The sequence below is a fragment of the Candidatus Hydrogenedentota bacterium genome, from assembly GCA_019637335.1.
In the GTDB taxonomy this organism is placed as follows: Bacteria; Hydrogenedentota; Hydrogenedentia; order Hydrogenedentales; family JAEUWI01; genus JAEUWI01.
Window position 1 is genome coordinate 1 of the sequence record JAHBVV010000040.1, and the last position, 52,425, is coordinate 52,425.

35 protein-coding genes are annotated in these 52,425 nt (G+C 64.6%); 14 read left to right on the forward strand and 21 right to left on the reverse strand.

What is annotated here, in order from left to right; genetic code table 11:
* Window positions 1-898: 898 nt before the first annotated feature.
* Complete coding sequence (locus KF886_25365) at window positions 899-1,105, reverse strand: hypothetical protein (GenBank protein ID MBX3180690.1); 207 nt, start codon at window positions 1,103-1,105, stop codon at window positions 899-901.
* Between the two features lie 410 nt (window positions 1,106-1,515).
* On the opposite strand from KF886_25365, the gene KF886_25370 reads away from it, so the two are divergent.
* Window positions 1,516-1,908: a hypothetical protein gene (locus KF886_25370; protein MBX3180691.1), complete on the forward strand. Its 393-nt coding sequence runs from the start codon at window positions 1,516-1,518 to the stop codon at window positions 1,906-1,908.
* Between the two features lie 537 nt (window positions 1,909-2,445).
* Here KF886_25370 and KF886_25375 read toward each other — a convergent pair.
* Entirely contained in the window at window positions 2,446-3,735 is a 1,290-nt protein-coding gene (locus KF886_25375; protein MBX3180692.1) for a DUF1501 domain-containing protein, read from the reverse strand.
* Between the two features lie 58 nt (window positions 3,736-3,793).
* Window positions 3,794-7,504 (reverse strand): DUF1553 domain-containing protein, encoded by a 3,711-nt coding sequence (locus tag KF886_25380; GenBank protein MBX3180693.1) that lies wholly within the window; start codon window positions 7,502-7,504, stop codon window positions 3,794-3,796.
* Window positions 7,505-8,059: 555 nt separating this feature from the next.
* Here KF886_25380 and KF886_25385 point away from each other — a divergent pair.
* Window positions 8,060-8,851, forward strand: coding sequence for a sulfite exporter TauE/SafE family protein (locus KF886_25385; protein ID MBX3180694.1), 792 nt, complete (start codon window positions 8,060-8,062; stop codon window positions 8,849-8,851).
* A gap of 9 nt (window positions 8,852-8,860) precedes the next feature.
* Here the strand turns inward: KF886_25385 and KF886_25390 are convergent, their stop codons facing one another.
* Window positions 8,861-10,528: an FAD-dependent oxidoreductase gene (locus tag KF886_25390; GenBank protein MBX3180695.1), complete on the reverse strand. Its 1,668-nt coding sequence runs from the start codon at window positions 10,526-10,528 to the stop codon at window positions 8,861-8,863.
* Window positions 10,529-10,632: 104 nt separating this feature from the next.
* Between KF886_25390 and KF886_25395 the strand changes: the two genes are divergently transcribed.
* Both KF886_25395 and KF886_25400 read left to right on the forward strand, forming a co-directional pair.
* Window positions 10,633-11,136, forward strand: coding sequence for a histidine phosphatase family protein (locus KF886_25395; protein ID MBX3180696.1), 504 nt, complete (start codon window positions 10,633-10,635; stop codon window positions 11,134-11,136).
* Complete coding sequence (locus tag KF886_25400; protein ID MBX3180697.1) at window positions 11,133-12,290, forward strand: acyl-CoA dehydrogenase family protein; 1,158 nt, start codon at window positions 11,133-11,135, stop codon at window positions 12,288-12,290. The genes KF886_25395 and KF886_25400 overlap by 4 nt, the downstream gene beginning before the upstream one ends.
* A 104-nt stretch (window positions 12,291-12,394) precedes the next feature.
* On the opposite strand, the gene KF886_25405 is transcribed toward KF886_25400, so the two are convergent.
* Window positions 12,395-12,631 carry a hypothetical protein gene (locus KF886_25405; protein MBX3180698.1) on the reverse strand — a complete coding sequence of 79 codons (237 nt, stop codon included), beginning with the start codon at window positions 12,629-12,631 and terminating at the stop codon, window positions 12,395-12,397.
* Between the two features lie 610 nt (window positions 12,632-13,241).
* Here KF886_25405 and KF886_25410 point away from each other — a divergent pair.
* Entirely contained in the window at window positions 13,242-13,970 is a 729-nt protein-coding gene (locus KF886_25410) for a pentapeptide repeat-containing protein (protein MBX3180699.1), read from the forward strand.
* A gap of 276 nt (window positions 13,971-14,246) precedes the next feature.
* On the opposite strand, the gene KF886_25415 is transcribed toward KF886_25410, so the two are convergent.
* The gene (locus tag KF886_25415) at window positions 14,247-15,662 is read right to left on the reverse strand and encodes an MFS transporter (GenBank protein MBX3180700.1); all 1,416 of its coding nucleotides are present in this window, start codon (window positions 15,660-15,662) and stop codon (window positions 14,247-14,249) included.
* A gap of 847 nt (window positions 15,663-16,509) precedes the next feature.
* Window positions 16,510-17,904 carry a cytochrome P450 gene (locus tag KF886_25420; GenBank protein ID MBX3180701.1) on the reverse strand — a complete coding sequence of 465 codons (1,395 nt, stop codon included), beginning with the start codon at window positions 17,902-17,904 and terminating at the stop codon, window positions 16,510-16,512.
* Window positions 17,905-18,162: 258 nt separating this feature from the next.
* On the opposite strand from KF886_25420, the gene KF886_25425 reads away from it, so the two are divergent.
* Complete coding sequence (locus tag KF886_25425) at window positions 18,163-21,300, forward strand: PAS domain S-box protein (GenBank protein ID MBX3180702.1); 3,138 nt, start codon at window positions 18,163-18,165, stop codon at window positions 21,298-21,300.
* Window positions 21,301-21,526: 226 nt separating this feature from the next.
* Window positions 21,527-22,387, forward strand: a complete 861-nt coding sequence (locus KF886_25430; protein ID MBX3180703.1) for a DUF4405 domain-containing protein — start codon at window positions 21,527-21,529, stop codon at window positions 22,385-22,387.
* A 134-nt stretch (window positions 22,388-22,521) separates the two neighbouring features.
* On the opposite strand, the gene KF886_25435 is transcribed toward KF886_25430, so the two are convergent.
* The 6 genes from KF886_25435 to KF886_25460 form a co-directional block, all read right to left on the reverse strand.
* Entirely contained in the window at window positions 22,522-24,021 is a 1,500-nt protein-coding gene (locus KF886_25435; GenBank protein ID MBX3180704.1) for a sulfatase-like hydrolase/transferase, read from the reverse strand.
* 123 nt (window positions 24,022-24,144) lie between these two features.
* Window positions 24,145-25,212, reverse strand: coding sequence for a cobalamin-independent methionine synthase II family protein (locus KF886_25440; protein ID MBX3180705.1), 1,068 nt, complete (start codon window positions 25,210-25,212; stop codon window positions 24,145-24,147).
* Window positions 25,213-25,215: 3 nt separating this feature from the next.
* Entirely contained in the window at window positions 25,216-25,983 is a 768-nt protein-coding gene (locus KF886_25445; GenBank protein ID MBX3180706.1) for a phosphocholine cytidylyltransferase family protein, read from the reverse strand.
* 263 nt (window positions 25,984-26,246) lie between these two features.
* Window positions 26,247-27,539: an MFS transporter gene (locus tag KF886_25450; GenBank protein MBX3180707.1), complete on the reverse strand. Its 1,293-nt coding sequence runs from the start codon at window positions 27,537-27,539 to the stop codon at window positions 26,247-26,249.
* Between the two features lie 172 nt (window positions 27,540-27,711).
* Complete coding sequence (locus KF886_25455; GenBank protein ID MBX3180708.1) at window positions 27,712-28,128, reverse strand: type II toxin-antitoxin system VapC family toxin; 417 nt, start codon at window positions 28,126-28,128, stop codon at window positions 27,712-27,714.
* Window position 28,129: 1 nt separating this feature from the next.
* Complete coding sequence (locus KF886_25460; GenBank protein ID MBX3180709.1) at window positions 28,130-28,372, reverse strand: type II toxin-antitoxin system prevent-host-death family antitoxin; 243 nt, start codon at window positions 28,370-28,372, stop codon at window positions 28,130-28,132.
* 178 nt (window positions 28,373-28,550) lie between these two features.
* Between KF886_25460 and KF886_25465 the strand changes: the two genes are divergently transcribed.
* The 4 genes from KF886_25465 to KF886_25480 all read left to right on the forward strand — a co-directional run bounded on the left by KF886_25465 (window position 28,551) and on the right by KF886_25480 (window position 34,351).
* The gene (locus tag KF886_25465; protein ID MBX3180710.1) at window positions 28,551-29,834 is read left to right on the forward strand and encodes a Gfo/Idh/MocA family oxidoreductase; all 1,284 of its coding nucleotides are present in this window, start codon (window positions 28,551-28,553) and stop codon (window positions 29,832-29,834) included.
* A 239-nt stretch (window positions 29,835-30,073) separates the two neighbouring features.
* The gene (locus KF886_25470) at window positions 30,074-30,772 is read left to right on the forward strand and encodes a thermonuclease family protein (GenBank protein ID MBX3180711.1); all 699 of its coding nucleotides are present in this window, start codon (window positions 30,074-30,076) and stop codon (window positions 30,770-30,772) included.
* Window positions 30,773-30,810: 38 nt separating this feature from the next.
* Window positions 30,811-32,415 carry a sulfatase-like hydrolase/transferase gene (locus tag KF886_25475; GenBank protein ID MBX3180712.1) on the forward strand — a complete coding sequence of 535 codons (1,605 nt, stop codon included), beginning with the start codon at window positions 30,811-30,813 and terminating at the stop codon, window positions 32,413-32,415.
* Between the two features lie 43 nt (window positions 32,416-32,458).
* The gene (locus tag KF886_25480; GenBank protein ID MBX3180713.1) at window positions 32,459-34,351 is read left to right on the forward strand and encodes a beta galactosidase jelly roll domain-containing protein; all 1,893 of its coding nucleotides are present in this window, start codon (window positions 32,459-32,461) and stop codon (window positions 34,349-34,351) included.
* Window positions 34,352-34,410: 59 nt separating this feature from the next.
* On the opposite strand, the gene KF886_25485 is transcribed toward KF886_25480, so the two are convergent.
* Entirely contained in the window at window positions 34,411-34,962 is a 552-nt protein-coding gene (locus KF886_25485) for a response regulator (GenBank protein ID MBX3180714.1), read from the reverse strand.
* Window positions 34,963-35,386: 424 nt separating this feature from the next.
* Between KF886_25485 and KF886_25490 the strand changes: the two genes are divergently transcribed.
* On the forward strand, window positions 35,387-36,436 hold the full coding sequence (locus tag KF886_25490; protein MBX3180715.1) for an acyl-ACP desaturase: 1,050 nt from the start codon (window positions 35,387-35,389) through the stop codon (window positions 36,434-36,436).
* 122 nt (window positions 36,437-36,558) lie between these two features.
* Here the strand turns inward: KF886_25490 and KF886_25495 are convergent, their stop codons facing one another.
* From KF886_25495 to KF886_25515, 5 genes are all read right to left on the reverse strand, one after another.
* Window positions 36,559-38,637 carry a sodium-translocating pyrophosphatase gene (locus tag KF886_25495; GenBank protein ID MBX3180716.1) on the reverse strand — a complete coding sequence of 693 codons (2,079 nt, stop codon included), beginning with the start codon at window positions 38,635-38,637 and terminating at the stop codon, window positions 36,559-36,561.
* A gap of 121 nt (window positions 38,638-38,758) precedes the next feature.
* On the reverse strand, window positions 38,759-39,484 hold the full coding sequence (gene rnc / locus KF886_25500) for a ribonuclease III (GenBank protein MBX3180717.1): 726 nt from the start codon (window positions 39,482-39,484) through the stop codon (window positions 38,759-38,761).
* A complete protein-coding gene (gene fabF, locus KF886_25505) occupies window positions 39,477-40,706 on the reverse strand; it encodes a beta-ketoacyl-ACP synthase II (protein MBX3180718.1) in 1,230 nt (409 codons plus the stop codon). The genes rnc and fabF overlap by 8 nt, the downstream gene beginning before the upstream one ends.
* Window positions 40,707-40,808: 102 nt before the next feature.
* Entirely contained in the window at window positions 40,809-41,048 is a 240-nt protein-coding gene (acpP, locus tag KF886_25510) for an acyl carrier protein (GenBank protein ID MBX3180719.1), read from the reverse strand.
* 326 nt (window positions 41,049-41,374) lie between these two features.
* Window positions 41,375-42,100, reverse strand: coding sequence for a hypothetical protein (locus tag KF886_25515; GenBank protein ID MBX3180720.1), 726 nt, complete (start codon window positions 42,098-42,100; stop codon window positions 41,375-41,377).
* Between the two features lie 166 nt (window positions 42,101-42,266).
* Here KF886_25515 and KF886_25520 point away from each other — a divergent pair, with 166 nt between their 5' ends.
* A complete protein-coding gene (locus tag KF886_25520) occupies window positions 42,267-43,457 on the forward strand; it encodes a M24 family metallopeptidase (GenBank protein MBX3180721.1) in 1,191 nt (396 codons plus the stop codon).
* 1,008 nt (window positions 43,458-44,465) lie between these two features.
* Window positions 44,466-49,487, forward strand: coding sequence for a hypothetical protein (locus KF886_25525; protein MBX3180722.1), 5,022 nt, complete (start codon window positions 44,466-44,468; stop codon window positions 49,485-49,487).
* Window positions 49,488-49,594: 107 nt separating this feature from the next.
* Here KF886_25525 and KF886_25530 read toward each other — a convergent pair whose 3' ends face one another.
* A complete protein-coding gene (locus tag KF886_25530) occupies window positions 49,595-50,239 on the reverse strand; it encodes a transposase (GenBank protein MBX3180723.1) in 645 nt (214 codons plus the stop codon).
* Between the two features lie 207 nt (window positions 50,240-50,446).
* Complete coding sequence (locus tag KF886_25535; GenBank protein ID MBX3180724.1) at window positions 50,447-51,862, reverse strand: FAD-dependent oxidoreductase; 1,416 nt, start codon at window positions 51,860-51,862, stop codon at window positions 50,447-50,449.
* Window positions 51,863-52,425: the final 563 nt, after the last annotated feature.

Consider the following 52,425-nt stretch of genomic DNA (forward strand, 5'->3'; position numbering starts at 1 on the left):
GCGACCCCGACCGGGACAGGCGCGCGCACCGGCGGTGGTCAGGAAGGGCGGCGGCCTCATGCGCGGGACGCCGGTCTATGTGCGCGGGCTCGAGGTTCCCAGCGCGCACCCGTCCCTTGGCGGCGCCAAGGGACGTACCCGCGCAAAGGAGCCAGACGCTGCAACAAACACCCCCGCGTCCAACGGGTCCCGCAGCGTCAACGCGCCACGCCCCAGCGCGGGGGTATGTCCCGGTCCGGGTCGAGCCGTTGCGCGCGGTATACCATCGGCTTCAAGGGTGGCGAATCTCCTGTCTGCTCCTCGCTTTTTCAACGCATCCCCACCATCCACGTGCCACGCGATTCCGCCCCAGGCGGATTCGTGTGCCTGGAGCAACGCCAACCGACCGCCGCCATAACCACCCCGCACGAGCGGCGCAAAGGAGGCTAAAAGTCCGCCGCAGGCGGATTGGGCATCCTGCCCGACGCAACAATAGCCCCCGACACCACAACACCCCACCCTTCTCCAACCCTCTCAAACCCCCGTGCCTCGCGATTCCGCCCCAAGCGGATTCGTGTGCCTGGAGCAACGCCATCCCAACACCGCCATAACCACCCCGCACGAGCGGCTCAACCCCCAGGCGGCCGGAAAACTTGACTCCCCTCAATCTAATCCAACGCCCCCGCTGTCAACTGTCAACTGTCAACTGTCAACTGTCACCCGTCTTTACCCTCCGCGGACGGCCCACGGGCAGGGCGCGGAGGCGGCGGCCGAGTTGGGCTTCCAACCTGCTCGGGAAGCGGTCCGTGCCCAGGGGGCGGCCGGTATGCGTATTGCGGCGGAAGGTCTCGGCAAAACCGGGGTCGATTCCCTGCTCCAGCACCGCGCGCCAGCGGGCTTCGTCTCCGTGGACCTCGCGTCAACGGTCGAGGTCGAGCAGGCCGTCGTCCTTTCGCCCCCCCACATGCACGGCCGCGCTGGACCACGGATAGCGCCATGGCTTCCGCACCATCTTCGCGCGGACGGGGTTCTGCTCGACATAGTGCATCGCGTTGCCGGACTGCGCCTCGTCGAGCGTGCAAGAGTGGAAGCGCCCCTGCCAGAGATGCCCGCTGCGCTGGTGCAACGGGTTGATTTACCGCCTGTAGCGCTTGTGCCGTCGCCGAAGGTCCGCCGCAGGCGGATTCGTCATCAGGCAGTGGCCGTCGGTGCGGCGCCGGTACCGCCTCTCGGCCGAAGGTCCGCCGAAGGCGGATTACCGCGCTGGGTGATGCGGTGCGGCTGCCCCGACACCACGATGCGTGCGAGTCTTGGCATGGGGAAAGTATAGCGCAGACCCGGGGATTTATCAAGAATAGGTGGCTGTCCCTATTTTACCCGCCATCGTGAATCACCTTCAATTCGCAAGAAAATCATATCGCCATAACTTGCCACTGTCAAGATGAATTTGAAGTATCAACAGAACTATTGACCACGGATACCGCCGCACGTATACTTTGTTCGGTATTTCTACCTTCGGCACTGGGGAGGACAGGTATGGATTGGGGACGCCTTTACGACCGGGAAATCGACCGTTGCAATCGATGTATACCGATCCTGGGCATTGCTTTCTGGGTATATCAGTACCGCAACCGATTGGCGATTCAGATACGCGAGGACGAAGCCTATCGCGAGATAATGGCGACCATGGAAGTCTTCGATCCGAAATTCGCAAACGACAGTAGCGAACGCGAAAAGCGGGTAATGTTGGGGCAGATTCCGGGACAGGTCATCAGTACTTCGCTAACACTGGGCCTATACGCGTCAGGCTACCTTTCGCCACTAACCCTGTTTTCGGCATGGGGACTGGCGCTAGTGGTCGATGGCATAGGCGGAGCGCTCCAGGGGCACCGTCACGATTCCAGGGAAGATTCTGAGGGAGAGGAATAAATACGGCAACCGCGTGCGAGCAGACTTTGAAAAACAGTGAAAACCAGGAGAACTAGGGACAGTCCATCATGGGGCTTCGCCTCACCCATGAACGATGAAATGGGCTAATAGCGCCAACGCCGAACTGCGCATTGCGAGAACACCGCCAAGTCGCTGGAATTCGGTTGGTTGGTGTTCTTATTTCAAGGCAGCCATCTATGTCCTCCTCCCACCATTCGTCTTTGCTCTCCGCGGACGGCCCACGGGCAGGGCGCGGAGGCGGCGGTCGAGTTGCGCTTCCAACCTGCTCGGGAAGCTGTCCGTGCCCAAGGCGTGGCCAGTGCGAATTTTGCCAACAATAGGTGACTATCCCAAGTCTTCCCAATCGTTTCAGGGGCACATGAAACCCGCGCCATCTCCTTTGCGTCTTTGCGCCTTCGCGTGATTACCACGCCTTCGCAGAATACTTCTCTTCGTGTCCTTCGCGCCCTTCGTGGTGTCCCTTCCTCAATGGAGAGCCCACAGCGCCCCGCGTCACGCCCGCAACCGAGAAACAACTCAGGAAAACAGCGCCGCGATCGGCGTCCCACCGTCGGTGATCGGCACGGGGCGGTCCCCATCGTACAGATGCTTCCCGTAATCGACCCCGACGGCTGCAAGCATCGTCGCGAAAAAGTCCGGCACGCTTACCGGGTCCGCCACGATCCTGCGCGATCGCTCGTCCGTCTCGCCCCAGGCGCCGCGGTGCTTCAGGCCCCCGCCCGCGAGCACGCAGGTGAACGCCGTCCCCTGGTGCGCGCGCCCGCCCCGCGCGTCAAAGCTCGAGGGGCGTCCAAACTCCGTCGTAATCGCGATCAGCGTCTTCTCGAGCAGGCCATGCGCTTCCAGGTCCACGATCAGCGCCGCCACCGCCGTGTCCAGCTCCTGAATGAGCTTGTGCTGATCCCGAATGCCCTCAAAGTGCACGTCCCAGCCCGCCCCGTTCAGGATATTCAGGTTGTGCGACACCTCGATGAAACGCACGCCCCGCTGCACGAGCCGCCGGCTCAACAGGCAGCGCTGACCGAACTCGCCGCCATACCGCGCGCGCAGATCGGCGGGCTCCGCCTCCAGTTGGAACGCGCTGTTGAATTCCGGGCCGCTCAGCTTCAGGCTCTGCTCGATGGCGTCGTTGTAATCCAGCACCGCGCGCGCCTCCTCGGGGCTCGCGTCCCGAAGCGTGGATAGCAGCGATTCGCGGCGCTCCTGGCGCTGCTCGCCAATGGACTCCGGGCGCGAAAGCCCCGCCGGCCCCTGGCTCGTGTCCGTGAGGTACAAGTACCCTTGCTTCGCGCCCAGGAATCCCGGACCCCGCGTCACGTTCGGGTAGCCAATCAGCACGTACGGCGGCGCGCCATCGACCGCCGCCCCGCGCTCGTGCGCCACCAGCGACCCGATCGACGGATACGTCACCGTCCCCGTGATCGGGCGGCCCGTGTGCATGCGGTTCGTCGCCGCCGCGTGCTCGTCGATCACCTCGTGATGCACCGTGCGCACCGCCGTCACCCGATCCATCAGCGGCGCAAGATGCTTGAGGTGCTCGCACACCTGCACCCCGGACACCGCCGTATGAATGTTGTTGTACAGCGATCCCGGCGTATTGCTCGCCGGATCGCCCTTCCCCTTCGGATCGAAGGTGTCCACCTGGCCCATGCCGCCGCCCAGCCAGATGGAGATGACGTGTTCGGCCTTCCCCCGAACCAGCGGCGTCTCGCTGGCGCGGACGCCCGGCATCGCCAGGCCCGCCGCAAGCGCGGCCCCCGCCGCCAGGCATTCGCGCCGCGTTATCGTGTGCTTCGATCGTTTCATAATCTCCGGCCTCGTTCCTTCCGGCGTCCAGGCGCCCATCCAGCGCCACGCGCCAACGTCACGGCAACCACACGAACTCGTGGTGGTTGATCAAACTCCAAACCGCGTCCTCGTAGCGCTCGCGCCAGTCCGCGCGAATTCGCGGGTCGGGCGGCGGACCCAATCGGGCGCGCCGCTCCACTTCCAATTGTATCGCGTTGGCGTCATGCTGCAAATGGTTGAACCACGTCACCAGCGGTAGCGGCTCGGGCGGCGCCGGCGGATCGATTTCGTCGGCGGAAACCAGCCGTTCCCCGAAACCCGGACCCACCGCGCCGACAAACGCCGTGAACTCCGCCGCTCCCGGCATGCGGCCGAGCACGCGCTTGAAGAGCGTATTCACCAGCGCCTCGGGGGTGGCCGCCTCCACCGCAAGATCGGCCAGCAGGCTGCCGTCCGATGCCCGCGTTACATTCATCGCGAGCGTTCCGTTCGCCAAGATGCCCGGCTGGATCACGTTCGGCTCCGTCTCCCGCCGCACGATCGGCTTTTGCCGCGATCCCGTCCAACCAAAGGCCTCCAGCACATCGGCGATCACCTGCGCGCGCGGAAGCGTCAGGCTCGGGCGATCCCGCTCGTTCGCCAGGCTCGCAAACATCCAGCCGCGTTCCGGCGTGCCCAGCGTCAGCCGGTTGCTCACCGCGCGCCGGCCGTCGTACACAAAGGTCAGTTCGTCCGAATCCATCGGGGCCCCCGTCACCGCGTGGAGCGCATCCACCACCTGCTCCGCCGTCAACCGGCGTCGGTCCGGCGCCTGAAACAGGCGCGATTCGGGCGGCGCGCTCCGGTTCTCCCCGCCCGCCGCGCGCTGGTACGCCTCCGACGTCAGGATCAGCCGCATCACGTGGCGCATGTCGTAGCCGTTCGCCACCAGCTCGCGCGACAGCCACGCCAGCAGCTCGGGGTGGCTCGGCGGGTGGCCCTCCCAGTCGTGCACCGGCTCCACAATCCCCGCCCCCATCAGCCGCGCCCAGATCCGGTTGACCATCACCTGCGCGAACCGCTCGTTCTCCGGCGCGGTAATCAACGCCGCCAGCCGCGCGCGGGAATCGTCCGCCCCTTCCAGGAGCGCCTCGATCGCCGCACCCTCGCGCACCCCCGTCAGCGCCGCGAAAGGCCATTCCGGCGGGACCGCCTCCCCCGGCTTCAGCGTCACGCGGATCAGCGGCGGACGGTCCAGGTTCGCGAAAAACGTGTCCGGAACGCTGCTCGATTCCGGCGCCGCGGCCGGTTTGCGCTGGAGCATCGCGGCCAGCGCAAACAGATCGCGCTGCGTCGAACGGTGGTACGGCGCGTCGTGGCAGCGTGCGCACTGCATGTCCACCCCGAGAAACGCCGACGCGATGATGTGCCCCTTCTCCGCCCACGGCGCGTCGTTCTCCGCCGCCAGCGCGAATCCCGCGCTCCCGCCCTCGTGCGTCGCGCCGCGCATCATGATGAGCTCCGTCACCAGCCGGTCCAGCGGCTTGTTGTCCCGCAGCGCATCGTACAGGAACCAGCGAAACGGCCCGGTGCTGTTCAGCGACTGATTGATGATCGTCGGATTCTCCGCAAGCAGGTCGAGCCAGTACCCCATCCAGTGATCGGCCACGCGCTCGTCCGCAACCAGCCGCTCGATCCATCGCGCCCGCTTGTCCGGCGCGGAATCGGCCAGAAACGCGTCCACCTCTTCCGGGCCCGGCGGCACGCCGACGGTATCGAAGTACAGGCGGCGCAGGAACGGCAAATCCGCAAGCAGCGGCGCGGGTTCGGCCTCCGCGGCGGCGTCCGGCGATGCCGGCCAGTTCGCGCCACCCGCAATCCATTCCTCCAGCAGCGCGATCTGCGCCTCGGGCAGCGGCGTCCCGGTCGGCGGCATCCGCAAATCCTCGTCGGCGCTGCGGATCCGCCGGATAAGCTCGCTCGCCCCCGGATCCCCCGGGACCACCGCCGGTATTTCGGATTCCCCGGCGCCCCGGATCGCGTCCCCGCTGTTCAGCCGCAATCCGCCCTTCTCCTTGTCGCCGTGGCAGCGGAAACACCCATCGCGCAGCACCGGCAACACCTGATCGTGAAAGTGGCGCGCCGCGTCGCTGTCCGCGCCCGAGGCCGCCGTGCGGACCGCCGCAAGGCGCGCATCCAGAAAGGCGTCAATCGGGTGCGCCGCCTCCGCATCGGGCGCGGGAACCGGGTGGGCCTCGGCCCACGCGCGCGCCGAGGCATGCCGCTCCGCCCAGTACGGATCGCGGCTCGCCGCCGCCGCGCGACGCCGCGTATCGTCCAGGTCAGCCAATCCCGCTTCAAGTTGCGCCAGCACCGGCCCCACCGCCGCATCGGTGAGCGGAAGGGCTTCGCCGCCGGGACGCGGAATCACGAACCCCGCGCCGTCGGAGGTCTCCACGCCCACCAGGGTTTCGCCGGTTTCCGTGCGCAGATTCTTGCCGCCCAGCACCGTCTCCAGCACCACCCGGCACGTAACCAATCCGCCATCCGCTGCGCCAGCCACCGTATACGTCCCCGTCACTTCCTGAATACGGTACCCCGGCAGGCGCGCGCCGGACGCAATCGGATCCGGTATCGGCGTCATCGGCTCTTCGCCGTTCGGCGGCTGCTTGATAAGCGGTTCCGTTCGCGCGACCAGCTCGCCGTTCACCCACAGCCGCCCGATCGCGCGGGCGCGCACGAGAAAGCGATGAACGCCGGGACCCAGCTCCACATCCGCCGCCATGCGCAACAGCACCGGAGCCCGCCAGCTGTCCCGGATTCCCCACGCGTCATGCTGGATCGGAATCCGGGGCAACAAAAACGTGTCCGATGTCCAGCGGGCCGACGCTTCCGGCCAGGTTTCGTCTTCGTTCAGCCAGCGCTCGTGCGTCGGCATCCCTTCGTAAAGCGTATAAACCACCCGGCCCGCCGGAACCTCAAGCGCGGGCATCGCCTCCGGCAGTGGCCCGATCACGCGCGGACCGCCCGTGCGGTTGAAATGCGAGGAAATTGTCTCGTTGTCGAGCAGGACCCGGTGCACCGCAACCGCATCGAGCATCCCGTAAAAGCTGTTCGACGGGCTGCCCCCCTGCGACGATCCAATACAAATCACATCGTCATCCACCACCGGCGGCGTCTCCGTCGGACCGCCCATATCCCACGCGCCGTCCGTCGGAATCCCGTCGATCCAGCCGCGAATCGACTCCGGCTCGCCAAACCGGTACGACACCGCGATGTGATGCCATCCGGTAATCGGGTGAAAGCCCTTCTCGGAGGTCCACCGATGCCAGTGCTCCCGCCCCGGCGCCGGTGGCGTCGCAAAAAGAAAACTCAGGTGGGCCTGGCCCCCGCGCCCCACCACGCGCAGCGCCCAGTTCTGGTTGTCCCGCGCGAAATGCGGAGAATTGGATCGCCCCTTGCCAATGACGTACATCGGCTGCCCCTCGCGAATCGCCTCCACCTTCACCCACGCTTCCAGCGTCAGCGCGTCGCCGTTGGTGAAGTCGAACGCGCTCGCCGCCCCCGGATCCGCAATCTCCAGACGCGCCCCCGCGCCGTCAAGACGGATCGCCGTGTTGTTCTCGGGAAAATCGGGAAACTCCGGCGGAAGCGGACCCGCCTGATCCCGCTGCACACCGCCGTGCGCCGTCACGGGAAGCGTCTCTTCCGTCCCAAAGTCCCACCGCGCCGCCAGCGAGGGCTGCGCCGCCCCGCACACACCCGCACCCCCAAACAAAACAACTATCCAAGCAATTCGTACGATCATCGTTCCACCCACGCCCCTCGCGGAGCGCCAGGTCCGCCACAGGCCGCGCCGTTGCCGCCCGTGTATGCCCAGGCCAAACCCATATTAAACCGGATCCGCCCCCGCATGGACAAACCGCACCCACAACCAATCCCCGTGCCACGCGATCACGCCACAGCGCGTTCGTGTGCCTGGAGCAACGCAAACCCACCGCATGCAACAACACCCCGAACGCGCGGCGCGGCGATATCCCCGTCCACCCTCACGACCACAACGCATGCCACGCGATCGCGCCCAGGCGCGTTCGTGTGCCCGGAGCAACGCAAACCCACCGCATACAAGGGACGTACCCGCGCACATACGCCACGCACCCCACACCATACCGCGCGTCAAACCACACACCCATCCCCAGCGCCGAACGCGACCGGGCGGGGGTACGTCCCGGCCGGGGTCGCACCACAACCCCACCCCCCCCAACCCCACCCCATTACCTTGTGTGCAGAGGCCCCCGCCCGGTAAACTCCCCAAAATTCGCCCGACCCCCCTCCCCAACCCACCGGAAAACAACCGCGCCCCATGGAAATCTGGTATACTATCCTCCTCGCCATCGCCGGCCTGATCGCGGGCTTCCTGAACGTCCTCGCCGGCGGCGGATCCCTCCTCGTCCTCCCCATCATGGTGCTCCTGCTCGGCATGCCCGGCCCCCTCGCCAACGGCACCACCCGCCTCGCCATCCTCGCGCAGAACATCTCCGCCATCGCCGGCTTCCGAAAAAAAGGCTTCTCCGATTTCCGGCTCAGCCTCTCGCTCGCCCTCTGCGCGCTGCCGGGCGCCGCCCTGGGCGCCTACTACGGCACAAAGCTCGACGGCGTCTGGTTCAACCGAACCCTCGCCCTGGTCATGATCGGCGTCATGATCATCATGGCCTTCGACAAGAAAAAGCCGAAGAAAAGGCCTGCGGAAAGCCCCGAGGATCCCGGCGCGCGGGATGCAATCGCTTCCCCCGACATGACGCCCAGGCAACGCCTCGCTGGACACGGCCTCATGGTGCTCGTCGGCTTCTACGGCGGATTCATTCAAGCGGGGGTGGGCTTCATCCTGATGGCGGTGCTCCACCGCGTCATGGGCCTCGATCTCGTGCGGACGAACATGCACAAAGTGTTCATCGTAGCAGCCTACACCGTCGTCGCCATCGCTCTGTTTGCCGGCAGCGGCAATATCCTCTGGGGATACGCCCTGATACTCGCCATCGCCATGGCCGCCGGCGGCTGGATCGGCTCCCACCTCGCCGTAACGAAAGGCGAAGGACTCATTCGCGTGGTGCTCAACATCACGCTGGCCATCCTCATCGTGAAACTGCTCTTCTAATCGCCCCGATCAGCGCTCCACCAGCTCCGGGCGCGCGTACTGCTGCAGAAACATGCCGCCCGTAATATTGACCACGTGGTCGAAACCGTGCTGCATCAGAATGCGCGCGCCAAGGTGAGACCGCAGCCCCGAGTGGCAGAGCACCGCCGTGGGCAACGAAGGATCAAGCTGGCCTAGTTCCGCGCGAAGCTGCTCGATTGGGATATGGATCGCGCCCGGCAGGCGCATGCAAGCCACCTCCTCCTCCGTCCGCACATCCACCAGCTGCATGCCGTCCAGCGGTACGCGCGGCGCCGCCACCGGAACCAGCCCGTCCAGGTGGTTGCACGCCACGAACGCCGCCATGTGAACGGGGTCCTTCGCGCTCCCGAACGGTGGCGCGTAACAAAGATCCAGCGTCGCCAGGTCGTACACCGTCGCGCCGAAATGCAGCGCCGTGGCGATCACGTCTATTCGCTTGTCCACCCCGGCCCCGCCCGCCGCCTGCGCGCCGAGCACCTTCCCGCCGGCGGGGTCGTAAATCAGCTTGAGCACCAGCCGCTCTGCGCCGGGGTAATACCCCGCGTGATGCGCGCCCGTCACGACCACCGATGCCGCGGTCTTGCCCAGGCGCGCCGCGGCCTTCTCGCTCATGCCGGTCGAGGCCGCGGTCACATCGAACACGCGCACAATGGCCGAACCCTGCACCCGGCCCAGTGGTTGGGCCTTGCCCGTGGCCGCGTGCTCGCCCGCCGTACGACCCGCGCGATTCGCCGGACCCGCCAGCGGGACCCGCATGGGCGTATCCGCATACGTAAGCGGGTACTCCACGGCATCTCCCGCCGCGTAAATGTCGGGATCGTTCGTCTGGCAGTACGCATTGATGGCGATGCCGCCCGTTGGCCCGATTTCCAGCCCCGCGTCCATCGCCAGCGTCACCGACGGGCGCACGCCCATGCCCAGCACCACCATGTCGGCCGGCAGGCCAAGCCCGTTGTCCAGCACCACCCCCGTTACCGAAGTTCCCTCGCACTGGAACGCCTTCAATCCCGTGCCGACGTACACGCCAACCCCGTGCTTACGGAGCGTCTCCTCCACCATGCCGGCCATCTCGGGGTCGAGCGGCGCCAGCAGTTGCGGCGCGAGTTCAACCACATCCACCGCGATGCCGAGCCGGTGAAACTGCTCCACCATCTCCAGCCCGATGAAGCCCGCCCCCACCACCACCGCGCGCGCCGGCTTTCGCGTGTCGAGAAACGCCTTGATGGCGTCCGTATCCTCCACATTCCGCAGGGCGAACACGTTATCCGCGTTCGCGCCCGGCAGCTCCGGAATTATCGGGGCCGCGCCGGGCGCCAGAATGAGCTTGTCATACATCTCGACAAACCGCTCGCCGGTTTCGTGGTTGACTCCCTCCACCGCCTTCTTCTCCCGATCGATCCGGATCGCCTCGTGCAGTTGCTTCACCCGGATCCGAAACCGGTTCTCGAAAAGCGCCGGCTTCGCCACCAGCAGCTTCTCCCGCTCCACAATCTCGCCTCCGAGATAGTAGGGTAAACCGCAGTTTGCAAAGGAAACGTAGCCGTCCTTTTCGAGGAGGGTGATCTCGGCGTGCTCGTTGCACCGGCGGGCGCGGGTTGCGGCGCTTGCGCCTCCGGCAACGCCGCCTATGACCAGGATACGGGGGTGCTTGGACATGATGAATACTCCAAAAATGCGTGGATGGCGCCCCCGGGATACCCCTCCCCAATCGCGTTCCATTATGATAGGCTACGAACCGGATGAGTTCAAGGAATACACCCATGAAAACACTTCTGATCATGCGCCACGCCAAGTCCTCCTGGAAGCAGGAGGGCCAGCCCGACCACGATCGCCCACTCAATGATCGCGGCAAGCGCGACGCGCCGCGAATGGGACGACTCCTCGCCCGGCAGGGGCTTCGCCCGGACCGCATCCTCTGTTCCAGCGCCAAACGCGCCCGAAGAACCGCCGAAGGACTGGCCGGCCCACTCGATTGCGCCGGCGCAATCGAACTCCGCGACGATCTCTATGCCGCCGGTCCCAATGCCTACCTCGACGCCCTGCGCGCCCTCCCGCCCGAAGTCCGCACCGCCATGGTCATCGGGCATGACCCCGCCCTCTCCGAATTGGTATGCGCGCTCGCCGGTGAGGCCCTCGAAATGCCCACCGCCGCGATAGCGTGCTTCTCCCTTAACCTGTTGACCTGGGACGCGCTCGCCATGGACACGCCCCGCGAAATGCACGGACTCTGGCTCCCCAGGGAGCTCCCGGCATCCGAACCATGACACACGATAACCCCACCGACATCCTCCGCATCGACGAAACGTGGGCCCCGGACCATCAGGCCCTGGTGGCGCCCGTACGCCGTTTCGTCGAGGAGGACGTCCTGCCCCGCATCGCCCGCTGCCACCAGCACGAATCCTTCCCCGAGGAACTGATCGCGCCCCTGAAAGCGCTGGGCATTCTGGAGGCCGTGGCCGACGCCTCCCTCGACCCGATCACCTACGGCCTCATCAGCCGCGAACTGGAGCGCGGCAGTTCAACCCTGCGCAGTTTCCTCAGCGTGCAGGGTTCCCTCGTGATCGGCGCCATCCAGCAATTCGGCTCGACCGAACAGCAAAACCAATGGCTCGGCCCCCTCGGACGCCTCGACGCCTGGGGCTGCTTCGGACTCACCGAACCCGACTGCGGCAGCAACCCCGCGGGCATGCAAACGCGCGCCGAACGTACCGCCGGCGGATTCCGCCTCACCGGCGCCAAGTGCTGGATCACGAATGGTGTCCGCGCAAACGTCGCGGTGATCTGGGCAAAGCTGGACGGCCAGGTCTGCGGCTTCCTCGTTGAAACCGATCGGCCCGGCTTTTCCGCCACGCTCATGAAGGGCAAATGGAGCTTCCGCAGCAGCGAAACGGCCCAGCTCTTCCTGGACGGCGTGGAGGTCCCCGAAAGCGCCCTGCTGCCCGGCGCGAACTCCCTCGGCGCGGCCCTCAAATGCCTCGCGCGCGCCCGCTACACGATTGCCTGGGGCGTATGCGGGGCCGCGGCGGCCTGCCTCGAAGAAACCCTCGCCTACCTCAAGGACCGCACCCAGTTCGGCGGGAAACCCCTCGCCAGCCACCAGTTGATCCAGTACAAACTCGCCTGGATGGCCGCCGATCTCGCCGCCATGACCCTCATCGCGAAACAGCTCGGCGATATCAAGGCCACTGGCGAGCCGGAACCCGCCCAGATCGCCCTCGCCAAGATGCACAACTGCCGCAAGGCCCTCGAAATCGCCCGCACCTGCCGCGAACTCCTGGGCGCCAACGGGATTCATGACGAATACCACATCGGACGGCGCATGGTGGACCTGGAGACCGTGCTGACCTACGAGGGCACGGAAAACATCCACGCCCTAACCATCGGGGCCGCCATGACCGGCATCAAGGCTTTCGAGTGAGGGGCGACAACCCGCCGCGGCAACCGCTGCGCCGCCCAACATAGCCCGGTCACCATGGCGCCTCCACGGCGCGCCGCATATTCCGCACCCTCAGTAAAGCACGCTTACCCGTCCGCTCGATGGGCTGAGACATCGCCCGGAGCCGTCGCCCGGACATAGTCCAGGAAGGCCTGCGGATGTTGCTCCACCCAGTCGGCAGCCGAATAAAAACCATTGTCGCGAAGCCATCGAAGCGCGCCTCGGGGCTCCCATGGGCTCTCGCCAGCGGCCCCGGCCAGGGCGTTGAGACCCGCGATCGCGAATTCGGGCACGGGAATCGGGCGGCTTTCGTCATTGACCATTGTAATACCTTTCGCAGGCGATCTCTTTGCCGGCCCCAAAAAAAGGCGGCCAGCAATGCGCCACTTGAATTATTGTAGCACACCTCTATTGCTTCTATCCTCCGCGATGCCCGAAATGCTACCGCGTTCGCGTCATCCTGATAGAATCTCACGGAGATTCGTGCACCGCGTTCGCGACCCATATCACTATCCGCACGTCGTTTCTCCCGCGGCGGCCCGCACTTGGAAATGAATCCCGCACTCGGGTGGCGGCGGAGCGGCCACTACTCCCACGCCCGATTCGTCCAAACGCGGGCCCGGCGCATAATCGCGCTTTCAACGCCCACGAATATAAAAGCTATACAATTTTATGACGGTGTGTTACACTGAGATGTGACATCACCACACAAATCCGAATTCCCCGAAAGCGACCGGAAAAAAGCGCAGTCCAGAGAGCAGGATTTGTGCCGCCGGGCCCTCGAATCGCACTCCTACGATTCCATGAGCGACCGCGCATGGGTCGAGCTCTGCGAAAAAGTCGCGTCTTCAAGCCACCCGCAACTGCACGCCGAAGCGATCCCGGTGTCCGCATGTTCGGATACCGCGCCCGATAGGGCGGGGGAAGCTACCCATGCCCAGAAAAGAACATATTCTTCTGCTGAAACAGGGCATCGCACCCTGGAATACCTGGAGGATGGAGCATCCCAATGAGCAGCCCGACCTGAAGCACGCCAGCCTCGTTGGAATACAACTTGCCGGCGTCTATCTGCACGATGAGAATCTCATCCAGTCGAATCTGGACAAGTTGCAACGCACCGAAGCGCACCGCTCGCAGGCGATCCAGGACGGAACGCGGGCTCCGGATGCGGACTTGACCCACGTCAACCTCACGAAGGTTAATTTGCAGGATGCAATCCTTGAGGGAGCCAATCTTTCCGACGCAAACCTTACGTGGGCCAACCTGCGCGGCGCCAATCTCTCGGGAGCCAACATGAAGCATGCCAACTTGCGCCGCGCCGATTTGCGTTACGCCGATTTGCGGGACGCGAATCTTGAAAGAGCCGATCTGCGCGGAGCGGACCTCACGGGCGCCCGCCTGCACCGGTGTAACCTGCGAAAAGCGGATCTCCAGAATGCGGATCTGGTGGGCGCGGATTTCAGCGAGAGCTCACTCGAACGCGCCGCGCTCTGCAAGTCGGACCTCACAAAGGCCGTTCTCACCAGCGCCAACCTCGTTCGAGCGGACCTCAAGAGTGCGATTCTCGACGGCGCGGATTTCCAGAACGCCAATCTTAAGAACGCCAACCTCGCCGGTGCACGGACGGAACGCGTGCTGAACATGAATACCGTGACGGCGTAACGTTTCGCCGGCCGCCAGCCACTACCAGAAATCGAGACCAATGCGATGGGTGACAAGAGCCAGAAAGACAAGAACAAGCAAGGCAAACAAAAAGCCGTGAAGGAAGCCGCCACGCAGAAAAAGAAGAAAGAACGGCAGGAAAAGGCCCCCGCCTTGGGTCCAGCCAAAAAATAAGGCCCCTTCCCCAACACGGCCAATCCCGGCTCTTCGGATTCCGTCACGTTGTGCGGTTTACTCTTGCGCCAAAAGCCGCGCCTGCTGCCCTCCCCATCGGCCCTAATCCCGTTTGCGCCCCGCCCGCCGCCGGAGCAGCGCCTGGATCCGGTCCTGCCGTGCCTCGCTGTACGGCAGCGCGAGAAACACCAGCGCGGCGATAACGAACCACAGCCCAACCCCCGGGCCAAACAACAGCGCAATGCGCCACCCCGCCTCGGGCGGATGCGCCGCCGCGGCCGGGTCAAGGCCAATCGCGTCGAGCATGACGCCCGTCAGCGCTAGTCCGAGCGCCCGAGCCAGCTTCGTCGCCATCGTCCAGACGCCATAGTACAGCCCTTCCCGGTGTTTCCCCGTCTTGAGCTCGTCATAGTCCACCGCATCCGCAACCAGCGCCTCAAACAGGATGACCGCGCCCGCCGCCAGCCCGCCAATACCGCACGCGAAAACCAGCACCGGGGCGATTTGGCCCGGGGGAAGCAGCGGGTAGGTGATCGCCGTCATCGCCCCGAGCGCCAGCGCACCGTAGAATGCAGCGGCCTTCTTGCCCGCGCGCCGCGCGATGGCCAGCCACATCGGCACCGACGCGCTCACCAGGAGAATGAACACCCCCAGGATCAGCGCAATGTCGCGCTCGCCAAGCCCGAGCCGAATCTTGTAGTAGTAAACTCCCAGCGACGCATTGATCGTCCGGCCCGATTGCGCGATCACAAACGCGATGACCAGGGGCAGAAACAGCGGGTTGCCGAGCACGCGTCGCGCTTCGTGAAAGCACCACCGCGGATCCAGCGCCCCGCCTTCGCGCCGTCCCGCGCGCGCCGGTGTATCGTGCCGGCGGACGGCGATCGTCGAAATCCAGGCCGTTGCGATTACCGCCGCGGCAAGGATCCACGCCGTCGCGCCCCGCGATTCCCGCAGCGCCGCCGCCGCACCCGCCGGCTCGGCCGCATCATAGAGCAACCCCGGCAGCAGCGCCCCGATCAGAAAGCCTCCGTTGCGCGCCAGCAACCGCCAACCGAAAAGCTCGGCGCGATCATTCCGATCAGACGTCATCTCCCCCGCCAGCGCGGTATACGGTACCGATAAAATGGTATACGACGTATTCAGCAGCAGATACGCCCCGAGCAGGTACGCAAATTTACCGGCCTGCGTCTCCAGCGCGGGCGGCCAGAACAGCACCGGAACGGAAACCGCGAAAAGAATCCCGCCCGCCGCCATGTACGGACGCCGCATCCCCCACCGCGTATGCGTGCGATCCGAGACCGCCCCCATAAGCGGATCCGTGACCGCGTCCCACGCAACCGCGATCGCAAGCGCATAGCCCGCCAGGCTCGCCTGCAACCCAACCGCCCGCGTGTAAAACTCCAGCAGAAACAGCTGAAGCATCACCTCGACCCCAGCCATACCAAAGTCGGCCGCGCCATAGCCAGCCTTCATACGCCGGGAAAGCGGTATAGGTCTGATACTACTATCCGTCATTTTCTTGTTTCTTCAGCAAGATTTCCCAGCACCTCACAGCTCAATCTGTTGAAGCGGAACCGTTTGGCGAAATAATGGATTGGACGCCATCTTCGGTCTCACGCACGCGATCGCGCCAGCTGCGCGGTCCGCCGTCGGCGCATCTTCAATCCGCACAGAGCGGATCAATTCCGCGCCAGTCTTCCCAACGCGATGCCTTGGGCCGCGCTGGCCCTTCGGGCCGAACATGCCCGCTCAAACCAGTCGTCATTACGCAGTTTCTTTATGATCTTTGTGCCCTTTGTGGCTACCAATCCGATCCGCCACGCGCGCCACTCTCGCATCCCAACCCGGATCGCATCCTCACACCCTGGCATGGAGAATCCCGACTCATTCGTGTGCATTGGTGTCCATTCGTGGTTTAAAACGCGCCCTCATTCAACCTCCCAATCCATCCACCTACAAAAATCGCCCTATGCGCTCTCTGCGTTCTCTGCGGTTAACGACTCTTCTCTGTTTCTCTTCGCGCCCTTCGTGACCTTCGTGGTGATCAATTCTTTGCTTTCGGCCAGAGGCTACCCCGCGTTCAATAAGGCCTACCATACATGCCAGCGGGATCGCCGCGCCACGTTATTGCAGGGCAATCGCATTTAAACCCAATCACGGCATTTGGGCGTAAACTTGAGTTGATTTGGAGCCTTGAATCAATGAAAGTGAGCGTGTTGGAGCGCCGGCATCTCTGCCGGCAAGGTCCGGAATTCGCCGCAGGCGAAATGCCAGCGCTCCAACACGCGCCCTTTTTTACATCTCAGGTGGTTCGTATGGCGCTCGGCTCGGACAGGGAGTTTAAATGCGATTGCCCTGCAGGTCATTCCGAGCCGCTGGCTGTCTCGCGCGGCAACACCGTCATCGGTAGCCCACCGCGCGGGCGCAGCGTAATGCGCGGGTCGATTCCCGGCCGGGGCTGTCCCTCCGTCGCCAGGCGCCACCGCCGCCCGATGGTCGCAAGCACAAGCACCGCCTCCATCATCGCGAAGCGCTCTCCGATGCACTTCCGGGGGCCCGCGCCAAACGGAAACCAGGCGTCGCGCGGGCGGGTCTCCCGCTGTTCGGGGGCAAAGCGGTCGGGGTCAAAGCGCTCGGGATCCGGAAAAAAACGCGCATCCCGATGGCTGACATACGGGCTCAACAACACCTGGGAGCCTGCCGGTATCGCATACCCCAGAATCGTGATCGGCCGAAGCGCTTCGCGCCCGAACAGGTAGGCTGGCGGATACAGCCGCAGCGTCTCTTCCACGATCTGCCGCGTATACGGGAGCAGCGCGAAGTCCTCCATGCCGGGTGTCCGATCGCCGATCGCCGCATCCACCTCCGCGTGAAACCGCGCCTCAACCGCCGGATTCTCGCCCAGCAGGCGCCAAGCCCACGCCATCGTGTTCGCCGTCGTCTCGTGGCCCGCCAGGAACAGCGTCAGCACTTCGTCCCGCAAGGCTTCGTCGCCCAGCGGCGCGCCGCTCTCCTCGTCGCGCGCCGCCATCAGCATGTCCAGCAGGTCGCCGCCGCCCCCTTTCGCCCGGTGCTCCCGGATAATCCGATAAACAATGGCGTCCAGCCGCCGAATGGCCCGGCGGAATCGCCGCACCCGCCGCAATGGCAACCGCGTCAGGATCGGCGCCAGCGGATGCAGCAGAATGCTGTCCGCCTGCATGATGTCCTCGATCGCATCGGCCACGCCTTGCTTGTCCTCGGCCACCTCGGAATTGAACAGCGTCTTCCCCACCACATCCAGCGCCAAAGCCATCATCTCGCGCATCACATCGATCCGCTGCCCCGCCTCCCAGCGCCCCGCCGCCGCCACCGCATACCGCACCATCGTCGTCGCGTAGTCCGCAATGCGCGCGCTGTGAAACGCCGGCTGCATCATCCGCCGCCGGCGAAGGTGCGCCGCGCCCTCGTTCAGCAACAGCCCGTTCCCCAGCACCGGACGGAGAAACAGCTGGTGCCCCGTGTCCTTCATTACATCGCGGTGCGCGCCCGACAGCAGTTCCTGCACCGCCTCGGGATCGTTCACCAGGTACACCCGGCCCTTCGCCCCCTCCAGCATCGCAATCCGACCGTACCGTTTCAGCACCGACGCCACGGGGGTGATCCGATCATGACACATCGACAGGAGCGGCCCTAGGGAACCGATAGGGCCCGGACCGGGCGGATCCGTTCCCGCACCACGCCGCACACCGCGTGCATGCCTTGATACCACGTCCATGGGAGATCTCCTGGGCCGCACCGCGGCCGTTGTCCCGTCTGGAAATGAGGATAGCAAATCGTCCAATATATCGTCCAGAAAATATAGACAAAAAATTAACACAATGACACTCCACCGGGAACCGCAACAGGTTCCGTGCCGTGGCTTGATTCAGGTATACTCCCACGAGGAGGAGCGAGAAGAACCGCATCTATACCCTTGGTTGGGAGGGAGAGCGTCCAGACGCGCCCCGCCCGCCTGCCCCGGAAACATGCCCGTATGCAGATGCACCGGACAATCCTGATCGCCGCAACGCTTGCGGGGATGGCGTTGCTGCTGGCCCTGGATCAGTGGCATCGCGCCCGATTTGCCGAGAAGAATCACGCCCAACTGGAGCGCACCCTTCAGGAATCGGTGCGCGAACTCGAACAGCGCCTCGAGATCCGGATCCTGGCGGTCGATGATCTGCGCGCCTTCCTGCTCGCCTTGCCTGAAGCGCCGGATCAAAGTGCATTCGACGCCATCGCCACCCAACTCCTGAGAAATTACCCAGCCCTACGGACATTGCAGTTTGTCGGCCCCGATCACCTGATCCGCTTTACCTACCCGCTGACCGGCAACGAGGATGCCGTCGGGCTCGATCTCATGACGCGGCCGGCCGCACCGTACGTCGAAAGGGCAATGGCCACACGGATGACCGTGCTCAACGAACCGACCGTCACCGTTCAGGGCGTGCTTGCGGTTGTGGCGCGCTCGCCCCTTTACGCAGGAGACACCTACCTCGGCCTGACCCAGGGGGTGATCGAAATCAACACCTTGCTTGAGGAAGTCGCGGCGCATCTACCCACGAATGTGAGCTACGCCGTCGCGCTGGAAGGGGCGCTGCCGTTCTGGGGGACCGAGCCCGCCGGCGCCGCCCGCGTCAGCGCGCCCGTTCGCGCGGGTGATCGCATCTGGACCGCATCCCTCGGCTGGGCGGCGCCCCCGCCCGGCGCGGACCCCTCCACCATCGCGCTCATCTGGGGGCTCGGCGGCCTCGCGCTCACCAGCATCCTCGCGCTCGTCCACCTGGCGCTGCGGCGCGTCACGCGGCTTTCCCAATCGGCCACAGAAAGCGCACAGGCCCTGCACGCCAGCGAAACCCGTTTCCGGGTGCTCTTCGAACATGCGTTTGAAGGCATCCTGATTGCCGAAGCGGGCTCCGGGAAAATCGTCTACGCCAATCCGGCTCTTTGTGGCATGCTCGGCCACCCCGAGGATGCCCTCTCGGGCGCCTGTCTTAAACGTACTCTGGCCGTGCGTGACCAAGATTCCGCGCCCGCGTTGCCGCCCGCCGACGCCCTGGACGGAGGCAGCGTGCAACGGACGGATGTCGCCTGCCCGCACGCGGACGGCTCCACCGTCTTCGTGGATATCACATGGACCCACATGCAACTGGACGGCACAGCCTACCACGTGGGATTCTTCCGCGATATCGGCGACCGAAAGCGCGTGGAAGCCCAAAGCGAGGCGGCGCTCGCCCAGCTGCAACTCACCGTGCAGGCCACCAACATCGGCCTGTGGGACTGGGACCTGCTCACAAACGAAGTCTATCTTTCGCCCGAGTGGAAACGTCAACTGGGATACGAAGACAGCGAACTGCCCAACGAATACGCCGAGTGGGAATCCCGGATCCATCCGGAGGATCGCGCTCAGGTCCTCGCGGCCATCGCCGCGGCGGCCCAGCCCCCCTTCCCGCCCTACGCGCCGGAATTCCGGCTCCGCCACCGCGATGGCTCCTACCGATGGCTGCTCGTGCGCGGTAAGGTGCTGCACGATGCGCACGGCGCGCCCTTCCGCATGCTCGGGTGCCACATCGACATCACGGACCGGCGCCAGGCCGAGGAGGAGTTGCGCGCGGCCACCGACCTGCGCGAACGCACCCTCGAAAGCCTCAGCGAGGTCGTGATCGTCGTCGACCCCGCCACCCGCACCATACAGCAATGCAACGCGGCCGCGGAGCGCGTGTTTGGATACTGCGCGGACGAGCTCATCGGAAAATCCACCGAAATCCTCCATGTCGACCGAGCACGCTATGAAGCCTTCGCCCGCGCCAGCGAGCCCATGCTCGAGCGCGGCGAAGCATTTCACGCCAGTTTCGAAATGCGCCGCAAGGACGGGACCCTGATCCAGACCGAAAACACCGTGGCGACGCTGAGTCCGAGCAAGGGATGGCGCGCGGGCGTCGTGAGCGTCGTGCGCGACGTCACCGGGCAGCGGCAGCTGGAATCCCGGCTGCGCCAGGCACAGAAAATGGAAGCCATCGGCACGCTCGCCGGCGGGATCGCCCACGATTTCAACAACATTCTCGCCGCCATCATCGGCTACAGCGAGCTCGTCCAGGCCCAGCTCGACCCCGGCAGCGAAGAATATGGCGACCTGGAGGGCGTGCTCGCCGCCGCAAACCGCGCCCAGAGCCTCGTCCAGCAAATCCTCACCTTCAGCCGGCAGGTCGAGGAAGTCCGGCAACCCGTCGATCTCGTGGAGGTCGTCGAAGAAGCGCTGAAACTCCTTCGCCCCTCCATCCCAACCACCATCGAGATCGAGGCAAACGTGGGAGACAGCCCGCAGCCCGTGCTCGCGGATCCCACCCAGATGCACCAGGTGATCGTGAACCTCTGCACCAATGCCTACCAGGCCATGGAGGAAAGCGGGGGCCGCCTCTCCATCGCGCTCGGTCGAACCAGCGGCGAACTCCCGCCCGAACTGCCGCCGGGCGAGTACGTGCGCATGGTGGTCCGCGATACCGGCTGCGGCATGGACCCCGCGTACCTCTACCGCGTCTTCGATCCCTTCTACACCACCAAACCCCAGGGAAAAGGCACCGGGCTCGGCCTCGCGACTGTCCACGGCATCATCACCGCCCACGGCGGAGCGATCACCGTGCAAAGCGCGCCCGGCAGCGGAAGCACCTTCGAAGTATTCCTGCCGTTTGCCACCGAGCCGGTCCTCCCCGCGCCCGGCGAGGAGCCCCCCGTGCGTGGCGGTTCGGAGCGCCTCCTGCTGGTCGACGATGAGGAGGCGCTGGCCAACCTGCTCCAAAAGGCGCTGGAGAAATTCGGCTACAACGTCCACGCCCTTACCAGCAGCACCGCCGCGCTCGAATTGCTGAAACAAGAACCCGGCCGCTTCGATCTCCTCGTCACCGACCTCACCATGCCGCGGATGACCGGGCGCCAGCTCATCGCCGAGGTGCGCGGCATCCGCCCCGATCTCCCCGTCATTCTCGTCACCGGATTCTCCGACAACGGACTCCTCGAGGATCTGGCGAGGCTGGGCGTCTCGACTGTCCTCACAAAGCCCGTCAAGCCCCGAAACCTCGCCCGTATCGTGCGCGACGTGCTGGACGCCGGCGCATTCCCCGCAAACGCTCCCTGACGGCTGGACCGCGCTCCCCCCAGCGAAAACCGTGCAAGAACTGCGCGGGACTTGCGCAAAACCTGCACAGCCCCCCAGAACGAATCCCGGATCGCCCTCCTTAACCGCCTTCATTGCAGCATCTTAAACACCTCTTCGACCATGGCCCGCCAATTGCTCTTCATCAGGCAGGGGCGGAAATGAGCCGCCCGAACAGAAACGTCAATGCTACCGGGAAGAACTCGCCATGAACACGAACCGCAAATTCAACCTCCGGGCCATGACCTCCTTAACCGTTTCCATGAGCTTCCTCATGCTCACGCTGTCGGGCGTCATTCTTTACCTGTCGCCCAAGGGTAGAGTCGCCAACTGGACCGGCTGGAGCATGATCGGCCTCAGCAAGGAAGGATGGGGGAGCGCGCACACCACCATGGCCCTGCTCTTCCTCGTGGCAAGCGCGGCGCACATCGCTTACAACTGGCGGCCCTTGCTCAAGTACCTCAAGATGCCACTCGCCGCGGGCGCAAAACGGAGCCGCGCGGAAATGGCCGGCGCGCTCGCCCTCACGCTCATGGTCTTTGTCGGCACCCTCTACAGCGTGCCCCCGTTTGGCGCCGTGGCCGAACTCGGTGAGAACATCAAACAGTACTGGGAGATGCGCAGCGTAGTTGGGCCGTATCCCCACGCCGAAGAAGACACCCTCGAAATGTTTGCGAACAAGCTCGGGCGCGGGCCGGAAGAACTTCAGGAGCGCCTCGCATCCAAAGGCCTCGCCGTGGACGACATGTCGCAAACCGTCCAGGAACTCGCACATCAGAACAACATGGCGCCCGCCAGCTTGTTCGCGCTGCTGAGCAGTGGCGGCGCCGCGGCGGGACCGTCGGGCGATTATGCATCACGCGGCGGCGCGGGCGGGGGGGGCTTCGGGCGAAAGACCCTGGCCCAGGTTTGCGCGGAGGGCAACGTGGATCTCGAATCGGCGATTGCGCGCCTGCATCAGCGTGGCATCGCGGCAACCGGCCAGGACAACGTCCGTACGCTCGCCGACCGCGTCAACATGACGCCCGGCGAGCTCCTGGCCGCAGCCGGCATCGACACAGGCCACTGAACCCTTCAGCCCGTACTCCCCGGAATCAACCGCCCCTGCCGCCAACGCGGTGGGGGCGGCTCATCAAGGACACAGGCATTCCTGCCTGTGAAAAGAGCCTCATCAGGGACACAGGCATTCCTGTGATACGCGCACTACTCCTGCGGTGACCAGAGCGTATACGGATCCCCCCACCGCGTCATCTCTTCCCGAAGCAGGGCCTCCATTCGCGCGCGCTCTGCCGCGTAGCGCGGGTCCTCCGCCAAATCCACCTGCAACTCGCCCGGCGTGTGCCCCGTGGCCGCGATCACCTCGGGCGCGTGGTGTTCCAGCACATACTCGTGCGGATTCTCCCGCAGGTTGAACAGCTGCGTCTCCCGCACTTCCCCATCCAGCACGTCGTACTGGATCAACTTCCAGTCGCCACGCCGCACACTGCGCATACCCGGCTTCGTTCCCCCCGAGTACACCCCGTACAACGTGTCGCGCACGGTCTCCACACGCCCCTCCAGCACCGGGCGAATACTCACGCCCTCCACCGTCGACGGAATATCGATACCGGCAAGATCACACAGTGTCGGCAGCACATCCATGAGATACAGATTGCCCTGCGCCCGCGCCTCCGCCGCGATACCCGGACCACGCGCAATGAACGGTACCCGCCATGTGTGCTCATACAGGTTCTGCTTGCCCATCAGCCCGTGACGGCCCACCGACATGCCGTGATCCGCCGTGAAGATGATATACGTATTGTCCAGCTCGCCCATCTCCTCCAGCTTCGCCAGCACCCGCCCAATTTGGATGTCGATATTCTCGATGCACGCGTATTCCCGACCGGTCTCGTTGCGGACCGTCGCCGGATCGCGGCTCCGCAGCACCCCCGGAACCGCCACCTCGTCCCGAAGTTCCGGATGCCCGTGGTGAAATGGGTGCGCGGGAAGCCACTGATCCGGCAGCGGTGGCGCGGACGGATTCGCCGCGCCCGGGTTCTCCGGATCCCAGTCATTCGTCGCGCCGTATTTCGCGAGCAATTCGGGCGTGCCGTTCCGCACGTCGTGGGGGTGCGAAAAGCCATAGTAAATCAGAAACGGCTCCGTCGCGCCCGACGCTTCGCGCCCGGAGAGATACGCCATCACCTGATCGCCGTGCCAAGCGCTGCCCTCCTCCGCGTTCCCTTCGCGGCACGTCTTGTCCCGCACCGTCTTGAACTGCGCATTCGCATCCGCGTAGCTGTTGCCAATCTTGCACGTGCGGAACGTGTCGTACCCCGCGCGGTTGAACACCGCCGGGAGCGTCTGCGACGCAATATCCGCGGGTACACGCGGCGGAACCGCCTCGTAAGGCGTGCGGTTCCCCGGAATGCGCCAGACCGATCGCCCCGTCATGATCATCGTCCGCGAGGGAAGGCACACCGCCCCGCTCCACGCGCCCATGTGGTAGGCCCCGTCAAAGGTCATCCCCTCCGCCGCAAGCCGATCAATATTCGGCGTCTCGCACACGGTATTGCCATACGCCGAGAGCGTCTCCTGCGCCTGATCGTCCGTCAGGATGAAGACGAAGTTCGGACGTTTCGCCGCGGCCTCGACCGCCGCATGGGACACCGCCGCAAACAGCAGCGAACCCGCTGCCAACACCAGAAACGCGGAATAACGCATAGAACCTCCCGAATGACTCACGTTCAGCCAGGCCGCCGGGAACCGGAGCCGCCCGGTGGCGGAAGCGCCATGATTTCATGTTCGCTCCGCCAATGCAAACCGCGCGTGCTCCCCCCCGTGCGCCTACGCGTATTTCTCGCGCAACCGCCGCGCAGCCTCCACTTCGTTCTTCAGCTTGATATAGACCTCGTCGATGTCGACCTGGGCGGCCGATCCGGGCGCGAAGCCGCAGTCCGGGTTGAGCGTGATGCGCTCGGGCGCAAGGTACTGCAACGCCTTTTCCACCCGCGCGACAATGGTCTCGGGCGAATCGATCTGGCCGGGGTGGCAGCTCACGCACCCGAGGCCGATTTCAATGTGCTCCGGAAGTTCACGGAATACCGACATATCGCCCGCGCCCGGCGTCGTGAACTCCATCGTGACGTGGTTTACCTTCAGCCGGACGAGCTGCTTGAGAATCGGATCGTAGCCCCCCGTGTGCTCCGCCTCGCCCCGCACGCGCGCGCCGGCGCGCCGGCAAAGGTGCACCGCCGTCTTAACGCCCGTGATCCCCTCCACTACCGCATTGTCCATGTCGGTGGCGAAATCCGAGGCGCGCGTCGCGTCGTCGTACTGGCCGCGCACCCCCGCATCCACGAAAAGGCACAGATGCGGATCGTCAATCTGTACAATGTGCACCCCCTCGTCCCGAAGCAGCTCCAATTCCCGCCGGAGCACGGGCACGCAATCCTCGATGAACGCCTCGCGGGTGGGGTAGGCGCCAACGGACCGCTCGGGATCCCACATGCGCTCGCCGAGCAGTGCGGGAGCCGGCAGGGTCGCCTTAACCGGCCGATTCGTGATCTGTTTCAGGAAGCGCACCTCGTTCGCGATGAAGCCCGGGGCCTTCGGAGACAGCCGCTCGGTCACAACCGTCCACGGACGGCCGTCCGCCGGATTCCTGCTCAATTCGAAGCCATGGGCAAGTTCCGCAATAACGCCGATATACGACTTCCGCCACCACTCGCCGTCGGTGATGATGTCCAGTCCCGCCGCCTCCTGCATCGCCACGGCGTACCGGATGGCGTCGCCCATATGGCGCTGATACGTCTCCGCGTCGTACGGGGCGTCGTCCGCAATAAGATCTTTCACGAATGCCGGGCGCGGCAGCGAACCGATGACAGAGGTCGGAAAGAGGGGCAACGTGCGCATGGATTACCTCGCGAGGTGCTTTGAGACCCAGAATTCGCGCGCGTAGTCGAGGTCCTGCTGGGTGTCGATTTCAATGTAGCCGCCGGGTGTGTCGGCGTGCGCCATGTGGGCGCCGCCCTCCAGCATATCCTGAAGGAGGTGAATGAAATAGGCCTTCTCAAAGACCTTCGCCTCGCGGAAGGGCTTGCCGGCGTGCTTCTCGCGCGCCGCGTGGTAGGCCTCCCGAAGCTGGGCGGCGCCCGCCGCGGAAAACTTCGCCACACCGATAAACTCGCCATGCGCGTGGTGATCGTGCAGCTCGCGGTGGATTTCAATCACGCGCCCGTTCTCCACCGCCACCTTCTCCGCGTCGTCGGTGGGGTGCTCGGTGCGCTCCGTATACCGGTCCATCCACGCGGTGTCGACGCCGATCGCAATGTCCGCCGGATGGGTCTTGAGGTCGGCCACGACGTTCGTGTTGAACAGAATATCCGAATAACAGCAGATAAACCCGTCCGCCATGCGGTCCTCGGCGTAAAACAGGGACGCGAGAATGTTGTTGTCCGGCCACGCGTCGTTGTGGCGGAATTCAAAGTGCGGGTACGCCTCCCGAACCTTCTCGATGCGGTAGCCGCCGATGAAGCAGATGCGGTCGAGACCATTCTCCCCGAACGCCGTAACGGCCCAGTCCAGAATGCGCCGCCCCTCCACCTCCGCAAAGCACTTGGGGGAATCTTCGGTCGTCGGCATCAGGCGCGCGCCACGCCCCGCGCCAATAATAATTACCTGCATGTTCAATCCTTTCAATGCGCACGGGCATCCGAACAATGAACTTATCGATATACGGGAACACGAAGCGATACGGGTGTGCCACGGTCAAGCCCGGAAGGGCTTGCCCGTGCCGCATTGCCAAACCCACTTCCGGGCGCCGCGCAATTCCTGCGTCACATAGTACGTGCTGAAGCCAACTATGTTCGCAACCACGAAGCAATCCGGGTGTGCCACGGTCAAGCCCGGAAGGGCTTGCCCGTGCCGCTTTCCCAGAGCCACGAGAGTCAGGCTCGCGCCCGAGGCCGCACATTCCAGAGCAGCCCGGCGAACACGGCGGCGGCAAAGGCCCAACCGGCCCAGATGTAGATGGCCACCTGCCACCCGCCATGCGCCGGATCCTTGAAGTAACCCGTGACGATGTCACCCGTCGCCGCGCCCATATACCCCATGAAATTCACAAAGCCCACGGCCGCTGCCGACGTGCCCTGGCGCGCCAGATCCGACGGGGCCGTGCCAACCAGCAGCACCTGCGGCCCGTAAATGCAGAAGCCGATCAGCACGAGCAGCACAAGCGTGGCCGGAACGCTCGTCTGGGATACCCTTTCGTAGAGCAAGGTCAACACGCCGAGCAGGACCAACAGCATGCAGATTACCGGCGCGCGGCGGCTGCCGAAAAAGCGATCCGTCATCCAGCCCGCCCCGTAGGACCCGGCCACCGCGCCGATCGGCAACACCACATACTTCAGCGAGGCGCTGCCCACGCCCGTTTCCTGCACCTCAATCAAATGCGCCACGCCCCAGTCCAGAAAGCCATAGCGGCTCGCGTTCATGAGGCCGAGCGAGATGCCCAGGAGCCAGAGCGCCGGATTGGTCGCCGTCAGGCGGGCCACTTCCAGGAATCCCAGCCGAACGCGCGGAGCCGGGGGCTCATGGCCCGCGCCAGCCACAGGCGCCGGCGGAACTTCCCTCAGAAAAAACAGCATCACCAGAGCCGCGAAGGCAAGCAGGATCGCCGGCACATAGAGCGCCGCGCGCCAGCCCAGGTACTCCGCCGACTGGCCCGCCACGAAGTACGTCAGGCCCAGCGTGATCTGGTAGCCCGTGCCAATAATGCCGATGGCCTTGCCCCGCCGCTCCACGGGAATCCAATCGCTTGTGACACGCATGCAGGGCGACCAGCCGAGCGACTGGCTGTACCCGTTGAAGGCCCAGATGAACAGGAGGAAGTAGAAGCCCGTGCTGAAGCCGAAAAGCACATTCAGCCCCGCCGATGCGAGCATGCCCACCGCAAGCATGATGCGCGGGGAAAAGCGCTCCGCAAGCTGCCCGTTGATCAGCTGGCCAACGCCATAGCTCAGCTTGAGCGACGCCAGGATCAACCCCACCTGGCTGCCCGTCAGGCCCAATCCTCCCTCCGCCAACGGCGCTTCCATCCCGGGCACCGCCGCGGAAATATTCGTGCGGCAGAAGTAAAACGCCCCATACGTCATCCAGATAAGCCAGACCGTTTGCAATTCCGCGCCCGAGAAGCGGCGGGGATTGCCCTTGGTTTGAACTCTGGTCTGATCGGCGCTCACGCGGTCTGGACTCTCTCGCGAGCACGGCCCGGCGGGTGGCTCAGGGGTTCCAATGCGGCGCAATCTCGGGAATTACCCAACGATCCAGGCGGCCCGCGCCCGGAATGCGCTGCCCAACACGCCCGGGAGTATAGCCCTCCCGCGCCAGTTCAGGCAAACGCCGGGCGCCGCGTCAGCACGTGAAAAGGGGAACGCCCAGCTTCCCGGCGGCGCGCTGGAGCGACTTGTCCAGCGTGGCCAGCGGGAGGTCCCGGCGCATGGCGAGATCCAGATAGGAAGCGTCGTATGTGGAGAGTTGATGATCGCGAGCCAGGACGAATACTTCATTCAGCATACGGGCCGGCGGCTCTTGCTCAACTCGGATCTGCATTTCACTCAAATCTTTGAGAATGCCTACGCTTTCGTCCAGGGTGATACGGCCCCGGCGGGCGGCCACAAGCAACGAATTGCCCAGTTCAAGGGGGCATACAGACGGCACAACGGGCGTCTGCTCCACGAGAGCATTCAAAACGCTGATCGCATAATCATCCACTTCATCGTCAAAGTACCAGGCAAGAATTACAGAGCTATCGGTCACGATCTCGCCCAATCTACCGCCTGCCTTCTTCAATCAAGCCCCGAACCGTTAAATCCGGACCGAGTGTGTGATTTTTCCGAAATTCCCCGATCCTCGCTATCGTAGCCGCCACTTTTTGCCTGTCTCTGGCTTCCGGCGGAACGAGTACCGCTACCGGAACACCCTGCCGGGTGATCGTGATGGACGACCCCTGCGCGACTCGTTCCAGCAATTGGGAAAAGTTCGTCAGGGCTTCCTGATCGGCTATCGTTTCCATGGGTTGATCTCCGCTTCGGTTGCAAGCCGTTGCTGCAGGTTATATTGTAGCACGAGTTTCCTCTTGCGGCTGCCAAAAGCCAGCAGCCGTTCAACGAATCGACACCGTGTGTTGTACAATATCGAAGTTTCAGTCGCAGCACCCCGTCACCCGTCCCTCGCGGCGGAGGAGATACACCATGCCCCACACCCCCACACGCCGGCAATTCCTGGCAACCACCGCCGCCGTCGCCGCGCCCCTGATCATCCCCGCGTCCGCCCTCGGCCGCGATGGAGCCACCGCCCCCAGCGAGCGCATCACCCTCGGCGCCATCGGCACGGGCAACCGCGGCATGAGCAACCTGGCCGCATTCAAGGGCGACCCCCGCGTCCAGATACTCGCCGTGTGCGACGTGGACAAAGCCCACCGGGACCAGGCCGCCGACCTGGCCGGCCTCGGCGCGGACGCGGCCTGCAACGACTACCGTGAACTCCTCGCGCGCGAAGACATCGACGCCGTCTCCATCGCCACCCCGGATCACTGGCACGCGCTGAACACCATCCACAGCGCGGCGGCGGGCAAGGATATCTTCTGCGAAAAGCCCCTCTCCCTCACCATCGCCGAAGGCCGCCGCATGGCCGATGCCGTCGCGAAGCACAACGTCGTCCTCCAGACCGGCACCTGGCGCCGCTCCATGCCCATGTGCCGCCGCGCCTGCGAACTCGTGCGCAACGGCTACATCGGTGAACTCAAGACCATCGAATGCGGCGTGCCCGAGGGCTACGCCATCCGCGGCGAGTTCAAGCCCGGCTACCCCGTCGAACCCGTCCCCGAAGGCTTCGACTACGACCGCTGGCTCGGGCCCGCCCCCGAAAAGCCCTATACCCCCGCCCGCTGCCACTTCAACTTCCGCTGGCTCCTCGATTACAGCGAAGGCTACATCTCCGATTGGGGCGCGCACTACTACGACATCGCGCAGTGGGGCGCCAACATGGACGCTACCGGCCCCGTCCACATCGCCGGAACCGCCGAATTCCCCCGCGGCGGCTTTTTCGACGCCTCTATCAAGCACCTCATCGAATTCGAATACGCCAACGGCCTCCGCCTCATCGCGCTGTCCACCAGCGACAACAAGCGCTACGGCATCAAGTTCATCGGCAGCGAAGGCTGGCTCCACGTGGAGAGCAACGATATCACCTCCAGCATCGCGGGCATTAACGACGTGCAGCTCAAGGAGGGCGACGAGCGCCTCTACGCCAGCGACAACCACGTCGCCGATTTCCTCGACTGCGTCGCATCCCGCAAACAACCCGCCGCACCCATGGAAGCCGGCCACCGCACCGCCACCATCTGCCACCTGGGCCACATCGCCGCCACCCTGAAGCGCGAACTCCACTGGGACCCCGCAATCGAAGAATTCAAGAACGACCCCGCAGCCAACGCCCTCCGCGACCGCCCCATGCGCGGAAACTGGGACGCATGAGTCGCCGGGCCGGAAGAAATCACGCTCCAACCCGCTGGAGATTTTCGGTCCGATCAGCCGCTGCGGGCGCGTGGGCCAGTCTATTCTGGGGCGATCCTGTCTCCAATGGGACACCTTGGCGCCGGGGTGCGCGGAAATTGCCGACCAAAGCATCGAAAACCTGACTATGGTAGTTATTTGACTCGCGGGGGAGCGGCGGGATAAAACGCCTTGCACGGCACAACCGACGGGAGCCCGCAATGCTGATTCGCCTTTTCTCGCTTGTCTTCTTGTTTTCTGTTGTGGCCCTCCTCGGGGCCGCCGGCGCGGAGACGCTCACCGGAGAGGTCGTTTCCATCGCGGATGGGGACACCGTAACCGTGCTTAGGGCGGAGGAACAGGTGAAGGTGCGCCTGCATGGCGTGGATGCGCCCGAGAGCGGGCAGGACTTTGGCCGGGCGGCGCGCGACTACGTGGCGGAGCGTTGTTTTCGGAAGGAAGTGACGGTCTTCGTTACCGATACGGACCGGTACGGGCGGAAGGTGGGGGTGGTGATCCTGAAGGATGGGCGCGTGCTGAACCACGAGTTGGTCGCGGCCGGCCTGGCGCACTGGTATGCGCGCTATGCGCCGGAGGACGAGGCGCTGCGCCGCCTGCAGGAGGAGGCGCGCGCGGCGCGGCGAGGGCTCTGGTCGCGGCCGGATGCCGTCACGCCGGAAGCGTTCCGGCGGGGCGAGGGCCGGAGCGGGATCGCGCCGTACAACCCCCCATCGGCGGGAACCGGGCCCGAGGCGCGGAGCCAGGACACGGCCCCCGCGGATCGCGCGCTGTTGTATGTCACAGATACCGGAACCAAGTACCACCGCGGCTCGTGCCGCATGTTGCGTTCGAGCAGGCGGGCCATCGCGCGCGAACAGGCGGAGCGAGACTATGAACCGTGCGGGATCTGTCTGCCGTAGCGAAAAGCCGCGTGGCGCGGCATTCCGGGAGCAAAATCATGAAGCGTAGAACCTTTCTGCGGGGCGCGGCGGCGGCGGGGTTGGCGCCGTCCTTTTCCGCGGCCGCGGAGCCGGGCGCGCACGCGCGCCGGGCGGCGCCGCCGGGAAGCCCGAACATCCTGTTCATCATGACCGATCAGCAGCGCTATGACTGCGTTGGCGCCAACGGCAATCCCATCATCCGGACGCCGCACCTGGATCGCCTGGCCTCCGAATCGGCCAATTTTTCCCATTGTTTCGCGCAGTCGCCGGTGTGCACGCCGTCCCGCGCGTGCTTTTTTACCGGGCGGTATGCGCACGCGCACAGAAACCGCGTGAACTATACTCGGCTGCCCGCCGGGGAGACCCTGTTTCCGGCGTTGCTGCGGGAAGCGGGCTACCGCACGGGGATCGTGGGCAAGAGCCACCTGTATTACGAATATCCGCCGACGCCGGAGGAAGCGCGCCGCACGGGCTTTGACGACGTGCAGCTGCACGACGGCGCGCAGTCGGTGGATGCATGGTCGGACTACACCCAATGGCGCAATGCAAACGATCCGAAGGCCGACGTGTATTACCGGCGCACGGTGGAGGACGATCCCGCGTTGCGTTCGGCGCTGGGTCCGGGCGACAACCCGTTTCGCGCCATTATTGATCCACAATACACGGACACGGCCTGGACGGGCCGGCGCACGCGCGAACAGCTGGCGGCCTACGCGCAGCAATCGGGCCAGCCCTTCTTCCTGTTTTCGTCGTACTGGAAGCCACATTCCCCCTTCGAGGTCCCCGCGCCCTACGACGCGCTGTACAGCGACGTGACCATTCCGCTGCCGCGGCGGGAATCGCTGGCGACGATTGAGGCGATGCCGCCGCATGTATCGCGCATGATCCGGCGGGCCGAACTGCTGGGGCGCGCGCCGGAACACGAGATGGACCGGGAGCGGCTACAGTGGATCTACCGGAGTTATTACGGGAGCATTACGCATATCGACGACGAGGTGGGCGCGACGCTGAAGGCGCTGGACGAGCTGGGCCTGGCGGACAACACGATTGTAGTGTTCGCGTCGGATCACGGGGATCAGCTTCTGGAACACGGGATGATGGGAAAGAACGTGCTGTTTGAAGGGTCGGTGCGCGTTCCGTTCATGATCCGGTATCCCGGCCGGGTGACGCCGGGTGTATGCGACGACCTGGTGGAGACGATTGACCTGCTGCCCACGCTCTTCGACTTTTGCGGGCTGGAAACGCCCTATCACGCGCACGGGCAGAGCCTGGCGCCGCGCATCGCGGGGAGCGGCGGGGACTATACGCCTCGGGAGTGCGTCTTCAGTGAGAACGTCATGCCGGAGGTGTTCGCCGGGCGGCACAATTTCGAGAAGGGCAAGGGCGTGTTTGGCGTGCGCCACCCGGATGCGAAGATGGTGCGGACAAGGCGCTGGAAGTACAACTACTACCCGCCCGGCCACGAAGAATTGTTTGACCTGGAGAATGACCCGGGTGAATTCGTGAACCTTGCGGGGGAGACGGAACACCAGAAAATACGCGACGAACTGCGGCAGCGCATGGTAGACTGGTTGATAAGCGCCACGGAGACCGATCAAATCGCGGAGAAGTGGCTGGTGTAGGATAGCCTGCTCCCTGGCGCCAGGGAAGGAGGGACCTGCTCCCATGTTGTTCTCTTGCCCCGTTCGCCCCCTCGTCCGCTCATTGCTGGTTGCGCTGGCCGGCGCGATCCCGTATACCGGCGCCGTATCGGCCCATCCCCCCCGCGACGCCATCGATTTGTCGGGACTGTGGAAGTTTTATCCGGCGTTTGTGGAAATACAGACGCGGCACGACTTTCTGGGGTCCCGACCGGCGGGTGCGCCGCACGGCGGGTGGGTTCCTCCCGGTTTTGACGATAGCCGCTGGTGGGACATCCAGGTTCCCGGCAGTTGGAACACGCAGTTTGAAGACCTCGGCAGCTATGAAGGGGAAGGCTGGTACCGGAAGGAGGTATTCATTCCGGGCTCCTGGCAGGGCATGGACGTCCTTTTCCAAAGCGATGGCGCGAACTACCGCACGCTGCTCTACGTAAATGGCGTTTTCGCGGGGGAACACGAGGGCGGGTTCACGCAATTCTCGCTGCCGATTCACGAGTTGCTTCAATTCGATTCCGCCAACACGTTTGCGGTCGCCGTGGAAAACGAGACGCGTCTTGAACGGGTTCCCATGGAACGCCACGACTGGTGGCAGCACGGCGGCTTGTACCGGCCTGTTCGGCTGATCGCCCGGCCTCCAATCCACATTGCGGGCTTGCGTGTGCGGACGGTGTCCGTCGGGGAGCCGGCCGTAGTTGAGGTGGTGGCTAGCGTGGCGGGCGCCGGCGGGACGGAGGCGCTTCTACTCTCCCTGCGCCTTCTGGATTCCGACGGCCACGAAGCGGCCTCGGTGTCGCTGGACGCCCCGGATGATGAGAGCGTCCGAAACCTCTCAACCCGGATGCTGGTTCCGGGAGCCCGTCTATGGAGTCCTGAATCCCCGTACCTTTACACACTCGACGCCGCGCTCATGGGCGCCGCCGATAGTAAGCGCGTGGATTCGCTTCGCGAAAGCGTGGGTGTCCGCACCATCGGCGTCGAGGGCGAACAACTCCTGCTGAACGGCCGCCCCTACCGCATTAAGGGCCTGAATCGATACGAGAACTATCCGGACTCCGGCATGACAAACACGCCGGACGGGCTGCGCAACGATATCGCCTTGATGAAGGCGCTTGGGGCCAACGCCGCGCGTTGCCACTACCCGTACAGCCGGGAAACGTATGACGCGTTTGACCGGGCCGGTTTGCTGGCCGTCTGCGAGATACCCCTGTACCAGTGGGGGCGTCCCGGACACTCGGAGGCCAACACGCAAGCCGCGCGCGCGCAGCTGGAGGAAATGATTGCGACGCTGGGGAACCATCCGAGTATCGGTTTTTGGAGCGTGAGCAATGAAACGCGCACCCGGCCCCGGGAGCCCGGTCCGGAGCACGAGAAACTCTCTGAAATGGTGGTCCGCGGTAACCTTGAATTGATCGGCGTGGCGCACCGGCTTGATCCGGATCGCCCGGTTATCGCCCCGAGCAATCGGTGGCCGAATGATCCCGCGTTTCAGGGCACGGATCTGAACTCCGTGAATGTGTATATTGGCGTGGAGCAGCCGCAGCTCAATTCCCTGCCGGCGTTGCGGGATGCGGTGGCCGAACGCTTTGACGCGCTCCGGCGGGAGTATCCCAACCGTCCGATCCTCGTTACGGAATTCGGCAGCTGGGCGCTTCGCGGGCTAATGACCGACTATTTCCCCGGAGAGCTGTATCAAGCCGAATTGCTCAAAACGCTCTGGGAGGCTTTCGAGCAGGAGCCCGGGTTTGTGGGTGGATTTATCTGGGTCTTCGCGGATTCGGACGTACACCGGAAATTCACAACCATCTACGAGATGCGATGCGCGTATGGGCTCTTTGACCTGCACCGGCGCCCGAAGGCGGCCGCGGAGACGGTGCGCCGAATGTGGGCGGCCTCTCCCGGCGAGGACGGGAACCGCTGAGCACTGTGCTGACCGGCGAAAGGACGATCAACAATAATCCATCGGCATAAACCAAACCCCTAGATCGAGCGGGGCCGGTTTAACCTGGAATGCGGCAGCGCGAACAACTGGCCTACCCGGGCGGTCAGTTCATCCACATGAAACGGCTTCTTCAGGAAGTCATCAAATCCATACGAAGACAGTTCCTGAATCTCCTCGTCCTCGATGAATCCGGAGATGCCCAGAATGCGCGTGTAGCGGGTCTCCTCCCGCGACTTCACCCGCTCGCAAACCATGCGCCCGTCCATGTCCGAAAGGTGGATATCCAGGATAAGCAACTGCGGGTTGTGCTCCACCACGATGGCGCCCGCGTCAAACCCCGTCGAGGCCGTCAGAACAACATACTCATCTTCGCGAGACAGGACGGAAGGAATGATGTCGAGATAGTACGGATCGTCGTCCACCACCAGCACCCGGCGCTCACCCTCTTCCAGCCGCTCCAACGGAATACCATGGCTCAGCATGAATTTCCGGAGGTGATCGTACGGGATCCGGCGATCGCCGCCAGGACCCAGCCGGTACCCCTCGATCTGGCCCAAGTCAAACCAGCGGGAAACCGTGTCGGCGGACACTCCGCAGATTCCAGCGACTTCCCCGGTCGTGAAAACTCTGTTCTTCATTCGTCCACCCTAAACTAACGCCCCCAGAAGTCCAGTCGCCTTAAGACACAGAACCCGCCCAGCCGTTGGAGGAATGGGCAAGGAGTCAGCCCGCGTGGGCTGAATGCGAAGGCAGTCTCAAGACGCAGCTTGCGCCTGGAGACCAGGAACCGACGCCCGCAGCGCACTTCCGCGCCTCGAACAGCATACCGTGTCATGAACACCAAACTCAACTTAATCGACGGTTCGCGCGCGGGGAGAGCACAGCGGCCCCTCCCGCGCGCGGCCAGTTTGCAATGGCCCTCGGCGACATTCTAAACTTAGGGGCCTAACAGTTTTATATCGTATCTTATGAAGTCCGCAACATGGCCGAGCGCCGCGAGGTACGCCCCTTATCATGATTCCATCTCGACTTGAAGTAATGAAGCATGTGGAGCACTTTGTCGCCGACAAGCTCGGCGTATTCCTTCGTGACCCCGATACCAACTGGCAGCCCAGCGATTTCACCCCCGATCTTTCCACGCCGGAAGGCATGCAGGCGCTGAACGAATTGCGCGCCGAAGCCTCCCGCCTTCCCGAAGACGCCCTCGCCGTGCTGGTAGGCGACATGATTACCGAGGAGGCGTTGCCCTCCTACGCCTCCTGGATCAGCACCCTCGAGGGCGTCGGCGTTACGGGACAGCCCCAGACGGCCTGGGGCGCCTGGAATCGCGCCTGGTGCGGCGAGGAAAACCGCCACGGCGACCTGCTCAACCGCTGGCTTTACCTGTCGGGCCGCGTCAACATGCGCGAGATCGAGGTGAGCATCCAGCACCTCATCAAGGATGGCGGGGATACCCAGAGTGAAAACGATCCCTACCGGACCTTCGTGTATACCTCGTTCCAGGAAATAGCGACCCGGATATCCCATCTCAACGTGGGTAAAATTGCCCGTTCGGTGGGCGCGGAACGGCTCTACGAACTGTCCGCGCGTATCGCCGGGGATGAACAACGCCATGCCCGCGCGTACAAGTATTTCATCTCGAAAATCCTCGAAATCGACACGAGCGAGGCGATCCTCGCCTTCCACGACATGATGAAGAAGAAGATCACCATGCCCGCCATGTACATGCGAGAGCGCGGCGCGCCCCTGGGCGAAACCTTCAAGAAGTTCGAGGCCGTCGCCACCCGCACCGGTGTCTACACCGGATGGGATTACGTCCAGATCGTCGAGGATTTGCTTGCGGACTGGGACATCGAACACTTCACGGGCCTCACGCCCGCCGCCGCGAAAGCCCAGGACTACCTGTGCAGCCTCCCTCAGCGCTACCGCAAACTGCTCTCGCGCATGCAGGACCGCGGACCGCGCAAATCGGATCCATCCGGAGAGCACGTAGCCCCACGCTTCAACTGGATCCTTCCCACCCAGGATCTCCCGGCATCCGCTGGCGCGCCGGTATCGATCTAATCCCGCTATATCAATCTAATCCCGCTATCAGAACTGAAAACGCCGCCGGCCGGCTGGTCCCCGGAGATTTCCGGGGGGCCAGCCGATCCGGCGGCGTATGCGTTTAGGAACCCTTCTCGCGGTTAGACGAAAAGCGGGGCAAGCACCAGCGCGATTACGCACATGAGCTTGATAAGAATATTGATCGACGGGCCAACCGTGTCCTTCAGCGGATCGCCAACGGTATCGCCGACCACGGCCGCCTTGTGCGCGTCCGAATTCTTGCCGCCGTAGTTGCCTTCTTCGATGTACTTCTTGGCGTTGTCCATCGCGCCGCCAGCGTTCGCCGTGTAGATACCGAGCATGACGCCCGTGGCGATCGCGCCGACCAGCATGCCGGCCAGGCCTTCCGTGCCGAACAACAGCCCCATTATCACCGGAACCACCAGGGCCATGGCCCCGGGCACCAGCATACCCTGAAGCGCGCCCTTCGTGGCGATATCCACGCAGGTGCGGCTATCGGGAAACACGCCCTCCTGCCCGTCGCGCAGGCCCGGAATCTCCTTGAACTGCCGGCGCACTTCAATAATCATCGTATCCGCGCAGTGGCCCACCGCCCGAAACAGCATCGAGCTGAACAGGAACGGTAGCATCGCGCCGATCAGCAGGCCCGCGAGCACTTGCGGGTCCGCCAGGTTCATCGACAGGACCAGGGACGCGTCGCCCGTCGCCGCGCGCACCGCCTCCTGCGACGCCATAATAAAGGCGCTGAGCAGGCCGATGGCCGCGAAAGCCGCGCTGCCAATCGCAAAACCCTTGCCGATCGCCGCCGTGGTGTTGCCCACGGAATCCAGGCGATCCGTCACCTTGCGGACTTCCGGATCAAGGCCAGCCATTTCGGCGATCCCGCCCGCGTTGTCCGCGATCGGGCCATACGCGTCCACAGCCACCACCATACCCGTGGTCGCAAGCATGCCAAGCGCAGCAATCGCCACGCCGTACACGCCGCAGCAGTAGTAGGAACCAATAACCGCCAGCGCCAGCACAATCACCGGAATGCCCGTGCTCTGCATGCCCACCGCCATGCCTTCCACCACGGCAATCGCCGGACCCGTCTCACAGCGCCGCGCGAGCGCCTTGACCGGCTTGTAGTCCGCGGAGGTGAAGTACTCGCTCACAAACCCGACGATACTGCCGCTGACAATGCCGAGCACGCACGCGGCGAAGGGGCCCCACCACGCGTACGTGGCCCCATCGATAACAAAGTCGCTGCCCGCAAGCCTGGCGTAGGCGAATGCGCCGATCATCGTCAACAGCGCGCTGATGTAGGTGCCCATCATGAGGGCCTTCTGCGGATTGCTCTGCGCAAACTTCTTCACGTACAGCACGCCGATGATCGACGCAACCATGCCCATTGCCGCCACCACGAAGGGGAAAGCCAGCACGTACATCGGGCCGCCCGCGGCCACGATGATAGCGGCGATCGCCAGGCTCGCAATGATCGACTCCACATACGACTCAAGCAGGTCCGCGCCCAGACCGGCCACGTCACCCACATTGTCCCCAACGTTGTCCGCGATAACCGCCGGGTTGCGCGGGTCGTCTTCCGGAATGCCCGCTTCCACCTTGCCCACCAGGTCCGCGCCCATATCGGCGCCTTTCGTGAAGATGCCGCCGCCGGAACGGCCAAACAGCGCGACCAGCGAGGCGCCCATGGCGTACCCGTTGACAATCACGCTGTTGCCCTCAAAGAGCCAGTAAACAAAGGCCAGGCCCATCAGCGCAATGCTGACCACGCCCATGCCCATCACCGCGCCCCCGCTGATGGCCACGTCCAGCGCGCCAACGACCCCCTTGGCGCGCGCGGCCTCCGTCGTGCGCGCGTTCGCCCGGGTCGCGATGTACATGCCGAGGAAGCCCGCGCAGGCGCTGGCGATCGCGCCCGCCGCAAATGCGATGGCGGTCTTCCAGTTCAGGCCGAGCTCCGCGTCATAGACGCCGATCCCCGCCAGAAACGCCATCACGATCAGCGCCAGAACAACCACATAGCTGTATTCCCGGCGCAAGAATGCCTGCGCCCCCTCCTGCACCATCTCGGAGATTTTGGCCATTTGCTCGGTGCCCTGCGGCTGGCGGAGGACATACCGCGCCAGGTACAGAACGAAGAGCAGGGTTGCGGCGGACACGAGGACCGCCAGTTTGAGAAACGGGACGTCTTGCATGCGTACAGCTCCTTTCCGCTTGCGCACCGCCGCCAGATGGCGGCCGGCCGCACGCTGGTATCGCATAAATCGCGAGAAATGCCATGGATGGCGTAAACCGGCAACCCGCTTCCCAATTGGGCTAGGGCGGGCTGGCAGGTACTTGCCCCTCGCGAATCAGGGCTTCCCGCGCGGCCGCCTGTTCCGCCTCTTTGATGGTGGAACCGGCGCCGCGGCCCATGGCCGTACCTCTTACGTACACTTCCACCTCGAACACCTTCTGGTGATCGGGGCCTTCGGCCCGCATCACGCTGAATTGCGGCAGCGCGATTCGCTGGGCCTGACAGTAATTCTGCAAGCGGGACTTGTAGTCCCCGTGCAGGTTCGACGCGCTTGCGGCGCGAATTTCCCCCTCGAATACGGTGATAATAAAGGCCTGGGCGGCGGGATACCCCTGATCGAGGTAGATTGCGCCGAGAAGCGCTTCCATGCAATCGGCCACCAGCGCGGTGCGCGCGCGGCCACCAGACTGCTCCTCCCCTTTCCCCAGGCGAATATGTGGTGTTATCCCCAGATGATTCCCTACGCGCGCCACGACTTTCCGGTTCACCAGGCCGGCGCGAAGCCGGCTGTAGTCACCGGGGCGCTGGTTGGGCATGGTCTCGAACAAGTGGTGTGCGATGGCCAGCCCCAGCACGGCATCCCCCAGAAACTCGAGCGATTCGTAGTCCAGCGTTCCCCCGCCCTCACCCGCGACGCTGGAAGCATGGGTAAGAGCTCTGTCAAACAAGGTCCAGTCACGCATCGTGTAGCCGAGCCTGGCTGCCAGGCCCTGCAACTCCACGAGGCGTTCTTGGGGTTCATTCATACCTGGTTAAAATAAGCGAGGCGTTGTGTCCGCCAAATCCCAATGAGTTGGACATCGTCGCGCGAATCGGGGTTTCACGCGCCTCGTTCGCAACAATGTTAAGGTCGCATTCCGGATCCGGCGTGTCGTAATTGATGTTCGGCGGAGCGATCCCATCGAGAATACTGAGCAGGCAGATCACCGCTTCCACGCCGCCGGCGGCGCCCAGCAGGTGCCCTATCATCGACTTCGTCGAACTGGCCAGCGGCGTCACCTCGCCGAACACGTCGTGCAGGGCGCGGCATTCGCCCGCGTCGTTTAGTTTCGTGCTCGTCCCGTGCGCGTTGAAATAGTCGATATCCGACGGGTTCAGCCGCGCGTCGCGCAGGCCTTCCTTCATCGCCGCCGCAACCCCGGACCCGTCCGGGCGCGGCGCGGTTATATGGTACGCGTCACACGTCTCCCCCATGCCCGCGACCACGCCGAGAATCTCGGCCCCGCGCGCCTTGGCGTGCTCCTCCGACTCCAGCACCATCACCCCCGCGCCCTCGCCCATCACGAATCCATCGCGGTCCATGTCAAACGGGCGGCTGGCGCGCTCGGGTTCGTCGTTGCGCGTGGAAAGCGCCTTCAGCGCGCAGAATCCAGCGATTCCGAAGGGTATTACCGTCGCCTCCGCGCCACCGGCCACCATGACGTCCGCTTTACCCATGCGAATGAGGTTGGCCGCGTCGCCGATGCAGTGCGTGCCGCTCGCGCAGGCCGTCACCACCGCCTTGTTCGCCCCCAGGAGCCCAAGCCGGATCGCCACTGCGCCCGCCGCCATGTTGGCCAGGCCTTTGGGCACCATCAACGGGGAAACCCGGCGCGATCCGCCCTCGGCCATCTTCACGGAATCCACATTGATCTCGTGGAGCCCGCCGATGCCCGATCCGACGATACACCCGCAGCGGTACGGGTCTTCCTTGTCGATATCCAGGCCGGCCTGCTTCCAGGCCTCCACGGCGGCGTGGATGGCAAACTGGCTGTAGCGGCTCATCCGCCGCATTTCCTTGTTGTCCATCCCGTCGGGCATCACGTCTTCGGCTATGCCGGCGATCTTCGCGGGAAGATCCGAGGTGTCGAACGTGTCGATCAGCCGGATGCCGGACTTCCCGTTGCAGATGTTCCGCCAGAAGGTCTTGATGTCATTGCCGACCGGCGAGACCACGCCAATGCCCGTTACAACCACCTTTGTGCTCATGGGTACCCTTATTGTTCAAGACCCAGTCCGTGGACCAATGCCCCCGGACTGGGCACTAGAGCTCAACAATCTATATGCAAAGCGACGCGAAAGTATCGCGGCTTAGAGCTTAGACTGTATATACTTAATGGCGTCCCCGACGGTCTCGATCTGGTTGGCTTCATCATCAATATCGATGTTGAATTCCTCTTCCAGGGCCATCAGAAGTTCCGTCAGATCCAGGGAATCCGCCCCGAGATCCTCCATGAACCCGGCGCTTTCAACAACCTCGTCGGCACTTTTGTCAAGACGCTCGGCAATAATCTCTTTAATCGTTGCTGCTACATCTGCTTCGCTTGCCATACACTACACCTCCTTTCATCTGGGTTTTGGTGGGCCATCCTTTTGAAGTGTAAGTATATCCTTTGCATATCCTTAAGTTCAACTATGGGACGGGGGTATTTCAGGCGAAAACCCGGACGGGCGCACGCGTCGGCGCACGAAAAAAACAGCGTAAAACCGGGCAGCAACCGGGCCAGAATGCCGCTCAGCCCCGCGCTTTCAGCGCCATTATCGCTATCACGAACGGCGCCGCCGCAATTATCCACCACTTGTACGCAATCGCAAGCCCGATCACGTCGTTGAGCGTAATCCCGAACATCCTTCAACCTCCCCGCGCCACGCGCAATTCACGACATCGCACCCCACGCTCCCAGCCCCGACAGGAGCAGGGCAATAAGCCCCAGACCAAACGCCACCCGGATCCAGCGCCGCGCAGGGCTCGCCGCCTTCGAAAAGGCCCCCGGCCCCGTCCATATCACCGTACCCAACGACAACACCAGCGCAACCAGCGATAGAATCGTCCGCTGCCCGCCAATCTCCGAAGCGCCCCAGGCGCTGAAGAGCACAACCCACGCCAGCGCGCTAACGCACAATCCGCTGATCCAGGGCGGCGTCCGCGTACTGGCGCTTCCCGTGAGCACCCGCCTGTTCAGGGCCTCCTCATCCACCAGCGGCGCGCCCTCATACAACACGCGCGAGGGTCCCGGTTCCGGCGCCCCCTCGGACGCGCGGTACGGAGTCTCGTCCAGATCCCGCGTCAGCGACTCAAAGCTCAGGCTCTCGCCCGCCGGCGTGCGCTCCTCCCGGCGCGGCTGCTCCTCGCCGCCGGAACGCCGCTTCCGCGTCTTCCGCCCCAATTCCGCCCGCTCCGCGCGCCGCTCCCGCAATTCCTTCGACTGCTGTGCGCGCTTGTCATAGTTGGCCACGACGCACGAGACGCATATATTGCGCCCACTGCTCGTCCGCTGGATATGGCTCCGGCAGACGGTCTTGTGGCAGCGGTCACACTCGTTGCCACACACTTCGCAAAGCAGGATCTCGCATTCGTGGCAATACCCGACGGCACTGCGCACGCCACACTCGGAACATTCCATCGCTTACACCCAATACCCCTCTCGCGGTCCGGCGCGCGCGACCCCCGGCGCGGCCCTGGTTTAGACACGGCATCCGGCCTGATTATACAATGCCCCCCGGATCACAGCAACCGCAAAGAACTACCCCGGAAGGACCCAGAAACGCATGGCCCGTTCGCTCTTTGAAATCCGCATTGCCCTCCTGCAACGGGTGCTCCGCCAGAACGGCTGGGATGGCCTTCTACTCACCCGCGCCGACAACTTCGCCATGGCGACCGGCGGCAAGCGCAATTACGTCTCCACCCAGAGCGATCTCGGCGCCTGCGGGCTCTATATCCCCGCGGAGGGCCGCCCGGAATACGCCGGCAACAATATCGAGGCCACGCGCATCATGGACGAGGAACTGGCGAGCCCCGCGTGCAGCGCCGCCCCCTTCCGCTGGTTCGAGGAATCGCCCGCCCAGTGGTGCGCCCGGCGTTTTCAGGGCAAACTCGTCTCCGACGACGGCGCGCTCGGCGAGAATGTCCACAGCGCGTTGGCCCCGCTCCGCAGCATCCTGCTGCCCGAGGAATGCGCGCGTTACCGCGAGCTCGGGCGCCTCGCCGCCGAGGCCATGGAGGCCACCCTCGCCTCGATAACCACCGGAATGCCCGAAAACGAAATCAGCGCGCGCCTCATATACGAGGGCCAGCGCCGCGGCTGCCTCGTCCCCGTAAGCCTGATCGCGGCGGACGATCGCATCCTCCGCTACCGCCACCCCCTGCCCACCCGGCCCGGCGCCGCCAACGAAAAACGGGTTGATCGCTACGTCATGGTCGTGGCCGGCATGGTGCGCGACGGCCTGTCGGTATCCGTAACGCGATTCCGCCAGGTCCAGAATATCGATTCCGATACCGCCGACGCCTACGCGCGAATATGCGCCGTGGACGCCTGCATGCAGGAAGCCACCCGCCCCGGTGAAACGCTCGGCGGCGTATTCGAGGCCTGCCAGCAGGCCTACACCCGCTATGGCTTCGCTCCAGACGAGTGGCACAACCACCACCAGGGCGGCAGCACCGGCTACGCCGCCCGCACCTGCAAGGGCGCGCCCGGCGAAACCTTCCCCTGCCTCGACGCCGCCTGGGCCGACGCCCTGCGCCAGGCGCTCGGCGAAGACATCCCCTTCAGCACGGCCTTCGCCTGGAACCCTTCCGCGCCCGGCGTAAAATCCGAGGACACCTTCCTCCTCCACGAGGATGGCAGCCAGGAAATCCTCACGGCGACCCCCGCGCTGCCACCCGTGCACCTCGCCGCCCACCTCGGCCACCCCACCACCGTAATAAAATCCGGCATGGCCCCGCCCGACTTCCAAGCCTGATCCGAAGGCTGAATGGGCGCCACGGGCGCGGGGCTTTCGCTGATCGCCAACCCTCGGGGCAACACCTCACCCATACCCCGCAACGCCCTGCGTCAAGAGCGGCTGCTCTGAAATTACAAAGAGAGCCACGGGCGCCACGTTCAAGCTCCGTGGCTCCGCCGCGAAGGCTTTAGCGTGCGAGACTCCAGAAGAGCGCCAACAGTCAGGAGCAGTATTTCATCCTTAACGGGTGACGCACTGCGTCACGGGCAGCTGCTCTGAAATTACAAAGAGAGCCACGGGTGCCACGTTCGAGTTCCGCGGCTCCGCCGCGAAGGCTTGAGCGTGCGAGACTCCAGAAGAGCGCCAACAGTCAGGGACAACACCTCACCCATAACCCGTCACGCACTGCGTCACGAGCGGCTGCTCCGAGATTACAAAGAGAGCCACGGGTGCCACGTTCAAGCTCCGTGGCTCCGCCGCGAAGGCTTGAGCGTGCGAGACTCCAGAAGAGCGCCAACAGTCAGGAGCAGTATTTCATCCTTAACGGGTGACGCGAAGCGTAATCAACGGCTGTACCACGCTATCTCAAGCGCCAGCCAGAACCCGTACCACGCGATTCCGCCGCGGGCGGATTCGTGTGCCTCGAGCAAGACAACCCCCAGCGCCACCACCAATCACCCCGCACGAGCGGTTCCGCATGCAAGATATTGAACCACGGATGATGAAAAAAACAGGTCACTTCGGGATTCGTACGCTGGCGCCGGCACACCTCAACGCCTGAAATCCTTTTCTATCCGTGTCATCAGCGTAATCCGTGGTCACAATTTCCGATCGCGGCCAGAGGCCGCTCCAAGCTTATTCGCGTGTATTCGTGTTCATTCGCGGTTCAAGTTTATACGGTTGCGGCCAGGAGCCGCCCTGCGTTCTGCGCGGCTGTGTCCGGTTGACCAAACCCGCCAAATGCTCTAGACTCCTCCCCTATGCGTCCACGGCAGGCGTGGGCGGGGACGATCCCGGGAGTGGTCCATGTCCTATTCTATTCGGCGCGCATTCGCCACCCTTATCGTTGCTGTGCTTCTCCGCAGCCTCGCGGCAATCGCCCACGCGGACACCCCCGCCTTCCGCGCCGGCGCGGCCGCGGTCGACATCACGCCGCCCGCCTTCCCCGTGCGCGTCAACGGCATGTTCACCGAGCGCAGCGCAGACGGCGCCGCCGACCCGCTCTACGCCCGCGCCATGGCCCTGGACGACGGTTCCACGCGCCTCCTGTTCTGCATCGTCGATACCTGCATGATGGAGCAGGACCTCATCGATACGGCCAAGGCCGCCGCCGCGGATAAAACCGGCGTCCCCGTGGACCGCATGATGGTCTCGGCCACCCATACGCACAGCGCGCCCTCGGCCATGGGGTGCCTGGGGAGCCGGCAGGATCCCGACTACGCCGCCTGGCTCCCGGGCAAGATCGCGGAGGCCCTGGTCGCCGCCGCCGGGTCGCTCCAGCCCGCGCGCATCGGCTGGGCATCCGTGGACGACTGGGCCCACACGCACAACCGCCGCTGGATCCGGCGCGCGGACAAGACCTTCGAGGATCCCTTCGGCGTCTTGAATGTCCGCGCACACATGCACCCCGGCTACGAAAGCCCCGACGTTATCGGCCCCTCCGGCCCCGTGGACCCGGGCCTGAGCGTGATCGCCGCCAGGACCCCCGACGGAAGGCCCATCGCCTTTCTGGCCAACTACTCCCAGCACTACTACAGCTCCCCCCTGCTCTCGGCCGACTACTTCGGAAGCTTCGCGCGCGCCATCGCCCGGCATCTCGGCCAGCCCTCCAGCGAAGGCCCCTTTGTCGCCATGATGAGCCAGGGAACGAGCGGCGACCTGATGTGGATGGATTACGGCTCTCCCAAAAAGGACGGCACGCACGAACAATATGCCGAGGAAGTGGCCGCGCGCGCCCTGGAAGCGTGGGACGCCATCGAATGGCATGACCACGTCCCGCTGGGCATGGCCGAACGGGTGATCAACCTGGCGTGGCGCGCGCCCGATGCCGATCGGCTCGCGTGGGCCCGGGAACGGGTGGCCGCGCTGAACGGGGAGATCCCGAGGACCCAGCCCGACATCTACGCGCACGAAGCGATACACCTCCACGAACGGCAGCGCACCGACCTCAAGCTCCAGGCCATCCGCATCGGCGATCTGACCATCGCCACGCTGCCGAACGAGGTCTATGCGATTACCGGCCTCAAGCTGAAGCGACAGGCCCCGCTCGGCATGCACTTCAACATCGAGCTCGCCAATGGCTCCGTGGGCTACATCCCCCCGCCGGAGCAGCACGACCTCGGCGGCTACACCACCTGGCCCGCGCGCACCGCCGGCCTGGAGATTCAGGCGGAGCCCATCATCGTCGAGACGCTCCTGGGCGCCATGGAGGAGGTAACGGGCGCGGCGCGAAAACCATTACTGGACGGCGAAAGCCCCTACAGCGCAACCGTAACACGCCTGAATCCATCGTCCTATTGGCGGCTGAACGAAATACAAGGACGCACCGCGCACAACACGGTCTCCGGCGCGCCGGATGCGCAGCTTTCGGGCGGCGCGGCGCTCTACCTGCCCGGTCCGGGCAGCGGCACGGGCTGGGGCGTTGGCGAGCACCTGCGCCCATCCAACTTTTCCGGCCCGGGCGAAATCAACCGCGCCGTGCACTTCGTGAGGGACGGCATGCTCGCGGCGGATCTTCCCGATTTGCGCGCCCCGTTCACCCTGGCGCTGTGGTTCTGGCTCGGCGAGAAGAGCGGCGCGAGCATCCGCGATGGCGGGCTGGCCACCCTGCCCTCCGGCGATCAGCTTCGCTACACGGTCGACGCCAGCGGCTCGGCCGGGGTCTTCCTGGTCCGCGCGGGCGATCCGGCGGCGCGTTACGGCGGCCGCAACCGCATGCCCATCGGCGGCTGGCATCTCGCCGTGCTCGTCGGGGACGGCTCTGACCTTCACTGCTACATCGACGGCAACCAAACGGAACCCGAGGCCACCCGCGTCGACGCGGAGCCATTCACGGGCGGGACCTGGCGCTTCGCCGAGGGCCTGGAGGGCAAACTCGACGAAATCGCCCTGTTTGACCGCGCCCTGAACGCGGAAGAGCGGCGCGCCCTCTGGGACGCCTCGGGGATCGAGGCGGATCGCGCCCAAACCCCCGCGCTCAGTTCACCACCCCTTTCCCCGCCGGAAGGCCTCGCCTCCATTCGTGTGCCCGACGGTTATACCGTGGACCTGGTGGCCTGCGAACCGAATGTCATCGACCCCGTCGCCTTCGACTGGGACACCCGCGGGCGGCTCTGGGTCGTGGAAATGTCCGATTACCCCCTCGGCCTCGACGGCGACGGCGCCCCGGGCGGGCGCGTGCGTGTGCTGGAGGACCGAGACCGCGACGGCTTCTATGAAACTTCGCAGCTCTTTGCCGATGGCCTCAATTTTCCCACAGGCATCCTCACCTGGCGGGATGGCGTCATCGTGACCGCCGCGCCGGATATCCTTTTCCTCCGCGATGCCACCGGCGACGGCATGGCCGACGAGCGGGAGGTTCTGATCACCGGCCTGAGCGAGGGCAACCAGCAACTCCGCGCCAACGGCCTGCGCTGGGGCCTGGACAACTGGGTCTACGTCGCCGCCGGGGGACACCACGGCGACTACGGAGCCGACACGGTCCTCCGATCCACCCGCGCGAACACGGAAACCCTCGTGGGCAGCCGCGATTTCCGATTCAAGCCGGACACCGGCGAACTGGAGCCCCAGAGCGGCCCGACGCAGTTCGGGCGCAACCGCGATGACTGGGGCCGCTGGTTCGGCACGCAGAACGCCCGCCCGCTCTGGCACTACGCCCTGCCGGATCATTACCTGAAGCGCAATCCGTATTTCGCCGCGCCGGACGGGCAGGTGCAGGTGCTCGGCGAGGTTGGCCCGCCCGTGTACCCCACCGCGCCGCTGGAAAAGCGCTATCACGACTTTAAATCGTCCGGCCACTTCACTTCGGCGTGCAGCGGGATGGTTTACCGCGACACCAGGCTTTTTCCCCGTGAGAGCCTGAACGGCTTCGCTTGCGAGCCCTTCCACAACCTGGTCCAGCGGATTGAACTGGAGCACGACGGCGTCACCTTCCGCGGCAAACGCGCGGGGGCCGAGGGCGAACCCGACTTCTTCGCCAGCACCGACCGCTGGTGCCGTCCCGTCATGGTGCGCACCGGCCCCGATGGCGCCCTCTGGATCGCGGACATGTACCGCTACATGATCGAGCACCCGCAATGGCTTCCGGAGGAGGGCCGGGCCGAACTGCTCCCCCACTACCGCGAGGGCGACGACAAGGGACGCATCTACCGCGTGCGGCGAACCGAAGACCCGATCGTGCCCATCATGGACTTTTCCGAAGTACCAACAGACAAACTCGCCGGCCGTCTGGCCGCCTCCAATGGCTGGTTCCGCGATAAGGCCCAGCAGCTGGTCCTCTGGCGCGGCGATACGAGCGCCGCCCCCGGCTTCGCGAAGTACGCGCGTCACTGCCACGCGCGAGGCCGTCTCCACTTCCTTTGGACGCTGGAGGGCCTGGGCGCGCTGACCGACGACCTGGTGGCCGAAGCGCTTCAGGCGGAGGAGCCGGGCCTGCGCGAGAACGCGCTGCGCCTCGCGGAGACCCACGCCACGGAGCCGGTGGTCGCGGCGGCCCTCGCCCTGGCTTCCGACCCGGATCCCAAAGTGCGCCAGCAGCTCGCCTTCAGCATCGGCAGCTTCCCGGCAACCCCGGAAGCGGGCCACGCGCTGGCCGATCTCCTGCTCCAGCATCACGACGATCCGTTCACCACCGCCGCCGCGCTGAGCTCCGCCCTGCCCCACCAGGAAACGCTGATTGCCGCCCTGGCGGACCGGAACGATCCCGCGATGGCGGGTCTACGGCCGGCGCTGGCCGAGATCGGTCTCGGAACCGGAAACGCCCCGGCGCTCGCCGCGCTGCTGCAACCCGCGTTCCACGCCGCCCTGGAGGCCCCTACGCTCGCGAATGCCGAGGCCGCGGCGGCCATGCTTGACCTCCTCGCACGCCGTGATTTCGACCTGAAACGCATCCCGGAGGTTGACGCGCGCGCTCAGGTCCTGCTCGCCGCCGCGCGCGAAGCGATTCAGGGTTCGGGCGCATTCCTGCCCCCGGACGCATCCGAGCCGGACCGGGAAACCGCCCGGTTCGCCGCCACGACGATCCTCGCCCGAATCCCCGCCGACCAGGGCGCGGTTGTGGACGCGCTGGCCCCGACGGTCAATGGCCTGACGCCGCCGGAAACCCTTCAGCAGGCCCTGGCGATCCTTGCCCGCACCACCGATGAACGCGTTCCCGTCATCCTTTTCGGCGCCTGGTCCGGCCTCGCGCCCGGCGCGCGGGAGAGCGCCGCTGGCATCCTGCTGTCGCGGCCAGAGTGGACCCGGCAGCTCATCGAAGCCCTCGGAGGCCCCGGCCTGCGCGCGACCGACCTCAGCCCCATCCGCCGGACGCAGCTTGCGAACCACCCCGACCAGGATCTGCGCGCCCTGGCCGCCGCCCGCCTGGAAAGCGCCGGAAGCCCCGCCCGCGCCGGCGTCGTCGCGGCGTACGCGCCCGCGCTCGCGCTGGAAGGCGATCCCGCGCGCGGCCTCCCGAAGTTCAACGAGCTCTGCGCGCTGTGCCACAAACACGGCGAAATCGGCCTGGAAATCGGCCCGGACGTCCGCACCTTCGCCCAGCATCCGAAGGAAAAGCTCCTCGCGAACATACTCGACCCGAACCTCGACATCCAGCCGGGTTACCACGCGTACAACTGCGAAACCGAGGAAGGCGAGTTACTCTTCGGCCTCATCGCCTCCGAAAACGCCACCAGCATCACCATGAAAGTCCCCGGCGGGCAACTCCGCACCGTGCTCCGAAGCGACATCTACGAACTCGGCGGCACGTCCCTGTCCATGATGCCCGAAGGCCTCGAAGCCGCCCTCACCCATCAGGAAATGGCCGACCTGATCGCGTTTATTAAAAAGTAGGATAGCCGTCCCGGCTGTCCAAAGTAGGATAGCCGTCCCGGCTGTCCCAAAACAGGCGGAACGCCTGTCCAAAGTAGGATAGCCGTCCCGGCTGTCCAATCTCCCTATCACTTCACCCCAAGCCCACAGCCTATCAAATAGCCCGAAGCAATCCCCGCTTTCCTCGGGTTCTCCTCAATATATTTTCGAAAATGCTCAAGATGAGGAGCGCTCCGAACGATGTGGTCAAATGACTCGCCCTGCCACACCGTGCCCGAACGATGCAGGAGCTTGTTCAACTCGTGCGCCGTAAATGATTTCCAGGTATGCAGGTGTTTAGAAAGATCTTCGGCATCGTACGCACGTACAAGCACGTGGACGTGATTCGGCATGATCGTATAGGAATCGAGAATATATCGTTCGCCATCAAAGTGATGCAGCGCAGACGCCACCAATTCGCCCGCGCGCTTGTCGGCCAGAATGCGCGAACCGTCGCCGGCATCAAGCCATTTCTCGAATCGTTGATAGAAGTCCCCATAGGAACGCATCTCCTCGATGCTCCACGGCTTCGGGTGACGCTTAAGCCACTGTTCGCGCTCCTCCTTCCAGGACCTGACCTTCGAACGCGGGACAGAGTCGGCGAGACGAAATGTAACGAAGTAGGTGACTCCGTCTTGTCTCCAATGCGGAAGATGCCGTCCGTGGATCGCAAGTTCGGCGGTGCGATCAAAGGGAATGAATACGTCGTCGGGCACGCACTCGTTGGTTTCCATCTTGTCGCCTCCAAGTTGGAAAAATGGTGGCCATCCTCTCCTTTTGACACAATAACAGGTGCGCTCGCGACTGTCAATGTAGAATTGACGTGAACAGGCCTGCGGCCTGCCCTGGACAGCCGGGACGGCTATCCTACTTTCCGAGGCCTGCGGCCCGCCCGGAACAGCCGGGACGGCTATCCTACATTGTCCGCCATCCTGGCTGTCCTACATCTCAAATGGCAACTTCCCCGCCGCCGCGCTGCGCGCCGCCAGTTTTCCCGCCGCTTCCCCCATCGGCACGGCGTTCCCCGTCACGCGGTAGCTCGAGTGCGCCAGGAAATCCCCGCTGATGCACCGGCCCGCCATGAGCAGGTTGTCCACATCCTTCGACATCAGCGCGCGCAGCGGAATGTCGTACGGCTTCACCTTAAGGCCATGGTTCGAATAGCCCAGATCCTTCCCCACCTCCTTCGTCAGCGCGTGCACATCCACCGAAAACTTCACCTGGCAGACCGCGTCCTCGTGCGAACGCCCCTCCCGAAGGTCGTCCGCCGTCACGGTGTAGCGCCCCGCGATCCGACGCGCCTCGCGAATACCGATCTGCTCCGCCGTCGCCACGAGCGAAATATCCGCCCAGGGCCCGCCCGCCTTCCGCAACGCCCGCACGATCGCGTAGACCTCGCGCCGCGCGCGGATCGTCGCTTCCGTCACCGCGTCCGGGTCAAAGGCCGGAACCCCGTACTCGTGGTTCGCCATGAGCGCATAGAGGCCCTCGTGGATGTGGAAGAGCGAGGGGCTCGCGTAGGACGGATGCTGTCCCTGCGCCTTCAGCAATTCAAGCAGCTGTTTCTTCGCGTCCGTCCCGCCGCGGTTGATGTAGGGCGCCACGGCCTCGGCCTCGATCCCCGTCACCAGCGCCATCAGGCTCATCGGCTGGCACAGGCAGCTCTCGTCGATGCCCACGTCAAACGCACACCCCGCCTGCGCGCCGAGGTCCCCGTCCCCTGTGCAATCGATGTAATTCGCGGCGGTCCACGCCTCCCGCCCCGCCTTGGACTCCGTCACCACCGCCGCAAGCCGGCGCCCGTCGCGGATAGCCCCCACCACGCGCGTGTGCAGCCGAATCGCAATCCCCGCCTCTTCGCACATCTCCTCCAGCGCCACCTTCATCATCTCCGGTTCGTACGTGAACTTCCGCGTGGGCGGCGCATTGCCCATCGATTCCAGGCGGGCCTCGATCTCGGCCATGATCCCGTCCTTGTTGCCGTAATCCAGGATGTTGCAGAGCATCCCCGCGGTCCAGACCCCGCCCAGACACCCGTTTACCTCCAGGATCCCCGTTTTCGCGCCCGAACGCGCCGAGGCCAGCGCCGCCGCGACTCCCGCGGGACCGCCGCCGCAGACCAGCACGTCGAAAGCCGCGCGCAAGGGTACCTGACGGCCGTCCTCGCGCAACAGGTCCCCATCGTTGGAAAGCGTCCCCGACGTACGGTTGACGCGACCCTCCTTGTTTGGCCCGGCAACCAACGGCGTGTCGGATTCGCCCTGCGCCGCCACCGCGCCGCCCGCCGCCAGCGCGGGTATCGCCGCCATGCCCCTGAGCCAGCTTCGCCGGTTGATCCGGGTGTCCTTCTTCATCATTGCCCGTTCTCCTTCCGCCGCTACGCGGTGTCCCCGCGCGCATGCCCTTCACGCGCACCGGGCCACCCTACCACAGCCCGGCAGGCAATAAAAGCCGCCCGCGACCTCAGGCCAATCGCGTTGAAACCGGATCATTTCTGATGGGCGTAATCTGGTGACGATTCGGAAGCTTGAATCAAGGAAAGTGAGCGTGTTGGAGCGCCGGCATCCCTGCCGGCAAGATCCGGAATTCGCCACAGGCGAAATACCGGCGCCCTGCGGACCTCAAGGAAATCACATGTAAACCCGATCATTTCGGATGGGCGTAAACTGGCGACGATTCGGAAGCTTGAATCAAGGAAAGTGAGCGTGTTGGAGCGCCGGCATCCCTGCCGGCAAGGTCCGGGATTCGCCACAGGCGAAATACCGGCGCCCTGCGGCCCTCAAGGAAATCACATGTAAACCGGATCATTTCGGATGGGCGTAATCTGGTGACGATTCGGAAGCTTGAATCAAGGAAAGTGAGCGTGTTGGAGCGCCGGCATCCCTGCCGGCAAGGTCCGGAATTCGCCACAGGCGATATG

What these genes read in the sequence shown, in the direction of transcription:
- KF886_25370 (MBX3180691.1), top strand. Translation starts at nt 1,516, where the DNA reads ATGGATTGGGGACGCCTTTACGACCGGGAAATCGACCGTTGCAATCGA.
- KF886_25375 (MBX3180692.1), bottom strand. Translation starts at nt 3,735, where the DNA reads ATGAAACGATCGAAGCACACGATAACGCGGCGCGAATGCCTGGCGGCG.
- KF886_25380 (MBX3180693.1), bottom strand. Translation starts at nt 7,504, where the DNA reads ATGATCGTACGAATTGCTTGGATAGTTGTTTTGTTTGGGGGTGCGGGT.
- KF886_25385 (MBX3180694.1), top strand. Translation starts at nt 8,060, where the DNA reads ATGGAAATCTGGTATACTATCCTCCTCGCCATCGCCGGCCTGATCGCG.
- KF886_25390 (MBX3180695.1), bottom strand. Translation starts at nt 10,528, where the DNA reads ATGTCCAAGCACCCCCGTATCCTGGTCATAGGCGGCGTTGCCGGAGGC.
- KF886_25395 (MBX3180696.1), top strand. Translation starts at nt 10,633, where the DNA reads ATGAAAACACTTCTGATCATGCGCCACGCCAAGTCCTCCTGGAAGCAG.
- KF886_25400 (MBX3180697.1), top strand. Translation starts at nt 11,133, where the DNA reads ATGACACACGATAACCCCACCGACATCCTCCGCATCGACGAAACGTGG.
- KF886_25405 (MBX3180698.1), bottom strand. Translation starts at nt 12,631, where the DNA reads ATGGTCAATGACGAAAGCCGCCCGATTCCCGTGCCCGAATTCGCGATC.
- KF886_25410 (MBX3180699.1), top strand. Translation starts at nt 13,242, where the DNA reads ATGCCCAGAAAAGAACATATTCTTCTGCTGAAACAGGGCATCGCACCC.
- KF886_25415 (MBX3180700.1), bottom strand. Translation starts at nt 15,662, where the DNA reads ATGACGGATAGTAGTATCAGACCTATACCGCTTTCCCGGCGTATGAAG.
- KF886_25420 (MBX3180701.1), bottom strand. Translation starts at nt 17,904, where the DNA reads ATGGACGTGGTATCAAGGCATGCACGCGGTGTGCGGCGTGGTGCGGGA.
- KF886_25425 (MBX3180702.1), top strand. Translation starts at nt 18,163, where the DNA reads ATGCAGATGCACCGGACAATCCTGATCGCCGCAACGCTTGCGGGGATG.
- KF886_25430 (MBX3180703.1), top strand. Translation starts at nt 21,527, where the DNA reads ATGAACACGAACCGCAAATTCAACCTCCGGGCCATGACCTCCTTAACC.
- KF886_25435 (MBX3180704.1), bottom strand. Translation starts at nt 24,021, where the DNA reads ATGCGTTATTCCGCGTTTCTGGTGTTGGCAGCGGGTTCGCTGCTGTTT.
- KF886_25440 (MBX3180705.1), bottom strand. Translation starts at nt 25,212, where the DNA reads ATGCGCACGTTGCCCCTCTTTCCGACCTCTGTCATCGGTTCGCTGCCG.
- KF886_25445 (MBX3180706.1), bottom strand. Translation starts at nt 25,983, where the DNA reads ATGCAGGTAATTATTATTGGCGCGGGGCGTGGCGCGCGCCTGATGCCG.
- KF886_25460 (MBX3180709.1), bottom strand. Translation starts at nt 28,372, where the DNA reads ATGGAAACGATAGCCGATCAGGAAGCCCTGACGAACTTTTCCCAATTG.
- KF886_25465 (MBX3180710.1), top strand. Translation starts at nt 28,551, where the DNA reads ATGCCCCACACCCCCACACGCCGGCAATTCCTGGCAACCACCGCCGCC.
- KF886_25470 (MBX3180711.1), top strand. Translation starts at nt 30,074, where the DNA reads ATGCTGATTCGCCTTTTCTCGCTTGTCTTCTTGTTTTCTGTTGTGGCC.
- KF886_25475 (MBX3180712.1), top strand. Translation starts at nt 30,811, where the DNA reads ATGAAGCGTAGAACCTTTCTGCGGGGCGCGGCGGCGGCGGGGTTGGCG.
- KF886_25480 (MBX3180713.1), top strand. Translation starts at nt 32,459, where the DNA reads ATGTTGTTCTCTTGCCCCGTTCGCCCCCTCGTCCGCTCATTGCTGGTT.
- KF886_25490 (MBX3180715.1), top strand. Translation starts at nt 35,387, where the DNA reads ATGATTCCATCTCGACTTGAAGTAATGAAGCATGTGGAGCACTTTGTC.
- KF886_25495 (MBX3180716.1), bottom strand. Translation starts at nt 38,637, where the DNA reads ATGCAAGACGTCCCGTTTCTCAAACTGGCGGTCCTCGTGTCCGCCGCA.
- rnc (MBX3180717.1), bottom strand. Translation starts at nt 39,484, where the DNA reads ATGAATGAACCCCAAGAACGCCTCGTGGAGTTGCAGGGCCTGGCAGCC.
- fabF (MBX3180718.1), bottom strand. Translation starts at nt 40,706, where the DNA reads ATGAGCACAAAGGTGGTTGTAACGGGCATTGGCGTGGTCTCGCCGGTC.
- acpP (MBX3180719.1), bottom strand. Translation starts at nt 41,048, where the DNA reads ATGGCAAGCGAAGCAGATGTAGCAGCAACGATTAAAGAGATTATTGCC.
- KF886_25520 (MBX3180721.1), top strand. Translation starts at nt 42,267, where the DNA reads ATGGCCCGTTCGCTCTTTGAAATCCGCATTGCCCTCCTGCAACGGGTG.
- KF886_25525 (MBX3180722.1), top strand. Translation starts at nt 44,466, where the DNA reads ATGTCCTATTCTATTCGGCGCGCATTCGCCACCCTTATCGTTGCTGTG.
- KF886_25530 (MBX3180723.1), bottom strand. Translation starts at nt 50,239, where the DNA reads ATGGAAACCAACGAGTGCGTGCCCGACGACGTATTCATTCCCTTTGAT.
- KF886_25535 (MBX3180724.1), bottom strand. Translation starts at nt 51,862, where the DNA reads ATGATGAAGAAGGACACCCGGATCAACCGGCGAAGCTGGCTCAGGGGC.